General features: G+C 71.8%; 38 protein-coding genes and 2 pseudogenes (1 of these 40 cut by a window edge). 22 read left to right on the top strand and 18 right to left on the bottom strand.

Annotated elements, in window-relative coordinates:
- Window positions 1–242: 242 nt before the first annotated feature.
- Window positions 243–1,832: a subtype B tannase gene (locus tag ACIRR9_RS14720; RefSeq protein ID WP_403751192.1), complete on the bottom strand. Its 1,590-nt coding sequence runs from the start codon at window positions 1,830–1,832 to the stop codon at window positions 243–245.
- A gap of 217 nt (window positions 1,833–2,049) precedes the next feature.
- Here ACIRR9_RS14720 and ACIRR9_RS14715 point away from each other — a divergent pair, with 217 nt between their 5' ends.
- The 5 genes and pseudogenes from ACIRR9_RS14715 (at window position 2,050) to ACIRR9_RS14695 (ending at window position 6,529) form a co-directional block, all read left to right on the top strand.
- Window positions 2,050–2,487, top strand: a complete 438-nt coding sequence (locus ACIRR9_RS14715; protein ID WP_403751162.1) for a Zn-ribbon domain-containing OB-fold protein — start codon at window positions 2,050–2,052, stop codon at window positions 2,485–2,487.
- Between the two features lie 170 nt (window positions 2,488–2,657).
- Window positions 2,658–3,226 (top strand): annotated as a pseudogene (locus ACIRR9_RS14710) (IS607 family transposase).
- Window positions 3,219–4,850, top strand: a complete 1,632-nt coding sequence (locus ACIRR9_RS14705; protein ID WP_403751160.1) for an IS200/IS605 family accessory protein TnpB-related protein — start codon at window positions 3,219–3,221, stop codon at window positions 4,848–4,850. The pseudogene ACIRR9_RS14710 and the gene ACIRR9_RS14705 overlap by 8 nt, the downstream one beginning before the upstream one ends.
- 19 nt (window positions 4,851–4,869) lie before the next feature.
- Complete coding sequence (locus tag ACIRR9_RS14700; RefSeq protein ID WP_403751158.1) at window positions 4,870–5,469, top strand: GNAT family N-acetyltransferase; 600 nt, start codon at window positions 4,870–4,872, stop codon at window positions 5,467–5,469.
- A 292-nt stretch (window positions 5,470–5,761) separates the two neighbouring features.
- Window positions 5,762–6,529: a GNAT family N-acetyltransferase gene (locus tag ACIRR9_RS14695; protein WP_403751156.1), complete on the top strand. Its 768-nt coding sequence runs from the start codon at window positions 5,762–5,764 to the stop codon at window positions 6,527–6,529.
- 10 nt (window positions 6,530–6,539) lie between these two features.
- Here ACIRR9_RS14695 and ACIRR9_RS14690 read toward each other — a convergent pair whose 3' ends face one another.
- Window positions 6,540–7,217, bottom strand: coding sequence for a pyridoxal 5'-phosphate synthase (locus ACIRR9_RS14690; protein ID WP_403751154.1), 678 nt, complete (start codon window positions 7,215–7,217; stop codon window positions 6,540–6,542).
- 183 nt (window positions 7,218–7,400) lie between these two features.
- Between ACIRR9_RS14690 and ACIRR9_RS14685 the strand changes: the two genes are divergently transcribed.
- Window positions 7,401–7,883 (top strand): hypothetical protein, encoded by a 483-nt coding sequence (locus ACIRR9_RS14685; protein WP_403751152.1) that lies wholly within the window; start codon window positions 7,401–7,403, stop codon window positions 7,881–7,883.
- Window positions 7,884–7,908: 25 nt separating this feature from the next.
- Here the strand turns inward: ACIRR9_RS14685 and ACIRR9_RS14680 are convergent, their stop codons facing one another.
- Both ACIRR9_RS14680 and ACIRR9_RS14675 read right to left on the bottom strand, forming a co-directional pair.
- A complete protein-coding gene (locus ACIRR9_RS14680; RefSeq protein WP_403751150.1) occupies window positions 7,909–8,916 on the bottom strand; it encodes an expansin EXLX1 family cellulose-binding protein in 1,008 nt (335 codons plus the stop codon).
- Between the two features lie 180 nt (window positions 8,917–9,096).
- Window positions 9,097–10,266: a thiolase C-terminal domain-containing protein gene (locus ACIRR9_RS14675; RefSeq protein WP_403751148.1), complete on the bottom strand. Its 1,170-nt coding sequence runs from the start codon at window positions 10,264–10,266 to the stop codon at window positions 9,097–9,099.
- A gap of 99 nt (window positions 10,267–10,365) precedes the next feature.
- Here ACIRR9_RS14675 and ACIRR9_RS14670 point away from each other — a divergent pair, with 99 nt between their 5' ends.
- Both ACIRR9_RS14670 and ACIRR9_RS14665 read left to right on the top strand, forming a co-directional pair.
- A complete protein-coding gene (locus ACIRR9_RS14670; RefSeq protein WP_403751146.1) occupies window positions 10,366–11,559 on the top strand; it encodes an acyl-CoA dehydrogenase family protein in 1,194 nt (397 codons plus the stop codon).
- A complete protein-coding gene (locus ACIRR9_RS14665; RefSeq protein WP_365353046.1) occupies window positions 11,556–12,026 on the top strand; it encodes a nitroreductase family deazaflavin-dependent oxidoreductase in 471 nt (156 codons plus the stop codon). The genes ACIRR9_RS14670 and ACIRR9_RS14665 overlap by 4 nt, the downstream gene beginning before the upstream one ends.
- Window positions 12,027–12,179: 153 nt before the next feature.
- Here the strand turns inward: ACIRR9_RS14665 and ACIRR9_RS14660 are convergent, their stop codons facing one another.
- Window positions 12,180–12,827: a TetR family transcriptional regulator gene (locus ACIRR9_RS14660; protein WP_123976185.1), complete on the bottom strand. Its 648-nt coding sequence runs from the start codon at window positions 12,825–12,827 to the stop codon at window positions 12,180–12,182.
- Between the two features lie 168 nt (window positions 12,828–12,995).
- Here ACIRR9_RS14660 and ACIRR9_RS14655 point away from each other — a divergent pair, with 168 nt between their 5' ends.
- Window positions 12,996–13,718, top strand: a complete 723-nt coding sequence (locus ACIRR9_RS14655; RefSeq protein WP_403751143.1) for a VOC family protein — start codon at window positions 12,996–12,998, stop codon at window positions 13,716–13,718.
- A gap of 199 nt (window positions 13,719–13,917) precedes the next feature.
- The gene (locus ACIRR9_RS14650; protein WP_403751141.1) at window positions 13,918–16,266 is read left to right on the top strand and encodes a PQQ-binding-like beta-propeller repeat protein; all 2,349 of its coding nucleotides are present in this window, start codon (window positions 13,918–13,920) and stop codon (window positions 16,264–16,266) included.
- A 134-nt stretch (window positions 16,267–16,400) separates the two neighbouring features.
- Here the strand turns inward: ACIRR9_RS14650 and ACIRR9_RS14645 are convergent, their stop codons facing one another.
- Genes ACIRR9_RS14645 through ACIRR9_RS14635 form a run of 3 tightly spaced genes read right to left on the bottom strand, consistent with a single transcriptional unit; the run spans window position 16,401 to window position 18,767 of the window.
- Window positions 16,401–17,174 carry an enoyl-CoA hydratase/isomerase family protein gene (locus ACIRR9_RS14645; protein ID WP_403751139.1) on the bottom strand — a complete coding sequence of 258 codons (774 nt, stop codon included), beginning with the start codon at window positions 17,172–17,174 and terminating at the stop codon, window positions 16,401–16,403.
- Window positions 17,171–17,584, bottom strand: a complete 414-nt coding sequence (locus ACIRR9_RS14640; RefSeq protein ID WP_365336120.1) for an OB-fold domain-containing protein — start codon at window positions 17,582–17,584, stop codon at window positions 17,171–17,173. Before ACIRR9_RS14640 ends, ACIRR9_RS14645 begins: the two co-directional genes overlap by 4 nt.
- 1 nt (window position 17,585) lies before the next feature.
- Window positions 17,586–18,767, bottom strand: a complete 1,182-nt coding sequence (locus tag ACIRR9_RS14635; RefSeq protein ID WP_403751137.1) for a lipid-transfer protein — start codon at window positions 18,765–18,767, stop codon at window positions 17,586–17,588.
- 109 nt (window positions 18,768–18,876) lie between these two features.
- On the opposite strand from ACIRR9_RS14635, the gene ACIRR9_RS14630 reads away from it, so the two are divergent.
- A complete protein-coding gene (locus ACIRR9_RS14630) occupies window positions 18,877–20,484 on the top strand; it encodes a fatty acid--CoA ligase family protein (protein ID WP_403751190.1) in 1,608 nt (535 codons plus the stop codon).
- A gap of 24 nt (window positions 20,485–20,508) precedes the next feature.
- Here the strand turns inward: ACIRR9_RS14630 and ACIRR9_RS14625 are convergent, their stop codons facing one another.
- From ACIRR9_RS14625 to ACIRR9_RS14610, 4 genes are all read right to left on the bottom strand, one after another.
- Window positions 20,509–21,825 carry an FG-GAP and VCBS repeat-containing protein gene (locus ACIRR9_RS14625; protein ID WP_403751135.1) on the bottom strand — a complete coding sequence of 439 codons (1,317 nt, stop codon included), beginning with the start codon at window positions 21,823–21,825 and terminating at the stop codon, window positions 20,509–20,511.
- A gap of 186 nt (window positions 21,826–22,011) precedes the next feature.
- The gene (locus tag ACIRR9_RS14620) at window positions 22,012–22,191 is read right to left on the bottom strand and encodes a hypothetical protein (protein ID WP_365336123.1); all 180 of its coding nucleotides are present in this window, start codon (window positions 22,189–22,191) and stop codon (window positions 22,012–22,014) included.
- A 207-nt stretch (window positions 22,192–22,398) separates the two neighbouring features.
- Complete coding sequence (locus ACIRR9_RS14615) at window positions 22,399–25,350, bottom strand: BTAD domain-containing putative transcriptional regulator (RefSeq protein ID WP_403751133.1); 2,952 nt, start codon at window positions 25,348–25,350, stop codon at window positions 22,399–22,401.
- A 148-nt stretch (window positions 25,351–25,498) separates the two neighbouring features.
- The gene (locus tag ACIRR9_RS14610; protein ID WP_403751131.1) at window positions 25,499–26,764 is read right to left on the bottom strand and encodes a wax ester/triacylglycerol synthase domain-containing protein; all 1,266 of its coding nucleotides are present in this window, start codon (window positions 26,762–26,764) and stop codon (window positions 25,499–25,501) included.
- 287 nt (window positions 26,765–27,051) lie between these two features.
- Between ACIRR9_RS14610 and ACIRR9_RS14605 the strand changes: the two genes are divergently transcribed.
- From ACIRR9_RS14605 to ACIRR9_RS14595, 3 genes are read left to right on the top strand one after another with little or no spacing between them, the layout of a single operon-like run.
- Window positions 27,052–28,284 carry a macrolide family glycosyltransferase gene (locus tag ACIRR9_RS14605; protein WP_403751129.1) on the top strand — a complete coding sequence of 411 codons (1,233 nt, stop codon included), beginning with the start codon at window positions 27,052–27,054 and terminating at the stop codon, window positions 28,282–28,284.
- The gene (locus tag ACIRR9_RS14600) at window positions 28,281–28,784 is read left to right on the top strand and encodes an acyl-CoA thioesterase (RefSeq protein WP_403751127.1); all 504 of its coding nucleotides are present in this window, start codon (window positions 28,281–28,283) and stop codon (window positions 28,782–28,784) included. The genes ACIRR9_RS14605 and ACIRR9_RS14600 overlap by 4 nt, the downstream gene beginning before the upstream one ends.
- Window positions 28,785–28,838: 54 nt before the next feature.
- Window positions 28,839–30,101, top strand: a complete 1,263-nt coding sequence (locus ACIRR9_RS14595) for an amidohydrolase family protein (RefSeq protein WP_403751125.1) — start codon at window positions 28,839–28,841, stop codon at window positions 30,099–30,101.
- 201 nt (window positions 30,102–30,302) lie between these two features.
- Here the strand turns inward: ACIRR9_RS14595 and ACIRR9_RS14590 are convergent, their stop codons facing one another.
- A complete protein-coding gene (locus ACIRR9_RS14590; protein ID WP_403751123.1) occupies window positions 30,303–31,190 on the bottom strand; it encodes a hypothetical protein in 888 nt (295 codons plus the stop codon).
- Window positions 31,191–31,549: 359 nt separating this feature from the next.
- Between ACIRR9_RS14590 and ACIRR9_RS14585 the strand changes: the two genes are divergently transcribed.
- The 6 genes from ACIRR9_RS14585 (at window position 31,550) to ACIRR9_RS14560 (ending at window position 38,491) form a co-directional block, all read left to right on the top strand.
- Window positions 31,550–32,455, top strand: coding sequence for an LLM class F420-dependent oxidoreductase (locus tag ACIRR9_RS14585; protein ID WP_403751188.1), 906 nt, complete (start codon window positions 31,550–31,552; stop codon window positions 32,453–32,455).
- 8 nt (window positions 32,456–32,463) lie between these two features.
- Window positions 32,464–33,234, top strand: a complete 771-nt coding sequence (locus ACIRR9_RS14580) for an SDR family oxidoreductase (RefSeq protein WP_365336130.1) — start codon at window positions 32,464–32,466, stop codon at window positions 33,232–33,234.
- Window positions 33,235–33,327: 93 nt separating this feature from the next.
- On the top strand, window positions 33,328–34,446 hold the full coding sequence (locus ACIRR9_RS14575; RefSeq protein WP_365336131.1) for an LLM class flavin-dependent oxidoreductase: 1,119 nt from the start codon (window positions 33,328–33,330) through the stop codon (window positions 34,444–34,446).
- A gap of 103 nt (window positions 34,447–34,549) precedes the next feature.
- Window positions 34,550–36,280, top strand: coding sequence for an amidohydrolase family protein (locus tag ACIRR9_RS14570; protein WP_403751121.1), 1,731 nt, complete (start codon window positions 34,550–34,552; stop codon window positions 36,278–36,280).
- The gene (locus ACIRR9_RS14565; RefSeq protein ID WP_403751119.1) at window positions 36,277–37,737 is read left to right on the top strand and encodes an aldehyde dehydrogenase family protein; all 1,461 of its coding nucleotides are present in this window, start codon (window positions 36,277–36,279) and stop codon (window positions 37,735–37,737) included. Before ACIRR9_RS14570 ends, ACIRR9_RS14565 begins: the two co-directional genes overlap by 4 nt.
- A gap of 199 nt (window positions 37,738–37,936) precedes the next feature.
- Window positions 37,937–38,491, top strand: coding sequence for a DUF3455 domain-containing protein (locus ACIRR9_RS14560; protein ID WP_403751117.1), 555 nt, complete (start codon window positions 37,937–37,939; stop codon window positions 38,489–38,491).
- 111 nt (window positions 38,492–38,602) lie between these two features.
- On the opposite strand, the gene ACIRR9_RS14555 is transcribed toward ACIRR9_RS14560, so the two are convergent.
- Window positions 38,603–38,989 (bottom strand): nitroreductase/quinone reductase family protein, encoded by a 387-nt coding sequence (locus ACIRR9_RS14555; protein ID WP_384562503.1) that lies wholly within the window; start codon window positions 38,987–38,989, stop codon window positions 38,603–38,605.
- Between the two features lie 8 nt (window positions 38,990–38,997).
- On the bottom strand, window positions 38,998–39,855 hold the full coding sequence (locus ACIRR9_RS14550) for a hypothetical protein (RefSeq protein WP_403751115.1): 858 nt from the start codon (window positions 39,853–39,855) through the stop codon (window positions 38,998–39,000).
- 232 nt (window positions 39,856–40,087) lie between these two features.
- Between ACIRR9_RS14550 and ACIRR9_RS14545 the strand changes: the two genes are divergently transcribed.
- A complete protein-coding gene (locus ACIRR9_RS14545; RefSeq protein WP_403751113.1) occupies window positions 40,088–40,738 on the top strand; it encodes a dihydrofolate reductase family protein in 651 nt (216 codons plus the stop codon).
- 88 nt (window positions 40,739–40,826) lie between these two features.
- Here ACIRR9_RS14545 and ACIRR9_RS14540 read toward each other — a convergent pair whose 3' ends face one another.
- The 3 genes and pseudogenes from ACIRR9_RS14540 to ACIRR9_RS14530 form a co-directional block, all read right to left on the bottom strand.
- Window positions 40,827–41,633, bottom strand: a complete 807-nt coding sequence (locus ACIRR9_RS14540) for an SAM-dependent methyltransferase (protein ID WP_403751111.1) — start codon at window positions 41,631–41,633, stop codon at window positions 40,827–40,829.
- Between the two features lie 106 nt (window positions 41,634–41,739).
- Window positions 41,740–42,303 (bottom strand): annotated as a pseudogene (locus tag ACIRR9_RS14535) (GNAT family N-acetyltransferase).
- Between the two features lie 75 nt (window positions 42,304–42,378).
- Window positions 42,379–43,890 (bottom strand): CehA/McbA family metallohydrolase, encoded by a 1,512-nt coding sequence (locus ACIRR9_RS14530; RefSeq protein WP_403751109.1) that lies wholly within the window; start codon window positions 43,888–43,890, stop codon window positions 42,379–42,381.
- A 154-nt stretch (window positions 43,891–44,044) separates the two neighbouring features.
- Here ACIRR9_RS14530 and ACIRR9_RS14525 point away from each other — a divergent pair, with 154 nt between their 5' ends.
- Window positions 44,045–44,795, top strand: partial view of an LLM class F420-dependent oxidoreductase gene (locus ACIRR9_RS14525; RefSeq protein ID WP_403751107.1) — the 5' portion only. It continues 95 nt past the right edge of the window; only the first 751 of its 846 coding nucleotides appear in the window; its start codon is at window positions 44,045–44,047; the stop codon falls past the right edge of the window.

The following is a 44,795-nucleotide window of genomic DNA, read 5'->3' as shown; positions in this document are numbered from 1 at the left end:
ACAGGTTTTGGGTTCTCGTCCAACACCGTAGTGGGTTGCGGTTTGTTCACCCGGGGAGTCGATGCGTGTGGGTCTTGGTCGGGCGCCCCCGGGGTGGGCGCGGACGGCGCGGGTGGCGGCGCCCCTTAGACAGACGGGAAAGGGACACCGCGTTCGGGGAGGCTATCGCGGCTTTGTTAACGCCATCGCGATTGTGAGAGCTTCTTACTTCCGCTGAGGCCTATTGGTTCTGCAGCGGGCTGTTAATTCCGCTTGCCCTTCTTGCCCTTGCCATGGCCCGTCACCTCGGCGATCCAGGTGATGAAGTCGCCGGGGTCGGTGTTGGCGCCGTGGCCCTGGTCCCAGTAGTAGAGGTGGTTCACGTCGTCGCCGAGGTCGTCCAGGCGGGCGGCCAGGTTGGCGGAGATGACGTGCGAGGTGTCCGAGTCGTTGGTGCCGAGGCGGATCCACCAGTGCCTGGAGCGGTGGTCGTTGACCTTCTCGACCAGGTGGTACATCGGGTTCATCAGGTTCAGCTTCGCGGGGATGTCCGCGGCGACCCGCCTGCTGCCGAGCCCGGTGGTGTCGTTCTTCGCGCCGTACGCCGTGAAGTGCCGGTTCTCGGTCGTGCCCGCGCCGAACTCGTTGTTCTCGCCGGCCGACAGGTCGAAGGCGTCGAAGGCCGGGGTGTCCTTCTTGCGGGCGCCGACGTGGGTGAGGAAGTCGTCCCAGGTGAAGGTGGCCCTGCCGGCGGACCAGGTGGTGAAGGTGTTGGCGGCGAGATACGTCGCGCGGTCCGAGTCCGACAGGTCGGTCAGGTACCTGGTGGCCGACGGCTGCAGGTACTGCTCGACCAGGTAGTCGTCGTAGTTGCGGGCGGTCAGCGGGCCGAAGCCGTCCAGGCCGCGCAGCTTCAGGCCCGCCTGGTACTCGGCGAACTGCGCCTTCAGGTCCTTGGACACGGACTGGTCGACCTGCTTGCCGGTGGAGAGGTCGTTGGTGCCCCAGTTCCACTCGTAGGCGCCGTCGGCGTGCTCCAGATCGGTGATCGGGCACCAGGCGCCGACCGCGAAGATCGCGTCGGAGGAGTCGGCCGCGCCGAGCTCCTTGAGGTACTTGTCGTAGATCGGGCTGTCGCCGGACGCGCCGAGCAGCGAGGACAGGGCGCCACCGGCGCTCGTACCGGCGGAGACGATCCGCTCGGTGTCGCCGGGGATCAGGCCCTTGTTGGCCCTGATGTACCGGACGGCCGCCTTGAGGTCGACGATCGCGGCGGGGGCGGTGCCGTAGTACTCGCCGCCGGAGTTCTTGAGGGTACGGCCGCGGGCGCCGGGCTCGATCACCACGTACCCGGCGGCGAGCGCGAGGAGCTGGTTGCTGGAGGTGGCGCCGCCGGTGGCGTTGGTGTTGCCGTTGGCGCCCGGGGCCGCGCTCGTGGCGGAGCTGGGCGCCGCACCGCTGGGGGCCGCGCCGCCGCCCATGGCCGAACCGCCGCCGCCGACCTCGGTGGCGTCCGCGACGGAGGACGGCATGTAGCCGCCGATGGAGTTGGCGAGCAGGATCGGGGCGTCCGTCGGGTCGACCGTCTTGCCGTCGATCTCGACCGGGGCGCTGACGATCAGGGACTGGTAGGTCGCGTCCACCGGGTCGGCGACGTAGGTGATCGCCTTCCAGAAGTGGTAGGTCACCTCGTGCTCGGTGCCCTCGGCGTCCGTGATCGTCTTCGTCAGCTTCGAGTACCCGTCCGGGTCGAACGTCAGGGAGCCCGAGGACGAGGAGGAGTTGCTCGACGCCTGTGCGCTGAGGGCGACACCGCCGACCGCCGCGACACCGGCCGCGGCGCCGATGCCCATGACGACCGTCCTCCGCTTCACCGACTTGTGCTTCACCGTGCTCTGCCTTTCGTCCTTCGGGCTCCTTGGCCTTGCGCTTGCGAACGTAGGTGAGCGCCGACAAAATCGTCAACAATCTGCCGGGATCTCATGGGGGACCCACAGGACCACCGGAAACGCACAGGTTTTGCCCATCCAGGGCTGGGCCGCGCTTCAGGATCTGACGTAACGTCAGATCATGGATGCGACGAGTTCCGACGGGATACGCAGCGCGCCCCCGCGATACGACCGCCCCGAACCGGACGCCTTCACCCGCCCTTACTGGGACGCGGCGGCCGAGGGCCGGCTCCTGCTGCGCCGCTGCCGCTCCTGCGGCCGGGCCCACCACTACCCGCGGGAGTTCTGCCCGCACTGCTGGAGCGAGGACGTCACCTGGGAGCTCGCGACCGGCCGCGCGACCCTCTACACCTGGTCCGTCGTCCACCGCAACGACCTCCCGCCCTTCGGCGACCGCGTCCCGTACGTGCCCGCCGTGGTCGACCTGGCGGAGGGCCCGCGCATGATGACGGAGGTGGTGTCCGCGGAGCCGGAGACCCTGCGCGCCGGACTGGAACTGGAGGTCGCCTTCCGGGAGGGAGCACCGGTGTTCCGCCCGGCGTCGACGCCGGCGCACTGAGGCCGGCCGGGCCGCGCAAGGGAAACCCGCCGGGCCAGGCCAAGGAAACCTCCTGGGTCGCCGCCTGGCGCCCGCCGCCCGGCGGCGCGAGTGCAGGGGTCTTCAACTGCTGGCCCTCGAAGTCGGGTAAGTGAGCGTAACCACGTATGAGTGAGTGTCGTTGTCAGAGTGTGAATCTGACGGAGTGGGCGAGGACGCAGGGTGTGCATCCGCAGACCGCGTATCGCTGGTTCCGTGCGGGGACGCTGCCGGTACCGGCTCAGCGGGTCGGTCCACGCACGATCCTGGTGAATATCGAGGCCGGTGCCACACCGGAGGCGGCCTGTGGGATCGGCCTGTATGCCCGCGTCTCTTCCCGTGACCAGAAGGCTGATCTGGAACGTCAGGTCGCCCGGCTGACCCGTTGGGCTGCGGCGGCTGGTCACCGCGTCGTCCGTGTGGAGTCGGAGATCGGCTCGGGCATGAACGGTTCCCGGTCAAAGGCGCAACGGCTGCTGGCCGATCCTGCAGTGACGTGCCTGGTGGTGGAGCACAGAGACCGTCTCGGCAGGATGAACATCGAACTCGTTGAGGCCGCACTGTCCGCCGGCGTCTGGCAGTGCTGGACGACGGCGAGGTAGAAGACGACCTCGTGCGGGACATGGTGGAGGTTCTGACCTCCTTCTGTGCGCGCTTGTACGGCCGCCGCTCGGCGAAGAACCGAGCTCGCAAGGCGCTCGAGGCAGCTGAGCATGGCTGACTCGCTGCGTACGATCGATGCGCCGTTCGTCGCTCTGGGACCTTCGGGCGTGGCGATCCGCGACCGTCTCAAGGGCCTCGTACCCGGGGACGAAAAGGTGTTGCGTCTGGTCGGCGCGCATCTGGGCTCGCTGGCGTCGAAGGATCTCAAGACGCGGTGCGCGCAGGGCCTGGAGCATTCCGCCGACACGTGGTCGGTGCGAAAGCGGGAGCTGACGGCGGTGTCGTCCTCGCGGTGGGCCGGTGCGATCACCAAAGCGTCACATGATCAGTGGGCACTGGCCCGGCGCGGGCAGACGGCGCATCTGAAGAGTCTCGAAGCGGGCATCGGGACGATCACGCACCGTCTGTCTCTCCCGGTCGGGGAGAAGGGAACCAAGCGGGCTCCGGGCGGCTACCGCAGCAAGGGGGAATGGTTCGCCAAGACCCGCCGACTGCACCTGCTTCAAGAGCGGCTCACCGATGTTCGGGCTGATCGTGAAGCCGGGCGTGTGCATGTGGTGAGGGGCGGGAAACGCCTCGCACGCAACCGGCACAATCTGCAGAACACCCAGCTGACCGAGACCGAATGGCGTGAACACTGGGAAGCAGAACGCTGGTTCCTCACCGCTGACGGCGAGTCCGGGAAGCGATACGGCAACGAGACGATCCGCATCACTCCCGACGGTGAGATCAGTGTCAAGCTGCCCGCTCCGCTCGCCGCTCTGGCCAACGCCGGGCATGGCCGGTACGTCCTCGCCGCAAAGGTGCGTTTTCCGCACCGGGGCACCGAGTGGGCCGACCGGATCGAAGCCAACCGGGCCGTCGCCTACCGCATCCACTACGACGTGACCCGTGGGCGCTGGTATCTGACAGCTTCCTGGCAGCGCCCGGCTTCGAAAACGATCCCGATCCAGACCGCGCTCGCCCACGGTGTGATCGGTGTGGACACCAACGCCGATCACCTCGCCGCATGGCGGCTGGACGTGCACGGCAACCCGATCGGGCAGCCCCGCCGCTTCCCTTACAGCCTCAGTGGATCGGCGGCTCATCGTGACGCCCAAGTCCGGCATGCCCTGTCCCGGCTGCTGAACTGGGCCAGGACCTGCGGCGTCGCCGCCATCGCGATCGAAGACCTCGACTTCGGCGCGGAGAAGACCCGCGAGAAACATGGCCGTAACAAGCGCTTTAGGCAACTGATCTCCGGTATGCCCACCGGTAGACTACGCGCCCGCCTGACCTCGATGGCCGATGCCACCGGCATCAGCATCGTCGCCGTCGACCCGGCCTACACCAGCCGGTGGGGCGCCCAGTACTGGCAAAAGCCCCTCACCAGCAAGAACCGTAAGACCACCCGTCACGATGCCGCGGGCATCGCGATCGGACGACGCGCCCAAGGGCACTCGATCCGGCGACGGACGACACCGCCCCCTGCTCACCGGAGTGATGAACAGGGGCACCGGACCGTCCAGGCCGACCGGCGTGCTCCTGGGCGTGTGGAGACCCGCCCCCGCATTCCCGGACCACGGACACGATCCGTGCCGCCGGACGCGGAGCGAACGCGGGCGACCAGGACATCCAAAACCGTTCGGGACGTCCGCAGTGACCAGGAATGGGTCCAAGACTCACTCCTGCTCACTGATTAGGAACGGTTTCAATGAAGACATGGCCTTCACCGACGAACAGCCCGCCGCTCCCGGCCCCGCCGCCACCCCGCACGGTCACGGTCTGCGCCTCGACCGCTGGGACCCCGACGCGGGGGCGCAGGTCGAGGCGTGGCTGCGGGCCCGTAGCGACCCGGACTTCCGCCGCTGGAACACCCCGCTCACCCCGGTGACCGACCTCGCGGGCGCCCGCGACGTGCTGCGCAGGCAAGCGGCGGACAGCACGTGTGAGCCGTTCCGCATCACGGACGCGGAGAGCGGCGCGACCCTCGGCCACGTCGGTATCAACATGATCGACCGGACGTTCCGGACGGCCCGGGTCGGCTACTGGACACTGCCCGAGGCACGCGGCCGCCGGGTCGCGACCCGTGCCCTGGCCCTGGCGACGGACTGGGCCTTCGCCGAACTGGAACTCCACCGCCTGGAGTTGGGGCACGCCCTCGGCCATGAGGCGTCCTGCCGGATAGCCGGGACGTGTGGTTTCGCCTACGAGGGGACGCTGCGCGGCGCGATGTTCGAGGCGGGCCGCCAGGACGCCTTCCGGGACGTACACCTGCACGCCCGCCTCGCGACGGACCCCAGAACCGCCGCGCAGGCCTAATTCGGGTGCCGGGCCGGGCGGCCGGACGGGAACATCGACCATGGCACCCGAAACGAACGCATCCGATACGCCCGCACCCGAAACGAACGCACCCGAAACGAACGCATCCGATACGCCCGCACCCGAAACGAACGCATCCGATACGCCCGCACCCGAAACGAACGCACCCGAAACGAACGCACCCGAAACGCAAGCATCCGGCTGGCGCTTCACCTCCGACGTCGGTCAATTCCTCGCCCACTCCAGGGACTTCCTCCACTCGCGCCCCGACCTGCACACCGTTCATCTGACGGTGACGGAGCAGTTGCGGCGGAGGGGGCCACGGGCCTACGGCGACGCGCCCCCGCTCCTCGGCCACCTGGTCCGGGAGGACGGCAGCGTGGGCGCCGCGCTGCTGCACACCCCGCCGTTCTCCCTGCGCACCACTGCGCTCACGGCCGACGAGACCGAGGCGCTGGTCACCGCTCTCCTCGACCTCGGTCACACCGTTCCCGGCTTCGCCGCCGAGCGGGCCACGGCGGAGGCGTTCGTCGCGGCGTGGGAGCGGCGGACCGGGGTCCCCGCGCGGCTCGGCGAGCGCCAACGGTTGTATCGGCTGGCCGAGTTGACGGACCCGTCGCCGATGCCGGAGGGCCGGGCGAGGATCGCGGGGGAGACGGACCGGGAGCTGCTGGTCCGCTGGTACGGCGGGTTCGTCGAGGACGCGGGCCTGCACGGCGGCCGGGACGGCGGGGACTGGGCCGACTTCCGGCTCTCGTACGGCGGTGTCACCCTCTGGGAGGCCCCCGACGGCACCCCCGTCTCCATGGCCGGCGTCACCCCGACGGTCGGCGGCCAGGCCCGGATCGCACCCGTCTACACCCCGCCGGAACTGCGCGGCCGCGGTTACGCCGGTGCGGTGACGGCGCAGGTCAGCCGGGTGGCGCTGGCGGCAGGGGTCGGCGAGCTGCTCCTCTTCACGGACCTCGCCAACCCGACGAGCAACGCCCTGTACCAGCGCATCGGATACCGGGAGGTGGCCGACTGGGCGGAGTATGAATTCGAGGAGCGGTGGCTCTGAGGGTCGGCCCTCACGGCCAGAGCAGTTCCCTGCGCCAGCCGGCGTCCGCGCCGCCGTCCGCGACGTACCGCAGCCGTACGTGCCGTCGTTCCGGGTCGCCCTGGAAGAACTCCACCTCCTGCGGGCGCAGCCGGTAGAGGGTCCAGGTCGGGGAGGGGGCGGCCGGGTCGGCGCGGGCCCGTTCCCAGGCCGCCTCGGACGCCTCCCGCAGCTCCTCCAGCGAGGGCAGGACTCCGCTCTGCAGGCCCGTGAGCGCGGCCGCCAGGGCGCCCGTGGAGCGGGCGTGCAGATCCGCCTGGCTCTCCTGCGAGGGGGCCGCGGTGACCGGGCCGCGGAGCCGGACCTGGCGGCCCAGCACCGGCCAGTAGAAGGCCAGCGCCGCGTACGGGCGGGCGCTCAGCTCGTGGCCCTTGCGGCTGGTCACATGCGTGCCGAAGGACCAGCCGGCCGCGTCCGCGCCGTGCAGCATCACGATCCGGACGTCCGCCCGGCCCTCCTCGTCCGTCGTCGCCAGCGACATGGTGTGCGGCTCCGCCTGCCCCGCCGCCACCGTCTCCGCGAACCAGGTGGTGAAGAGGGAGAGCGGGGCCGCGGGCGCCGTCGCCGGGTCGAAGGGCCGTAGCTCCGTCGCTCCGGGGGCCCAGACCCGGAGCTGCCCGATGAGTGCGTGGAGATCCGTTGCTGCCATGGGGCGAGTATCACGTGGGCGGCTCCGCGACACCCATCACGGACACCCGTCACGCGGCCCGGCCGGGTACGGCGGCATCTCGCCGTGGCCCTCGCCACAGGTGGGCGGCGAAGTGATGCAAACCGCTGCGAACTCACGTGCGCTGCCCCCAGACTGTCCGGGTCGAACGACGGCGGAGGGGACATGAACGCGCAGAGGACCGTGAAAGTGGCCGTCCGCCACATACTCAGCGATGTGGTCAAGGGCGGTGTCGTCACGCCCCGGACCCGTACCGTCACCTGGGCCTCCGGCCAGTTCCAGCTCAAACGGCCCGCCGAGGGACGGCACAGTGTCGAACTGGAGTGCCCTGTCTGTGCGGCGTCGATCCTCGCCGAGGTCAGCGACCATACGCGGACCCGGCGGGTGCGGAACATCTGGGCGGTCGTGTCGGCGATCTCCCTCGTCGTGTTCGTCGCCGCCCTCGGCTACGCCTTCCAGGAGGGCGGCAAGACCCTGCCCGAGGGGCAGTCCCTGCCGGTCCTCTTCCCGGTCAGCGTGGTCGCCGTCTTCGTGGGCTTCGCCATGGCCCCCACAGCGTGGCTGCGCAGCCGCAACCATGTCGGCGTCACGATCCTGGACGCCCCCAAGCCCCGCCGCGGCCACCGGATCGTGCCCGTACGCGACTAGCCCCCGGTTATTTCCTGCTGTCCGGTCAGTGGCGGGTGAACTGGAGGCCGGTCTGCTGGACCACGTCGGGGCGTACCGCGAGCGCGGGCACGGTGAGCTGCTCGCCGTAGACGTCGGTGAGCCGGATCTCGCTTCCGCAGCCGGTGCCCTGCTCGGAGAGGAAGTAGTTGTACCCGGTGCGGGTCAGTGCCAGCCAGCCGCCGCTCGTACGGACCTCCAGCCTGGCCAGCGGGTTGCGGTGGCCGATCGCCTGGATACCGCACCAGTACTGGGTCGAACCGGTCTTGTAGCGGATCGAGATCGTGTCGGAGGTCGCCGGGCTCAGCAGGCTCCAGGTGATCGAGATCCGGCCCGCCGACAGGGGCGCGAGCTTCGCGAACGCCTGTCGGCTGAGGTCGAGCTGGCCGACCGTGCAGGGCGCCGGGCACTCGTTGGTGATCCGTACGGTGATGGACTTGCCGCCCGCGTGTACGGAGATGTACGCCCCGCAGGCCTTGGCGGTCTCGTAGTCCGCGGTGTTCATCGCAGCGGTCATGACGTCGTCGGTCGGGCCGAACGAGCAGGCGCCGTCGCCGTTGCCGACGTCGTAGGAGGTGGCGACCCCGTCGTACGTCGCCCCGGGACGGATCCGGCCGGCCGCGGGGGCCGTGGTGGTCGAGGTGCCTGCGGTGCCGCTCGCCGCCCGGCGGGCGGGGGAGGCGGCCGACGGGGTCGCGGACGCCGACGCCCGGCCGGGCCTGCTCGCCGTGGGCTTCGGTGCCGTCGACGAGGGCTTCGACGGTGTCGGCGATGCCGAGTCCGTCGCCGTCCCGCTCGGCCCGGCTTCGGACGAGGACGAGGACGAGGAGGACGACGCGGCCACGGCCCGGCCCGACCCGGTGTCGGACGAGCCGCCGGGGCGGAAGGCCACGACCAGGGTCACGATCAGGGCGACGGCGGCCACGGCGGCGACCGCGAACAACGGCCCGCGGACCGGGCGCCATTGGAACTCCCGGTCCGGCTGCGAGCGACGGCGATGAGAGGAGGAGGCCACGGAGGGATCCTTACGCGGTTCGGCGGTGCACGTCCTTCGAACGTCTCCTTCTGAACTACGCAGATCTGCGACGAAGTTCTGAACGTCTGAACGTCGAAAGCTTCCGGTACGGCAGTCGCCGCCGAAGCCCGGGAGGTTGCCGCCGGCACCCCGATTTCCGTCAACCGTACGGAACTCGGGTCACCCCCGCCCCAGCACCACCGTCCCCGACGAGCAGAACCAGCCCCCCGTCCCCGACGCCACCCCCAGCTCCGGCAGCCCCCCGTCCGCCCGCCGCACCTGCCGGTCACCGGCCTCGCCGCGCAACTGCCGTACCGCCTCAACCAGGAGGAACAGGCCCCGCATCCCGGGGTGCTGGGCCGACAGCCCGCCCCCGTCCGTGTTCACCGGCAGCTCGCCGCCCTCGACCCGCAGCCGGCCCTTCTCCACGAACGCCCCGCCCTCGCCCTTGGCGCAGAACCCCAGGTCCTCCAGCGTCACCAGCGTCATGTAGGTGAACGCGTCGTAGATCTCCGCGAAGTCGATGTCGGCGGCGGTGACCCCGGCCCGCCGGAACGCCAGTCGTCCGCTCACCGCCGCCGGGGAGACCGTGAAGTCCGCCCACTCCGACATCGTCGCGTGGGACACGCACTCGCCCGCGCCAAGCACCCACACCGGGGAGGTGTCGCAGTCCCGTACGTACTCCTCGGCCGCCAGCAGCACCGCCGCGCCGCCGTCCGAGCGGATGCAGCAGTGGAGTTTGGTGAAGGGGTCGGCGATCATCGGGCCGGACAGGACCTCGTCGACCGTGATCGGGGTGCGGAACATCGCCTCCGGGTTCAGCGCCGCGTTCGCCCGCGCCTGGACCGCCACCTCCGCCAACTGCTCGATCGCCGTGCCGTGTTCGATCATGTGGCGGCGGGCCGCCATCGCGTACTTGGCGATGAGGGTGTGGCCGTAGGGGACCTCGAACTGGAGGGGGCCCCGGGAGCCGAAGGACAGGTTCCCCGTCCGCCGCCCGGCCTTGACGTCGGCACGGGCCGTCGAGCCGTACACCAGCAGGACCGCGTTCGCGTGGCCCGCCGCTATCGCGTCCGCCGCGTGCGCCGCCATGACCTCCCAGGTGGAGCCGCCTACGGAGGTGGAGTCCACCCAGGTGGGGCGCAGGCCCAGGTACTCGGCCACCTCCACCGGGGCCAGCGTGCCGAGGCCCGCCGACGCGAAGCCGTCCACCACCTCCCGGCCGAGGCCCGCGTCGGCCAGCGCACGGCGGGCCGCCTGGGCGTGCAGGGCGTAGGGGGTGGCCTCGTCCACCCGGCCGCAGTCGGACAGGGCCACGCCGACCACGGCGACCTTGCGGGGTCCAGTCATGAATCTGACGGTACATCAGATCTGCCCCACTCCGCCCCTGTGCATCTGCGTCCGGCACCCCTAGCATGACGGGCCGTCAGATCGTCAGGAGGTCCGGTCATGGACGCCCGCTTCACCGACGAGCAGGACGAGATCCGGCGCGCCCTGCGTGAACTGCTCCACAAGCGCTGCGGTCCGGAGGACGTACGGGCCGCCGTCGGCCGGGCGGAGGGCCATGACCCCGGCCTCTGGACCGCCCTGAGCGAACAACTGGGCCTGCCCGGGCTCGCGCTCCCCGAGGCGTACGGCGGGGTCGGCTGTTCCGGCACGGAAGTGGCTCTGGCGGCGGAGGAGTTGGGGCGCGCCCTGGCCCCCACCCCCTTCCTGGCCACCGCCGTCCTCGCCGCCCCGCTGCTCCGCGCCCTCGGTACCGACGCCCAGCGCGCCGAGCTGCTCCCGAGGATCGCGGCCGGCGGCCTCACCGCCGCCCTCGCCGTCCCCGGCACCCGGCTCGGCGCCGCGCTCGCCCTCACCGCGACGGACGGCGGCGACTGGGCCGGCGGCGGCCGGGCCGGGGGCATCCAGGCCCGGCGCACGGGGCAGGGGGGCGGATGGCGGCTGTACGGGGAGGCCGACCAGGTGCTCGACGGGCACAGCGCCGGACTGCTGCTCGTCCCGGCGCACACCGGGGGGTACGCCCGCTCGCGCGTCCTGCTCTTCCTGGTGGCGGGGGACGCGGCCGGGGTGGTACGGACCCGGCGGACCGCCCTCGACGCCACCCGGAGCCAGGCTCGGGTACAACTGCGTGATGTGCACGCCGAGTTGCTCGGGACGGACGAGGACACCGACATCCGTCCGGCGCTCGCCTCCCTCGGCGACTCCGTCGCCGCCGTGCTCGCGGGCGAAGCGGTGGGGGCCGCCGACCGGGCGCTGGAGCGGACCGTGGAGTACGTGAAGCAGCGTGAGCAGTTCGGGCGGGCCATCGGGTCCTTCCAGGCCGTCAAGCACCGGCTGGCCGATGTGTATGTGGCGGTACGGGCGGCCAGGTCGGCCGCCTACTACGCGGCCTGGGCGACCGCTCAGGGGGAGAGGGCGGGCGGTCTGGCGCTCGCGCAGGCGCTGGAGGCGCTGCGGACCGCCGCCGGGGAGGGGATCCAGTTGCACGGCGGGATAGGTTTCACCTGGGAGCACGAGGCGCATCTGTACTTCAAGCGCGCGGCCGGGGACGAGTTGCTGTTCGGGCCCGTGCACCGGCTGCGTGGCCACGCGGCCGCCACGGCAGGACTGTTCGAGCGGGCGGAGGTGAGGGTGTGATCGGCGAACGGCTGGTGCAGCGGGTCTCCGCCACCCGGGGGTTCGCGAAGGTCGCCCCGCATGTCGTCCCGGCCCTGGACCGGGCCGTCCACCGGCTCAGCCGGGGCAGGGTGCTGCTCAGCGCCCAGATGCTGCCCGGGGTGATCCTGACGTCCACGGGGGCGCGCAGCGGGCAGCCCCGGCGTACCCCGCTCGCGTGCATGCCCCAGGACGACGGCTGGTTCCTCGTCGGGTCCAACTTCGGCAGGGACGACCATCCCGCCTGGACGTACAACCTCCTCAGGCATCCCGACGCCGAGATCAGCTGGAAGGGGCGGGACGTCCCGGTCGCCGCCCGGCTGCTGGAGGGGGAGGAGCGGGCGGCCGCCTGGCGGGAGCTGCTGACGTTCTGGCCGCCGTACGCGGCGTACCAGGAACGGGTGGCGCGGGAGCTGCGGGTCTTCCGGCTCACCCGCAGGCAGGCATAGCGCAGGCGGGCATGGCGCAGGCGGGCATGGCGCAGGCAGGCATGGCGCAGGCAGGCATGGCGCATGCAGACATGGCGCGGGCGGGCATAGCGCGACAGGCGGTGGCCCACCTCGGGTGAACCACCGCCTGCCAGACAGGACCCGGGGCGCGGGTTACTTCGTGGGCTTCTTCCCGGTCACGCCCAGGTGCACCAACAGCGCGAGGTTCGGCTTGAGTTCGGCCTGCTTCACGCCCCAGGTCTGGAAACCCTTCTGGTGCGCGGCGACGGCCGCGAGCATCGCGACCAGCGAACCGGCCACGGCCGCCGGGTGCACGTCCTTGTCGACCTTGCCCTTGGACTGCAACTCCGCGATGGAATCGGTCAGGGAGTTGTTCACCGAGTTCAGGATCTTCATACGGATCTTGTAGAACCGTTTGTCCCCCTCGGCGGCCCCCAGGTCGACCACGCGCAGGATCGCGTCGTTCTTGCGCCAGAACTCCAGGAATCCGTCCACGAGTTCCTGCGCGGTCGCCCAGCCGGCCTTGCCGACCCAGGAGCGCCCGGCGACCAGTTCCGTCAACTGGCCTCCCTCGGTGGCCATTTGCTCGGCGATCTCCAGGACGGCGCCCTCGACGTCCGGGAAGTACTGATAGAAGGTCGCGGGCGAAGTCCCCGCTTTCCGGGCGACATCGATGACCTTGACGTCCCGGTAAGGGGAGGAGCTGAGCATCTCGCTGAGGCAGTCGAGCAGCTTCTGCCGGGTCGCCTGCCCACGCCGGCCGGCCACGCGGCCGTCGACGGTACGCACTTGTCCTGTCATGCCGTCAGCTTACCGAGGGGTGATCGGAGCGCGATTCGGCCGACTGCAAATGGGGTGCACGAATGTGCGGAGCCGCTGCCCGGATGGGAAACGGCGGCGAAAGCGCCGGTCACTCCGTCGGGGTGCGGCCGGTCTGCGGGGTGCGGGCCGGGCGGTTACTTTGACGACATGGCCGAAAACAGGGCATCCGAATACCGGGAGGGCGTCCCGTGCTGGGTGGACGTGCAGCTTCCCGACGTCGAGGCGGGCAAGCGGTTCTACGGTGAGCTCTTCGGGTGGACCTTCGAGGACACCGACGGCGGCTCCGCGCTGGCCCGCCTGGGCGGCGCGGACGTCGCCGGGCTGGGGCGCAAGACGGACGGCCGGATGCCCACCGTGTGGACGGTGTACTTCGCGACCCCCGACGTGTACGCCTTCACCCGGCGGATCATCGCGGCCGGCGGCCATGTGCTGCTGGAACCCGTGCCCGTCCGCGACCTCGGCACCGCCGCCCAGGTCACCGACCCGCAGGGCGCCGTCTTCGGCCTCTGGCAGGCCGCCGCCCGCCGCGGCTTCGGGGTCCGGCACGCCCCCGGCACCTTCGCCTGGGCGCAGCTCTACACCAGCGACACCGACGCGGCCAACGTCTTCTACTCGCAGCTCTTCACCGATGCCCTGTTCGGCGCCGGTGCCGCCCCGACCTTCGGCCGCGCCCCCGTGACCGAGGTGTTCGCGGCCGGGATGCCGTCCCAGTTCGTCGTCCACTTCCGCACCGGGGACGTGGAGGCCGCGGTCGGGGCCGTGCAGCAGCTGGGCGGCCGGGTGCAGGCGCCGCCCTTCAGCACGTCGTACGGAAAAGTCGCCGTCGTGACCGACAATCAAGGGGCGTCCTTCGCGCTGCTGCAACGCTGAGGTCACAAAAATTCGGCACTCAGTTGCTAAATGTCTCATTTTGTCATGAGACACCCCGATTGGTCGCCGGGTTCGCAACCTGTGCCCGGGCCAGGAAGAATCAGGGTGCGTGCCGCCATGGCGGTGCGGTGGTGAGACGCTGCACGGGGTCGCGTACATATGTGGGTGGACGTGGCCCGTACGGGGAGGTGGCAGGCAAGTGGTGGATCAGCTGACGCAGCACGATCCGCGCCGGATCGGGCCGTTCGAGGTGCTGGGACGGCTGGGGGCCGGCGGCATGGGGCTGGTCTATCTGGCGCGCTCGGCGTCCGGCCGGCGCGTGGCGATCAAGACGGTCCGGACCGAGCTCGCCGAGGACCAGCTGTTCCGGGTCCGCTTCACCCGCGAGGTGGAGGCGGCCCGCGCGGTCTCCGGCTTCTACACGGCGGCCGTCGTCGACGCCGACCCGCGCGCCGCGGTGCCGTGGCTCGCCACCGCGTACGTCCCCGCGCCCTCCCTGGAAGAGATAGTGAACGACTGCGGGCCGCTCCCGGCCCAGGCGGTCCGCTGGCTCGCGGCGGGCGTCGCCGAGGCGCTCCAGTCGATCCACGGCGCCGGACTGGTCCACCGCGACCTCAAGCCGTCCAACGTCCTCGTCGTCGAGGACGGCCCCCGGGTCATCGACTTCGGCATCGCCTCCGGTGTCTCGAACACCCGCCTGACCATGACGAACGTCGCGGTCGGCACCCCCGCCTACATGTCCCCCGAGCAGGCCAAGGACTCCCGCAGCGTCACCGGCGCCAGCGACGTCTTCTCCCTCGGCTCCATGCTCGTCTTCGCCGCCACCGGCCACCCGCCCTTCCACGGCGCCAACCCGGTCGAGACCGTCTTCATGCTGCTCCGCGAGGGCCCGGACCTCGAAGGCCTCCCCGACGAGCTGCGCCCGCTCATCGAGTCCTGCATGCAGATGGAGGCCACCGCCCGCCCCAACCCGGCCGACCTCCAGGCCCAGCTGGCGCCCCACCTCTTCGGCTCCGGCTCCGACGACAGCGGTACGGCGTCCGCCTGGCTGCCCGAGAAGGCGGTCGGGCTGATCGAGTCCCGCCGCGGCGGCCGCCCGGCCGTGAAGCCCTCCGCGACCCCGTCCGGCGGCCGCAGCGGCGGCCGCCCGATGCTCCCCGCGCCGCCCTCCTACGACCCCGCGATCCCCGCCCCGGTCCCGGTCGGCGGCCCTTCCCCCGACACCGGCCCGGTGCGCCTGGCCGGCGCCCAGGTGCCCATCGGCCCCGGCCCGCGGGTCTCCGACACCCGCGCCGCCGCCGTCAGGATGCCGCCGCCCGAGGCCGGCCTGGTGGCCAGCTGGTCCCGCCCGCACCCCGGAGTCAACGGCGCGGACCCCGCCGTACCGGCGGTCCCCGCCCAGCTGCCGGAGACGGCGTCCGGCTGGCGCCCCTGGCGGTTCCGGATGTCCAACGACGTCTGGGGCACCCCGTCCGTCGAGGGCGACCTCGTCTACGTCACCTCCTTCGAGGTGCACGCCCTGGACGTGGCCACCGGCCGCCGCCGCTTCAAGACCCGCGACGTCGCCTGGTCCATGGCGGTCGCCGACGGCCGTGTCCACGCCTCCGACGGCCCCACCCTGTTCGCCCTGGAGGCCCGCGAGGGCGGCGACCTGTGGCGGCTGTCCACCGACGCCTGGGTGTACTCCCTCAAGGCCGACCGCGGCACCCTCGTCACCGGCACCCGGGGCGGCGGAGTCCAGGCCTGGGAGTCCTCCAACGGGCAGAAACTCTGGGAGCTGTCCGGCGCCCAGACCGACTTCGAGGCCCCCGAGTCCGGGCCCTCCCTGTACGACGGCACGGTCTACGTCTGGCAGGACGCGAGGCTGCGCGCCCTGGACGCCCGTACCGGAGACGAACGCTGGTCGTACCCCATCGGCGACGCCGCCTCCTGCGGCGGGGTCCCGGTCCGCCTCACCCACGCCGACGACGGCTTCGTGTACGCCTCCGCGGGCACCCGCGTCATCGCCCTCGACACCGCCACGGGCCGCGTCCGCTGGCACTTCGAGGCCCCCGCAGTCTTCCTCTCCCCGCCGACCTTCGTACCCGGCCCCGCGGTCACCGGCGGCGGCATCTACCTCGCCGACTATCTCGGCACGGTCTACGCCCTCGACGCCACCGACGGCCGCGACCGCTGGCGCATCGCGACCGAGGCCCGCGCCTCGATCGAGCCGGTGCTGGTCGCCGCGGGCCATGTCCACGTCGGCAGCGGCAAGGGCCTCTACACCCTGGACGCGGTCACCGGCACCCCCAAGTGGCGCTTCCAGGCGGGCGGCGACGTCGTCGGCGCCCCGGCGGTGGCCGAGGGCCGTATCCACTTCGGCTCCACCGACCACCTCCTGTACACGCTGAAGGCCGACGACGGCCGGCTGCGCTGGAAGCTGGCGACCGGCGGGGAGATCACCGGGTCGCCGGTGGTGAAGGACGGCGTGGTGTACGCGTGCAGCAAGGACCGCTGCGTGTACGCACTGGACGCGGAGAAGGGGACGGGGACGGCGCGCACGGCGTGAGTGCGGGAGGTTGAGCGGCATCCCCGGGACGGCCGTCGCACGGAAGGGTTGTGCACGGCGGCCGTCGCTCGGGGTGGGAGTCGGCTCCCACAGCGAACGGTACGCCGGGGTGACCCGGGCCGCCACGCGGTGATTCAGCGGATGCGGGGCGAGGTCCGGGGCCGGTCGCGGAAGAGGTCTGTCTGCCGGTCGGCGGGCAGGTTGCCCAGGGCGATCAGGTGCGGTGCCTGGGCGAACCCCCGCTCCCGCGCCGCCTCCTTCGCCGCCCACAGCGCCCGTACGCTCCCCTGCACCCCCTCGGTCGGATACCCGGCGATCACGCTCGCGCAGCGCACCGCCGCCTCCAGTGCCCGCCCGGCGCCGGTCACTTCCGACACCAGCCCCACCTCGTACGCCCTGCGCGCACCCATCCGCTCCGCGTTGCCCATCAGCACCATCCGGGCCACCTCCCCGTACGGCATCCGCTGCGCCAGCAGCACGGACTCGTAGGCGCTGACCATGCCGTAGGAGGTGTGCGGGTCGAAGAACGCGGCGGTCTCGTCGGCGATCACGAAGTCGCACTCGCCCAGCAGATAGAACGCGCCCCCGCAGGCCATCCCGGCCACGGCGGCGATCACCGGCTTCCACAGGTCGTTCGTCTTCGGCCCGATCGCGAGCAGCGGATCGTCCTGGCTGTACGGGGACGAGGGCTGCGGTACGACCGCGTCCCGGTCCAGCCCGGTGCTGAAGGCACGCCCGCCGGCCCCGGTGAGGACGACCGCCCGTACCGCGTCGTCGAACCGCAACGCCCGCCAGGTGCCGGTGAGTTCGGCGGCGGTGGTGAGGTCGATGGAGTTCAGCTTCTCCGGCCGGTCGAGGGTGAGGACCGCGACCCCGGTCTCCTTGTCGGTGGTGAGTCGCAGGGTCACGGCCGCTCCAAGACCCACTGCGGGACGCCGTCCGCGAAGACCGCCTGGACCCGGGCGCCGATCCGGATCCGCTGCGGGGGGAGAGAGTCGAGCGGCGCCCCGGCCTCGCTGACCACGTTCCCCACGATCCGTACCCGGGGTGCGTCGTCGAGTTCCACGACCACGACGTTGTACGGCGCCTGCGCCGCGTACTCGGGGAGCAGCGGCGGGTGCGGGACGACGTACGACCAGATACGGCCGCGTCCGTTCGTCGGCCGCCACTCGCTCGCGAACGACTGGCAGTGCGGGCAGCACGGGCGGGGCGGGAAGCGGGGCTCGTGGCAGTCGGCGCAGGCCTGGACGCGGAGCTCGCCGCGGGCCGCGTACTCCCAGAAGGGGGCGCCGTCGGTGTCGATGGCCGGTCGCAGCATCTCAGCTCCGGTTGGTGAGGAGGAGGGCGGAGGTCGGCACGCCCTCGCCGGCGGTGACCAGGCAGGTGGCGGCGCCGGGCACCTGGGCGGTACTGGTGCCGCGCAGCTGCTTGACGCCTTCGGTGATGAGGTTGAAGCCGTGCACGTAGGCCTCGCTGAGCCCCCCGCCCCCGGTGTTCACGGGCAGCCGCCCGCCGATCTCCAGGGCGCCCCCCTCGGTGAACGCCCCGCCTTCCCCCCTCCCGCAGAAGCCGTAGCCCTCCAGGGAGAGCGGTATGAGGGCGGTGAAGGCGTCGTAGATCTGGGCGACGTCGACGTCCTCCGGGGTGATGTCGGCGTGCTTCCAGAGGTGGCGGGCGGCGGTCCAGGCGGGGCCGGTGAGGGGGTCGTCGTTCCAGTAGTTGACCATGCCGTGGTGCTGGGCGGGGAGGCCCTGGGCGGCGGAGTGGACGTAGACGGGGGTCTTGGCGCAGTCCCGGGCCCGTTCGCGGGAGACGATCACGCAGGCCAGCGCCCCGTCCGTCTCCAGGCAGTTGTCGAAGAGGCAGAGGGGCTCGCTGATCCACCGGGAGGTCATGTACATCTCGCGGGTGAGGGGGCGGTCGTACATGACGGCGGCGGGGTTCTGGTTGGCGCGGTTGCGGCAGGCGAGGGCGACGTTGAAGAGGTGGTCGCGGGTGGCGCCGTACTCGTGCATGTAGCGGCGGGTGAGCATGGCGATCTCGTCGGCCGGCCGGAGCAGGCCGAAGGGGCGGGTCCACTGGGCGGGGGTGGGGAGCTGGACGGTGGTGTTGGTCCAGGGGCGGGGTCCGGAGCCGCGCTTGCGTGACCGCCAGGCGACCCCGACGGAGGCCTGGCCGCTCGCTATCGCTGCGGCGAGGTGCGCGACGGTCGCGCAGGAGCCGCCGCCCCCGTACCCCACCTTGCTGAAAAAGGTCAGGTCGCCGAAGCCGACCGCCTTGGCCAGCTCCACCTCGTCGGTCTCCTCCATGGTGAAGGAGGCGAGCGCGTCGACCTCGCCCGGGGCGATGCCGGCGTCGTCGAGGGCGGCGAGGACGGCACGGCAGGCGAGGGTCTTCTCGTCCTCGTCGAGCCGTTTGGCGAAGGCGGTCTGGCCGATCCCGACGACGGCGGTGGCGTCCTTCAGGCCATTGACGCCATGGAGACCTCTGCGATCGGTCATGGTGCCCGCACCTCCACGGCTCTCGCGGTCTGCTGACAGGCCGTCAGGCTACAGCTAATCTGACGGTCAGTCAGCTATGCGTCCGGGGAGGTCGGTTGTGCGCGGTGACATGGAGTGGGGGACCGTTCCGGGGCTGGTGCGGTCGGCGGCGGAGCGGTACGCGGACGTCGAGGCGGTGGTGGACGGCCGCACCCGGATCACGTACGCGGAGCTGGGCGCCCGGGTGGAGCGGGCGGCGGCCGCCTGCATCGCCTCCGGCGTCGAGACGGGCGACCGGGTGGGGATCTGGGCGCCGAACTCCCTGGAGTGGATCGTCGCGGCGCTGGGCGCGGTGTCGGCGGGCGGGGTACTGGTCCCGCTGAACACCCGCTTCAAGGGGACGGAGGCGGCGGACGTGCTGCGCCGGAGCGGGGCGCGGCTGCTGTTCGTGACGGGGACGTTCCTGGGGACGTCGTATGTGGCGTCGCTGCGCAGGGCGGCGGGGGAGGGAGCCTCTGCGGAGACCTCGGCGGAGACCTCTGCGGGGGCCTCGGCGAGGGCCTTCGCGGGTCCGCTTCCGGGGCTGCCGGCGCTGGAGCAGGTGGTGGTGCTGTCGGAGGACGCGCCGGTGGACTTCCGCACCTGGAAGGACTTCCTGGCGGGAGGTGAGGGGGTGGAGGCCGCGGAAGTCCGGGCGCGGTCCGGTGAGTTGGACGGCTCGTGCCTGTCGGACATCATCTTCACCTCCGGCACGACGGGCCGCCCCAAGGGCGCGATGATCACCCACGCGCAGACCCTGCGCGGCTACGAGGTCTGGGCCGACCTGGCGGGCCTGCGCACCGACGACCGCTATCTGATCGTGAACCCCTTCTTCCACACGTTCGGCTACAAGGCCGGGGTGATCGCCTGCCTGATGCGCGGGGCGACGATGATCCCGCAGCCGGTCTTCAACGTGGAGACGGTCCTGGCGAACGTGGCGTCGGAACGGGTGTCGGTGCTGCCCGGCCCCCCGACCCTCCACCAGTCGCTCCTCGACCACGCGGCGCGCGATGCGCATGACCTTTCGGCGCTGAGGCTGGTGGTGACGGGCGCGGCGGTCGTACCCCTGCAGCTGGTGGAACGCCTGCGCGGCGAACTCGGCGTCGAGACGGTCCTGACGGCGTACGGCCTCTCCGAGGCGAGCGGGATCGTGACCATGTGCCGGCGGGGCGACGACCCGACGGTGATCGCGTCCACGTCGGGCCGGGCGATACCCGGCACGGAGGTGCGCGTGGACGAGGCGGGTGAGGTGCTGGTCCGCGGCTTCAACGTGATGCGCGGCTACTACGAGGACGCGGCGGCGACGGCCGAGACGCTCACGGCGGACGGCTGGCTGCGCACCGGGGACGTCGGCGTCCTGGACCGGGCCGGGAACCTGCGGATCACCGACCGGCTGAAGGACATGTTCATCGTCGGCGGCTTCAACGCCTACCCGGCGGAGATCGAGCAACTCCTGGGCCTGCACCCGGAGGTCGCCGACGTGGCGGTGATCGGCGTACCGGACGGCCGGCTGGGCGAGGTCGGCAAGGCGTACGTGGTGCGCAGGGCGGGCGCGGTGCTCACCGGGGACGACCTGATCGCCTGGGCCCGCCGCGAGATGGCGAACTACAAGGTGCCGCGGACCGTCGAGTTCGTGGCGGAGCTGCCGAGGAACGCGAGCGGGAAGGTGGTGAAGGGGGAACTGAGGGGGCGGGGCTAGGGTGCGGCCTGCCCCCTCAGCACGTCATCCGACCAGCCAGAGGCCGTTCCCCGCGCGCGATATCTCCGGTCCGAGGTCGAGGTCGGTCTCCTTGAAGGAGACCAGCCGGGATCCGCCGCGCCACACCTCGATCCCCTCTTGGCCGGTGACCACCAACTCGGCCGGCCTGCGGCCGTCGGTGTCGAGCAGTTCGGCCGAGCCGCCGGGCACGGACCGCGCCCCCTCGGTGGTCAGCCCTCCGGCGCTCCCTCTCAGCAGGATGACCTCCTCCGGCCCCGTCCTGGGCCTGACCGAGAACGCCACATCGGCGTATCCGTCGCCGTCCACGTCCCCGACCGCCGGCGCGCTGCCGAACGTGAGGGGCATGAAGGGCCCCTTCACCGGCAGGCCCGCGGTCTCCTCGGTGAAGCGTGACGTCTTCAGCGTCCCGCCGTAGAGGACCATCAGCCGGCTGCCGCCCTTGGGGACCATCGGATCGCCGAGCATCTCGTAGGGCAGCCCCGCCACGACGTCGGCGTAACCGTCGTGGTTCACGTCCGCCGTCCTGAGCGTCGAACCGTAGAAGCCGTCCGGCAGCCGCGGGCCCTTGACCAGCTTCCCGCCTGCGGCGCCCCGGTAGATGACGGTGGCCTGGGCGACGGGCGCGTAGTCCGCCAGGATGGACCAGCTGACCAGGAGATCGTCCTTGCCGTCCCCCGTGACGTCCCCCAGGGCGGCGGGCACCCCGACGGGGTACTGCGGGTCGCTCGGCGTCAGGTCGAGAGGGACGGTACGGCGCGGTGTGCCCTTGCGGCTGAAGGGGCCCAGCAGGACCCGTACGGCGTTGTCCTTGCCCATGCCGACGCCCATGCCGACCACGAGATCGGTGTGCCCGTCGCCGTCGACATCGCCCGCGAGGGGTGCCGAGCCCGACAGCCGGGCGGCCGTGGCACCGGTCAGCCCCTTGTCGCTCCCCCAGACGACGAAGATCGTGTTCCGGCCCGCCTGGGTGACGAGGTCGGCCCGCCCGTCACCGTCGAGGTCGGCGGTCACGCTCGTGCCCGGGCTGCCGAAGCCGCCGCCTTCGCCCGCCTTGCCCAACCCCAGATCGTTCTGGGTGACGACCTGCGGCTTCCCGGTCCGCGGGCCGCGTGCGGAACCTCGCAGGACGGCCGCGAATCCGGCGGCGTACTTCCCGTTCACGGTCGCGGTCGGGTCACCGACCACGAGATCGCCGTACCCGTCCCCGTCGAAGTCGGACCGGACCCCCGGATGACGTGCCGGTCTCTCCTCCGACCCGCCCGACCCGCAGGCCGACAGCAGGAGAAGCAGAACGGCACCCGCGCCAAGAGCTCTCTTCATGCCAACTCGGACCGCCGGGAGGGGCCTTGGGTTGCCCGAAGACGCGAGGCTATGGAGACGGCGGCCGGAGCGGTGAGCACGGTTCCCGCCGTGGATCGGCAGAAACCGTGCTCTTGACGCACCTCGGCCGCGACGGCTCCCCCTCCGAGCCGCCGCGGCCGTCCCCGTGTGGAGAAGGCTCCGTCGTCAGGCCTTCTCGTCGGTGATGTGGATGTTGGCCGGCGTGACCGTGGCGCTCTCCGTCACGGTCTCCGCCGTGGTGTCAGTGAGCGGCTCGTCGGTGATGTGGATGTTGGCCGGCGTCACCGTGTCGCCCGCCGGCTCGTCGGTGATGTGGATGTTGCCGTTGGTGTTCTCGGCGCTCATCGGGTGCTCCCCTGACAGTGTTGGACGTGGTGGATGGACAAGATCCGTCCGGCAACTCCCCCGCGGGCCGCCGGACGGATCTTGAGGCCGGATCACCATAAGGGTCTGGCCCGACGCCGGTCCGTCTGCCCCCCGACGCGACGGCCCGACACAGGCGAGAGTGCCGGACCGCGATAAACGAACGATGAACGCCTCCGCCGCGCCTGCTCAGGCCACCTGAGTCGGCGTCAGCAGGCTCCGGGCCTCGTCCGCTTCCGGGGCGCCGAGCGACTCGAAGATGTCGAGGGCCTCGCGCCAGCACACCTGTGCCCGGTCCAGCTGGCCGATGCCGTTGAGAGCGCGGCCGAGGACGGTGAGGACATTGCCGCGCCGCCACTCCCCGCCGATGCCCCGCAGCAGGGTCAGCGCCGTCTCCGCGTTCGACGCCGCCTGCGCGGGGCGCCCCGCCGTGACGTCGAGTTCGGCGAGGCGGAAGACCGTCATGCCCTCCCACAGCCGCTGCCGGCTGTCGCGGAAGACCACGAGGGCCTGTTGGAGGCATTCGGTCGCCTGAGCCAGTTTTCCGCTCTGTGCCAGCGCGAGGCCCAGTGCGTACCGCCCGTTGGCGCCCTTCAGGTCGTGCCCCATGTCGTCGTACATGGCCGTACCCTGTCCGGCCAGGGTCACCGCGCTCTCCGCCCGGCCGGTGGCCAGGTGCACGCGCGACAGGTTGCACAGGGCGCTCGCCTCGCCCGGCCGGTCGCCGAGCGCGCGGAAGTGCTCGATGGCGCGGGTGAAGTGCGCCTCCGCGTCCTCGTGCCGGTTCTGGTAGGCCGCGATCGCGCCGCCCACGTTGGACGACCAGCAGTCGGCCATCGGGTCGTGGGAGGAGTCGGTCAGCTCGCGGGCCCGGCCGGCCTCCTCGTCGGCCAGGTCGAACCGGCCGGTGAGGCTGTGCGCGTAGGCCAACGTGATCAGTGCCCGGACCTCCGCGCACGGGTCCTCGGCCACCCGCGCGGCCGTGCACAGTGTCACCGCGACCGTCTCGTACTCCCGGGAGTTGGCCCCCGACTCCGCCAGGTCGATCGCGGCCCACAGGACGTCGACGGCACGCCGGAGCATCCCGGGGTGCGCGGACTGCCGGACGCACGCCAGCAGTGAGACCGCCTCGGAGTACAGCCAGTCCTGTGCCGCGTGCCGGTCGTCGAACGCGAGCCCCGGGTACTCCGGGGTCGCGAGGTGATCGACCAGCCGGTCGCCCGGCCGTTCGATCAGGTAGACCGCCGCGGCGGTGGCCAGGTAGAAGTCCAGCAGCCGCGACAGGGCCGCTTCGCGCTCGCTCGGCGGCTGTTCGTCGCGTTCCGCGCACGCACGCGCGTAGAGCCGGACCAGGTCGTGGAAGCGGTAGCGGCCGGGGGCCGCCGACTCCAGGAGCGAGGTGTCCACGAGGGCCTCCAGGAGGTCCTCCGTGTCCTCCTGCGGGAGGTCCAGCACGGCGGCGGCCGCCGCCAGGGAGATGTCCGGGCCGTCGGCCAGGCCGAGCAGGCGGAAGGCGCGGGCCTGGGTCGGCTCCAGCTGGCCGTAGCCGAGTTCGAAGGTGGCCTTCACCGCCAGGTCGCCGGCCTGGAGTTCGTCCAGGCGGCGGCGTTCGTCCGCGAGCTTCGCCGCGAGGACCGAGACGGTCCAGGTGCGGCGGGCCGCGAGACGGGATGCCGCGATGCGGATCGCGAGGGGGAGGAAGCCGCAGGCGGCGACCACGTCGAGCGCCGCCTTGCGCTCCGTGGCCACCCGCTCCTCGCCGACGATCTTCGTGAAGAGCTGCAGCGCCTCGTCGGGGGACATCACGTCCAGGTCCACCAGATGGGCCCCGGCCAGGTCGACCATGCGGACGCGGGAGGTGACCAGCGCCGCGCAGCCCTCCGTGCCCGGCAGCAGCGGACGCACCTGTGCCGCGTCCTTCGCGTTGTCCAGCAGGACGAGTACGCGGCGGCCGTCCAGGACCGAGCGGTACAGGGCCGCGCGGTCGTCGAGGGAGTCGGGGATGGCCGAGTCCGGTGTGCCGAGCGCACGCAGGAAGGAGCCCAGTACCGTCTCCGGTTCCGCCGCCCGCGAGCCGGCGCCCTGCAGGTCGACGTACAACTGGCCGTCCGGGAAGGCGGACCGGGCCTGGTGGGCCACATGGACCGCGAGGGTCGTCTTGCCGACGCCCCCGATGCCCGCCAGCGCCGATACGGCCATCACCCGGCCCTCCGCCGAGGCCAGCACCTCGCTCAGCTCGGTGACGAAGGCCGAACGGCCGGTGAAGTCGGGCACGGTCGCCGGGAGTTGGGCCGGGCGGACCGGGACGGCCGGGGGCTCCGCCGCCGGTGAGGAGGGCTCCGCCAGGGCCGGGTCGGCCTGGAGGATGCGCTGCTGCAGCTCGCGCAGGCCCGAGCGCGGGTCGACGCCGAGTTCCTCGGCGAGGAGGCGGCGGGTGTCGGCGTACACCGCGAGGGCCTCCGCCTGGCGGCCGCTGCGGTACAGGGCGAGCATGAGCAGCTCACGGAGGCGTTCGCGGAGGGGGTGGGCGGCCGTCAGGGCCGTCAGCTCCGAGACCGCCTCCGCGTGGCAGCCCTGCTCCAGGTCCATGTCCAGGCGGGTTTCGAGGAGTTGGAGCCGCCACTCCTCCAGACGGACCCGCTGTGCGTCGGCGTACGGGCCCGGCACCCCCGCCAGCGGTTCGCCGTCCCACAGCGCCAGCGCCCGGTTCAGCACGTCACGGGCGTGGCACAGGTCCCCGCCGTTCTTCGCCTTCTCCGCCTCCGCCGCCAGGTCCTGCGCCGCCGCCAGATCCAGGGCGCCCTCGCCGAGCCTGCGCACCGCGTATCCGCCCGACTCGCTGACCAGGACCCCGGGGTCCAGGACCTTGCGCAGCCGGGACGCGTAGGTGCGGACCGCCGCCAGCGCCTGCGAAGGCGGCTCGGGGCCCCACAGCGCGTCGATCAGCTCGGCCGCGGTCGCCGTCCGGCCCTCGCGCAGCAACAGGGCGGCGAGCAGCGCGCGTTGCTGGGGGGAGCCGGTGTTGAGCGGCTCCTCCTCGCGCCAGGCGCGCACCGGACCGAGCACACTGAAGCGCAGCGCCGCCGCCTCCGCAGAGGAGGAGGGGCGCCGCTGCTCCGGTACCCGCGGTCCACCGTCCATGCCCGTCCCCCTAGACATCCCGATCCACCCCGTCAGTTTGCCTTGTTCACGGGGGTTGCGTCAGCCGGGCGAGACACCGATCACAGGGCGACACACGGTGGTCCACACACTCTTCACACAGAAGTGGCCTCTGTCGGCGGAACACTCTTCACGCGGAAGCGGCCTCTGCCAGCAGCGCGAGTTCATGGCGGAACGACTCCGCGAGCAGGTCGGCGTCCTCGGCGCCCGAGTTGGTGCACACGCTCAGGGTGTGGCCGCGGGCGCAGCCGCCCAGCGCGAAGGTGACCGTGTCGTCCGGCGGCACCATGGGGACCAGGCTGATCCGGCGCAGCGGACGCCCGGCCAGGGTACGGCCGGACTCGCGGAGATGGACGTAGGTGCAGGCGGCCGGCGCGTAGTCCGGGGCGAACAGGCGGCCGCGGGCGAGCGCCTGGGCCGGTCCTGGCAGGGCGGTGACGGCCGCCTCGAAGAACTTCTCCGTCCTGCTGAGGGGGCGGGTGACGGTGGTGAGCAGACCGGCGCAGGCCCGGAGCCGGGCGGCCGGGTCGGCCAGGCCGACCGGAGCGGGCAGCCGGACGTTGCAGAACGCGTTGCCCAGGAAGTCGCCGCGGTCGGCGGGCCGTTGGTCCACCGGGACGGACAGCCAGACCCGTCGTCCGGCGGGGTCGGAGGTGTCAGAGGCGTCAGAGGCGTTCGAGGTCAGCAGGCAGGAGCGCAGTACGCCCGAAACGGCCGCCAGGAAGACGGTGTTGGTGGTCGCCCCCGCGCGCCCGCGCGCGGCCCGTACGAGTTCGGGAGGCAGTCGTACGACCGAGTACGCCGTCACCCGCTCCCCCTTCCCCGGCAACGGCACCGCCAGGCCGGCCGTCAGCAGGCCCGGTTGGGTGCCGGGCGCGGGGACGCGGCGCAGCTCGCCCGGTCCGGCCGCCGAGGCGTCGGCGTCCACCGGGCCGCAGCCGTCCAGGAGGGCGCGCAGCAGGGTGGTCAGCGACCGTCCGTCCAGAAGGCTGTGGTGCATCCGGAAGAGGAGGGTGAACTCGCCCTCGGCCGGGCCGCGCAGCAGGTGCAGGTTCCAGGGCGGTTCGCCGGACGGGAGAGGGGTGTGGAACCAGTCCCGTACGGCCTCCTCCAGGGTCTCCCCGCCCTGGTCCCGTAGCTGCGCGGCCGGGTCGGGACCGGCTGCCGGGGTCTCCCAGCGGTGCCGGCGCGACCAGCCCGACCGGGCCCGCCGCTCGTCGCGCACCAACTGCCGTCCCAGCCGCGGCAGATCGGCCCAGCGCTCGCGCACCAGCGTCCGGAGTTCGGCGAGTTCGGGCGGCGCTCCCGCGAAGTCCAGCGCGATCCCGGCATTGGGCGGACCGAACGGCCAACGGGCCATCCCCTCCTCCATGAAGGGCAGCTGCGTTCCGGGCATGAGGCGGCTCCTGTCGTGGCGGCTCGTGGCGACTCGTGGCGGCGGTCCTCCACGCCGCCCAACGCCCGCCCACGACCTGCGGTCACGCCCGCCCACGACCCGCCGTCACGCCCGTCCGGTCAACCCGCCGCCCCGCAGGTCACCACGAAGGGGTTGTCTTCCGTCCGTTGCCAGTCGCGTGACACGGGTCGGCGTCGTTGTACCGATGCCCGTCTCCCCACACCACGGCCCCACACGAACCGACGAGTGTCCTCCAACGCGCCGTACAGGAACAGGAAACGCCCATCGTGCCTGGCACCAGCCCCGCCGCCTCCTCGACCCCGCCTCTCCCGCAGGGACCGGCGCACATCGCCGTGGTCAACCTGCCGATGCAGGGGCATGTGAACCCGACCCTGGGCGTGGTGGAGGAGCTGGTGCGCCGGGGCCACCGGGTCACGTACGCCATCACCGAGGACTTCGCGCCCGCGGTGAAGGCGGCCGGCGCCGAGCCCGTCGTCTACCCGGTGGAGAGCGACGGCTCCGACGCGCCCGAGCGCCTCGCGGAGGGCTTCGCCCGCGCGGTGCACGCCTCGCTGGGCTCCCTGCCCGCGCTGACCCGGGCGTACGAACACGACCGCCCCGACCTCGTCCTCTACGACGTCTACGGCTTCGCGGGGCTGCTGCTGGGCGCCCAGTGGGGTGTGCCGACCGTCCTGTGCTCGCCCACCCACATGGCCTACGACGGACTGTTCCCCGAGTTCTTCGACGGCGCTGACGGTCTCGCCGGCCTCCCCGGGTACGACGACCTGGCCGCCGCCTTCGCCGTGCGCGGTCTCGACCCCGCCCGCATCCACGAGGTCGAGCGGCCCGACCGGGCGATCGCCTTCCTGCCCCGCTCCTTCCAGCGTGGTGCGGACACCGTCGCCGCCCGCCGCGTCGCCTACGTCGGGCCCGTCCTCGGTGACCGCTCCTACCAGGGGTCCTGGCAGCCGCCCCGCCCCGACGTGCCCGTGCTGCTGGTCTCGCTGGGCTCCCAGTTCACCCGGCGCCCGGAGTTCTACCGGGTGTGCGCCGAGGCCTTCGCCGACCTCCCCCACCACGTGGTGATGGCCGTCGGCCCGGACGTCACCCCGGACCAGCTCGGCCCGCTCCCCGCCCATGTCGAGGTGCATGCGCAGGTGCCGCAGCTGGCCGTGCTGGCGCACGCGGACGTCTTCGTGACCCATGCGGGGATGGGCGGCACGATGGAGGCCGTCCGGTACGGGGTGCCGATGGTGGCGATCCCGCAGATGGCGGAGCAGCGCGTCAACGCGGGCCGGATCGAGGACCTGGGACTCGGGGTGCACCTGCCGCGCGAGCGGGTCACCGCGGAGTCGCTGCGGGCGGCCGTGCTGCGGGTCTCGGCGGACCCGGCCGTCCGCGCGGCCGTCGCCGGCCTGCGCGCCGAGATCGACCGGTCGGGCGGCGCGAGTGCCGCGGCGGACCTGGCCGAGGACGCGCTGGGAGCCGAGCAGGGAGCCGAGCAGGGAGCCGAGCAGTGAGCCATGCGACCCTGACGGCGGTCCCCGCCCCGGCCCCCGCGCCCGCCGCTGTGCCCGCCCCCGTGCCCGCGCAGCAGCAGCCGCACCACCACCGCCCCCACCTCTACAGCCGCCCGGTCCGGATGAGTGATCTGGACCCGATGAACCACGTGAACAACGTCCGCCTCCTGGAGATGGTCCAGGACGCCCACGTGGACCTCTTCTACCTCCAGCGCGGCCACCCCGGGCAGGCCGTTCGCGTCCGCGTGATCTACGCCCGCCACGAACTCGACTACACCGAGGCGCTCGACCTCCGCCCGGAACCGGCCGTCATCAGCACCACCGTGAGCGCGGTCCGCCGCACCTCCTTCCGGCTGACCAGTCGGATCACGCGGGGCGACCAGGTGTTCTGCACCTGTGTGAGCACCTGTGTCGCCTACGACCCCGCCGCCCGCCGCACCCGCAGGCTGGAGGAGGACGAGCTGGCCGTGCTGGCCCGGCACGCGGCCTGCGACTGCTGACGATCCGTCATCCACTAGCTGACGGTTCGTCAGATCGGCGCTACCGTGAGCGCCATGGACACCCAGGACGGCACGTTTCCGCTGATCATCTCCGTCGACGACCACACCGTGGAGCCGCCGGACGTCTGGCAGTCCCGCCTCCCGAAGAAGTACCTGGACGTCGGGCCGCGCATAGTCCGTGCCCCGCTGAGGGAGATGAGCTTCCTCGGCGGCCGGTTCAGGCCGGTCATGGGGAAGCCCGGGGAGGACGGCCCGACAGGCGACTGGTGGATCTACGAGGACCTGCACCGCCCCCTCACCCGCCTCGACACCGCCGTGGGCTACTCCCGCGACGAGATCAAGCTCGAAGTGATCACGTACGAGCAGATGCGGGCGGGGTCGTACGACGTCCCGCAGCGGCTCGCCGACATGGACGTCAACCACGTCCAGTCCGCCCTCTGCTTCCCGACCTTCCCGCGCTTCTGCGGGCAGACCTTCACCGAGGCCAAGGACCGCGAACTGGCCCTGCTCTGTGTCCAGGCGTACAACGACTGGATGGTGGAGGAGTGGTGCGGCCCGCTCGCGCAGGGCCGGCTCATCCCCCTCGCGCTCATCCCCCTGTGGGACGCGGAGCTGGCGGCCGCCGAGGTCCGCCGCAACGCGGCCCGCGGTGTCCGTGCCGTCGCCTTCTCCGAGATACCCCCGCACCTGGGGCTGCCCTCCGTCCACACGGACGCCTGGGACCCCTTCCTCGCCGCCTGCGACGAGACCGGCACGGTGGTCGCCATGCACATCGGCTCCAGCAGCAAGATGCCCTCCACCTCGGCGGACGCCCCGCCGGCCGTCGGCTCCACCATCACCTTCGCCAACTGCTGCTTCTCGATGGTCGACTGGCTGATGAGCGGCAAGTTCGAACGCTTCCCCGACCTGAAGGTGATGTACGCGGAGGGCCAGATCGGCTGGATCCCCTACATCCTCGAACGCGCCGACGTGGTGTGGGAGGAGAACCGGGGCTGGGGCGGAGTCGCCGACAAGGTGCACCGGCCGCCGTCCGAACTCTTCGCGGAGCACGTCTACGGCTGCTTCTTCGACGACGCGTTCGGTCTGAAGAACCTGGATGCGATCGGTCTCGGCAACGTCCTCTACGAGACCGACTACCCGCACTCCGACTCCACCTGGCCGAAGTCACGAGAGGTCGGCGAGGCCCAGATGGGCCACCTGCCCCCGGACGTGGTCGAACGCATCGTCCGAGGCAACTCGATCGACCTCCTGGGCCTGACCCCCGACGGCCTGTGGCCGGGGCAGGGGGCGGGGTCGGCTCCGGGCGCGACCGGCTGAGCCCCGTTCCCGCCGCCCGGCCCTGCCGGACCGTGTCCGGAAGCAGGGCCCGGCGCGGGCCTGTGCTGCGCGGCCTTGTGCTGTGCCGTCCCGTCCCGCGCCGTCTCGCCCCTTCCGCGCCGCTCACTGTGCGCGCCCGCCGCGCGCCCGCCGCGGTCCCCCGCGGGAAAGGGGCCGCGGCCCGGTGCGTGCCGGTCGGTGTCAGCCGAGGAACACCGACGAGATCTTGTTGGCGAAGCCGATCGACGCCAGGTCGGCGATGTCGCCCTGGACCACCTTGGACTCGCCCTTGCAGTTCTTCTCCGACCAGATCTTCAGCGTGCCGGAGGCCCGGAGGGAGGAAGCGGAGTCGTCGCGGGCGACGTTCTTGCAGCCGGAGCCGGCCAGCCCCTCGGAGGGGTCGCCGAAGTCACGCTCGTCGGAGAGGACGACGCTGGTCGCTGCGGCCGTGCCGGTCTGTCCGCCGCCGGTGCTTCCCTGGTCCTGGACGCCCGCCTTCCTGCCGTCCGGGGTCACGCCGAACCACGTACCGCCCACGCCCTGCCCGTTGGTGTCGCCGGGCTTGAGGTCCTTGCTGAAGCGGTAGACCGGCCAGCCGCCGACGGTCACCTGGAGGTTGCCGTCGGCGCGCTTGACCACGCCGACCTCGGACTTGTCCACACCGTCGATGAAGATCCTGCCGCCCGGGGCGACGACCACGGGCGGCCAGGTGGTCGCGCACGCGTCGTTGCAGTTGGACCTGGACGGGTTCGCGGTGTCCTTGTCGAAGCGGTAGAGGGTGAAGCCCGCGCCGTTGACGACGACCGGGTTCAGGTCCCCCGCCCGGGACGCGCTCAGCTGCACCCACTTCTTGGCGGCCGGGGCCGTCGCCGGCTTGCCGGCCCCGGTGGCCCAGTCGCCCGTCTTCGGGGTGGCCTTGTGCTGCTTCGCGGTGCCGTTGTCGAAGTGCAGGCTCTGCAGTGCGGCGCCGACGCCGTCCTTGGCCGCCGAGGCGGCACCGGCGGCCTCGTCGGTGGCGTTGCAGGCGGTCAGCAGCAGGGACGCGGCGACTGCGGTGGCGGCCAGCGCGGCGATGCGGTTGCGGATCATCTCGGTCTCCCCGTGGTCTGCGCGACCCGGATCCCCGGGCCGTCACCAGGCACTACGAACCCCGGTCGGGCCGCCCTCACCCGGTGACATGCCCGAGACACGACCACGACGGCCTCGGGCCAATCGGTCAGAGAGGCGGACATTCTTCACCGGACGATCAACGCTCCCGACCCTTGTCTGACCGAGCGTCAGGCAAGACGATGGCTCCGACAGCTCTGATGTGACGGATCGTCAGTTTCGGTTCAGCGGATACGTCTATCGGATACGTCCACCGGATCCGGGCCATCGGATCCAGTCCATCGCGTTCAGGAGGGTGTGTGTCCATCCAAGCCCTGCCGGGCGGGCGGCCGGCGTACGGGATGCAGCTCCCCGTCCAGTCCCAGTCCACCATCTTCGCGGAGCCCTGGGAGGCCGCCGCCGGTCCGGCGGACCTCGTGGCGATCGCCCGCGCCGCCGAGCACGCCGGCTTCGCCTACCTCGCCGTCTGCGACCACGTGGCGATCCCGCGCCGGCTGGCCCCGGCCATGAGCACGGTCTGGTACGACCCGGTCGCCACCCTCGCCCACCTGGCCGCCGTGACCGAGCGGGTGCGCCTGCTCAGCCATGTCGCCATCGTGGGCCTACGGCACCCCCTGCTCTCCGCCAAGCAGTACGCGACCCTCGACCACCTCTCCGGCGGCCGGCTGATCCTCGGGGTCGGCGCCGGGCATGTGGCGGAGGAGTTCGAGGTGCTGGGCGTGGACTTCCGGCAGCGGGGAGCGGTGCTGGACGAGGCGATCGACGCACTGCGGGCGGCTCTCGGGCCGGATGAGTTCCCGTCCCATCACGGGAAGTTCTACGACTTCGAGGGGCTCGGACAGCGCCCCCGGCCCGCCCAGGAACGGGTGCCGGTGTGGGTCGGCGGGTCGTCACCGGCCGCCGTGCGCCGAGCCGCCCTCAAGGGCGACGGCTGGCTGCCCCAGGGCGACCCCAGGGACCGGCTGCCCGCGCAGATCGACCGGCTGCTGCGGCTGCGCGAGGACGCGGGTGTCGAGGAACCGATCACCGTGGGCGCGATCGCCGAGCCGCTGTACGTCGGCGTGCCCGGGTGGGAGGTGGGCCGCCGCACCCTCAGCGGGAGCCCCGAGGAACTCGCCGAGTCGCTCAGGGCCTACGGCGACATGGGTGTGCACCAGATCCAGGTGCGGTTCCGCAGCCGGAGCCGGGCCGAACTCATCGACCAGATCCACGCGTTCGGGGCCGAGGTCGCGCCCCGCCTGACCTGAGGAGCGGTATGGGCAAGCTGGACGGGCGCGTCGTCATCGTCACCGGGGCGGCGCGCGGGCAGGGCGAACAGGAGGCACGGCTCTTCGTCGCGGAGGGCGCGCGGGTCGTCGTGGCGGATGTGCTGGACGACCAGGGAGAGGCGCTCGCCAAGGAGATAGGGGCGGCCTACGTCCATCTGGACGTGGGTGTGGAGGGGGAGTGGCAGGCCGCCGTGGCCGCCGCGAAGAAGGCGTACGGCCGGCTCGACGGGCTGGTGAACAACGCGGGCATCCTGCGGTTCAACGCGCTCGTGGACACGCCCCTCGACGAGTTCATGCAGGTCGTACAGGTCAACCAGGTCGGCTGCTTCCTGGGTATGAAGACGGTCGCACCGGAGTTGGCCGACGGCGGGACCATCGTCAACACGGCCTCCTACACGGCGCTGACCGGGATGGCGGCGGTCGGCACGTACGCCGCGACCAAGCACGCGGTGCTCGGCCTCACCCGGGTCGCCGCGCTGGAACTGGCCGACCGGGGGATACGGGTCAACGCGATCTGCCCCGGCGCCATCGACACCGCGATGTCCAACCCGGCACGGCTCGACCCGACCGCCGACCCGGAGGAGATGAGCCGCGCCCTCGACGACCTGTACCGCAAGCTCGTGCCGCTGGGCCGGATCGGGCGGGCCGAGGAGGTGGCCAGGCTGGCGCTCTTCCTGACCTCGGACGACTCTTCGTACATCACCGGGCAGCCGTTCGTGATCGACGGCGGGTGGCTGGCGGGGGTCAGTGTCATCTGACGGCTCGTCAGCTATTGATTTTTCTGACGCTACGTCAGAAAGTGCGTAGGACTCATAAGGACCACCCACCTGGACTTGGGACGGTGAACCGCCTTGGAATTCGGGCTCTTTGTACAGGGATACGTGGGCAAGCGCGCCGAGACCGACCCGCTGGCCGAGCACAAGGCACTGATGGAGGAGACCGAGTACGTCATCCAGGCGGACAAGTCGGGGTTCAAGTACGCCTGGGCCTCCGAACACCACTTCCTCGACGAGTACTCGCACCTGTCCGCCAACGACGTGTACCTCGGCTATCTGGCCCACGCCACCGAGCGGATCCACCTCGGCTCCGGGATCTTCAACCCCCTGGCCCAGGTCAACCACCCCGTGAAGGTCGCCGAGAAGGTCGCCATGCTCGACCATCTCAGCGGCAACCGCTTCGAGTTCGGCAGCGGACGCGGCGCCGGCTCCCACGAGATCCTCGGGTTCATCCCTGGTGTGACCGACATGAACTACACCAAGGAGATCTGGGAGGAGACCATCGCCGAGTTCCCCAAGATGTGGCTGCAGGACGAGTACGTCGGCTTCCAGGGCAAGCACTGGCAGCTGCCGCCGAGGAAGGTGCTGCCGAAGCCGTACGGCAAGTCGCACCCCGCGATGTGGTACGCGGCCGGGTCCCCGCCGTCGTACGCCATGGCGGCGAAGAAGGGGCTGGGGGTGCTCGGGTTCAGCATCCAGAAGGTCTCCGACATGGAGTGGGTGCTGGAGCAGTACAAGACCGCGATCGTGAACGCGGAGCCGGTCGGGGACTTCGTCAACGACAACGTCATGGTGACGACCACGGCGATCTGCGCGCCGACCCACGACGAGGCGATCCGGATCGCGGCGAGCGGCGGACTGCACTATCTGCCCTCCCTGGTGTTCCGGTACCACGACACGTTCCCGCGGCCCGAGGGGTTCCCGGTCTGGCCGGAGACGCTGCCGGAGTACACGCCGGAGTTCGTGGAGCTGCTGGTCGAGGAGGAGCTGCTGATCTGCGGGGACCCGGACGAGGTGCTGCGGCAGTGCAAGCGGTGGGAGCAGGCCGGGGCGGACCAGTTGAGCTTCGGGTTGCCGGTGGGTGTGCCGAAGGAGGAGACGCTGCAGACGATCCGGTTGATCGGGGAGCACGTGATTCCGAAGATCGACACGGATCCCGTGCACCGGACTACGCGGTTCCGTCAGGGGGCTTGAGGGTTCGTCGGCGGCTGCGGGCGTGTGGGGGCTGGTCGCGCAGTTCCCCACGCCCCTGAAAGACAGGTCGGTCACCGCAGCGCATGCTGAGGAGGCAAGGTTCATGCTCGATCACGTCATCAAAGGGGCGAAGGTCGTCGACGGCACCGGCGCGCCCGCCTTCACCGCCGACGTCGGCATCCGTGACGGTCGTATCGCCGTCGTCGGAACCGTCACCGAGGAGTCCCGTACCAGCGAGGACGCCACCGGGCTCGTCCTCGCCCCCGGGTTCGTCGATCCGCACACGCACTACGACGCCCAGCTCTTCTGGGACCCGTACGCGGTCCCTTCGTTGAACCACGGCGTCACGACCGTGGCCGCCGGGAACTGCGGGTTCACCCTCGCGCCCCTGAACCCGTCCCGCCCCGACGACGCCGACTACACCCGCCGCATGATGTCCAAGGTCGAGGGCATGTCCCTGGTCGCCCTGGAGGAAGGGGCGCCCTGGAGCTGGAACTCCTTCGGGGAGTATCTGGACGCGCTCGAAGGGCGGATCGCCGTCAACGCCGGGTTCATGGTGGGGCACTGCGCCCTGCGCCGGTACGTGATGGGGCCGGACGCGATCGGCGGGCAGCCCAGTGAGGAGCAACTCGCGGAGATCGTGCGGCTGCTGCACGAGGCCATGGACGCGGGCGCCTGGGGGTTCTCCACCACCCAGTCCAGCACCCATTCCGACGGGGACGGGCAGCCGGTGGCCTCGCGGCACGCGCTCCCCGCCGAGCTGCTGGCCCTGTCGAAAGCGGTCGGGGAGCACGAGGGGACACAGATCGAGGCGATCGTCGCCGGGTGTCTCGACCAGTTCAGCGACGCCGAGATCGAGCTGTTCGCCGAGATGAGCGCGGTGGCCGGGCGGCCGCTGAACTGGAACGTGCTGACCGTCGACGCCGCCGTGCCCGAGCGGGTCCCCCGGCAGCTCCAGGCCGGCGAGCGGGCCCGGAAGGCGGGCGGCAGGGTGGTGGCGCTGACCATGCCCATCCTCACACCGATGAACATGTCGCTCGGGACCTTCTGCGCGCTGAACCTCATCCCCGGGTGGGGACCGATCCTCGGGCTGCCGGTTCCGGAGCGGATCGAGAAGCTGCGCGACCCGGACGTACGGGCCGAGATGCTGGCGCGCGCCAACAGCAAGGAAGCCGGGGTCTTCCGGCGGCTGGCGAACTTCGGGCGGTACGTCATCGGGGACACCTACAGCGAGGCCAACGCCGGGCTCAGCGGGCGGGTGGTCAAGGACATCGCCCGGGAGCGCGGCCAGGACCCCTTCCACACCCTGGTCGAGATCTGCGCCGCCGACGGCCTCCGCACCGTCCTGTGGCCCATGCCCACCGACAACGACCCCGCCTCCTGGGCGCTGCGCGCCGAGACCTGGCAGCACGAGGACGTGATGCTGGGCGGGTCGGACGCGGGGGCGCATCTGGACCGGATGTGCGGGGCGCCGTACACCACCCGGTTCATCGGGGACTGTCTGCGCGGGCGGAAGCTGCTCGGCCTGGAACAGGCCGTGAAGATGCTGACCGACGATCCCGCCCGGCTCTTCGGGCTGCGGGAGCGGGGGCGGATCGCGGAGGGCTGGCATGCGGACCTCGTGCTCTTCGACCCGGAGCGGATCGCCGCCGGCCAGGCCACCCTGGTGCACGACCTGCCGGGAGACAGCCCCCGCCTGGACGCGAAGGCGATCGGCGTGCACGCGGTCTGGGTCAACGGCGTCGAGGCCATCCGGGACGACGTGGTGAGCGGGGCCGTACCGGGCAGGGTGCTGCGGTCCGGTCGGGACACCAGGACGGTGAGCACCCGGTGAGTGCGGTGTCCGACGGGCAGCGGCTGTTCGTGGGCGGTGCCTGGGTGGAACCGGACGGCGGGCACTACGAGGTCGTCGACCCGGCGACCGAGGAGACCGTCGGCTGGGCCCCCGAGGCCTCCTCGGAACAGGTCCGGTCCGCGTGCGAGGCCGCCCGGGAGGCCTTCGACGCCTGGTCGCGGACACCGGCGGGGGAGCGGGCGGCGGTGCTGGGCCGGGCCGCCGACATCATCCGGGGGCAGCTGGGACCGTACGCCGACCTGGCCCGGGCCGAGACCGGGGCGACCACCGGGACCGCCCGCGCGATGCAGGTGGGGGTGGCCGTGGCCCGCTTCCGCCGCTACGCCACCGTCGAACCGGCGGAGTGGGCGATCCCGCCGCAGATCAACGAGGCCGGCCCGATGGGCAAGGCCGGGGTGATGGGCGCGCTGGCCGTGCGCCAGCCGGTCGGTGTGGTCGCCTGCATCACCTCGTACAACAACCCGTGGGCCAACCCGGCGGGCAAGGTCGCACCGGCGCTGGCGATGGGCAACACGGTGGTCGTGAAGCCCGCCCCGCAGGATCCCCTGTCCGTCTACCGGATGGCGGAGGCGCTGGAGGCGGCGGGGGCTCCGGCCGGGGTCGTGAACGTCGTCTCCGGGCAGGACGTGGGGGTGGGCGAGGCCGTCGTCGCGTCACCCGACGTCGACATGGTGAGCTTCACCGGGTCCACGGCCGTCGGGCAGCGCATCGGCGAGGTGTGCGGGCGGGACATGAAACGCCAGTTGATGGAGCTGGGCGGGAAGGGCGCGGCGGTCGTCTTCGAGGACGCGGACGTCGGGTCGGCGGTGGCCGGGATCGGCACCACCTTCTCCTTCTACAGCGGACAGATCTGCACGGCGCCCACGCGGGTGCTGGTGCAGCGTGGGCTGTACGACCGTCTCGTCGAGGAACTGGCCGCCTACGCCAGCCGGTTGAAGGTCGGGGACCCTTCGGAACCCGGCACGGTGGTGGGGCCGTTGATCACCGCCGAGCACCGGGCACGCGTCGAGGCGTACGTCGAACTGGCCAGGAAAGAAGGCGCGACGGTGGTGGCGGGCGGTGAACGCCCGCCCCTGGAGCGGGGTTTCTACCTCACCCCCACCCTCCTCGCCGACTGTACGCACGACATGCGGGCCGTCCGGGAGGAGATCTTCGGCCCGGTCGTCTCCGTCGTCCCCTTCGACGAGGAGGAAGAGGGCATCGCCCTCGCCAACGACTCCGACTACGGCCTCATCGACTACGTCTGGTCGGGGGACGTGGCCCGGGCCTTCCGGGTGGCGCGGCGGCTGCGGGCGGGCGGCGTCGGGGTCAACACCGTGGGGCGGAACATGGAGGCGCCCTTCGGAGGGTTCAAGAAGAGCGGGGTGGGACGGGACGTGGGCTCGTACGCGCTGCACGCCTACAGCGAGGTGCAGGCGATCGTCTGGCCGGGATGAGGGTGACAACTCGGCATGTCTGATTGCCCTTTGGGGATCCGGGAGGCGTCCCGTGCGGGCAGAGATCGGGCATCGGGTTCCGAAAGCGGTCATGGATCCGTAGCGTCCGGATGTGACAAGGGGGACGGCCGGTTTCCGGTCTGTCGATGTCCGGCCGCTCCCTTCCTCCGACACGCACGAAATCCTTGGAGACCACTCCATGAAGCTCGCCAAGAGACTCGCTCTGACCACCACGGCCGTAGCCGCAGCGGCGGCCGCCACCCTGCTCGGCACGACGGCGGTCCAGGCCGCGTCCACGCAGCCCGCCCGCCTCCCGGCCGTGCACGCCCCCGCCGCGCTGGCGGTGCCCGACGGCAACAAGCTGACCGGCGTCTACTCCGCGCACGGCGTGCAGACCTATACCTGCACCGACGGCGCCTGGAAGCTCCTGGAGCCCGCCGCCACCCTCTCCGACAAGCGGGACCGCGCCCACCGCCCGGTCGCCCTGCACTCCCGCGGCCCGGTCTGGGTCTCCACGGTCGACGGCAGCGCCGTCAACGCCTCCGCGGTCGCCACCTCCGCGAAGGACGGCGCCGTCCCCGAACTGCTCCTGAAGGCCACGGCCACCCGTGGCGCCGGGACGTTCGAGGGCGTCACCTACGTCCAGCGCCTGGACACGGAGGGCGGTGTGGCCCCGGCCGCCGTCTGCACCGGCACCGACCAGATCTCGGTGCCGTACTCGGCGACGTACGCGTTCTACAAGGCGGCGAGCTGAGCGTTCTGCCGGAAGCGCCGCGACGGGCCGTCTGCCGTCCGCGGCGCCGTCGTGGCTGGTCGCCCAGTTCCCCGCGCCCCTTCGGGGCGGTCCCGTTCGGGGCGCGCCCGCTCAGTCGGTGAGATCGACCCGGATCGTCAGGAGCTGCGTGCCCAGCATCTTCACGGCGGCGCTGTTGCCCTTGGGCAGGGTGCGCAGCCGGGCGACCGGGTCGTCGTCGGGCAGCAGGTGGGCGGTGCCGTGATGCCACCGCCCGCCGATCCGCACCCGCACCCGCGGATCGGCCTGGATGTTCCGCACGTACTGCGACCTGACCCCGAACTCCGACACCAGCCAGAAGGAGTCCCCCACCCGCTTCCCCCCGAGCGGCGTCCGCCGCGGCTGCCCGGAGACCCGCCCGGTGGTCTCCAGCAGCGTCTGGAAGGGCATGAGGCGCGTCAGCGGGTTGGCGATGTGCCGCTGGAACGCGGTGGTGACACGGAATCTGCGGTCGGACATGGACGCTCCTACTGTGTGAAGTGCGAGGCGGGGTGGCGGGGGTCGGCCGAGCAGACGAACAGACCCGCGTGGCCGCCCCGGCCGATGGTCATGCCCGTCGGTTCCAGCGCGGCCCACCAGGCGTCGGTGCGCGGCTCCAGCCCGCGCTCCTCCAGGGGCCAGAAACGGTCGGGCGTACCTTCCGGGCCCCAGCTGCCCAGCCCGTACTCGGACGTGTCGAACTGCAGGAACAGCTCCAGCGGCGCCCGGCACGCCTCGCACTCCAGGCGCTCGGGCCGGTCGGTCACGCCCCAGGTCATGCTGCCGCCCAGCTTGTAGCCGGGGATCGCCGACACGTCGTCGGGCAGGTTCCGTTCGGCGAGCCAGGCCTCGTACCGCCGCGCCGGTCCGGCCGGGAGCTCCTCGACGCAGGGGTACTCCGTCAGCCGCTCCGGGTGCAGCACACAGGGGCGCGGGACCATGTCCGGATCGGGGTCCTCGGAGCGCGGTTGCTCCGTGAGGAGGTCGGTCACTTCGGCTGCCCGGCGCCAGAACAGCCGGCACGCCTGGCCCCAGCCCTCCGGATGCGGCTGGTCGTGCCAGTCCGGGCACCACAGCAGCTGTACGACGTCGGTGCCGTCCGGGAAGCGGATCTCCGGGAAGTCCGCCGTCGTCAACTGGGCCACCGCGGTCATCGGCTCCGCGTGCTCGCCGCACCGAGGCCACGGCTCGGCGGCCGGCCACAGCATCGGGCCGCCGAGGTGACTGCCCCGTGGCCCGGGGACGCCCCGGCGCGGATGCAGCCGTACGACCGTACGTGCGTACGGCGCCAACTCGGGGAAGTCCCGGGCCGGATCGTGGGAGGCGGGCGCGGTGGTGAGACTCACATGCGCAGTTTCGCAGACGGCTCCGACACCGCACCGGGGTTCCGGCGGCGACCGACGGGATCAGGAACTCGCCCGAGACCATGACGGCCCTGGAAGACGCGCGAGCCGAAGGCGGCGGCGCGGGCGCGGGAAAAAAGTTCCAGGCCGTTGTCGATCCGGTCGTGTCTCGTTCGACGTCATGGTGTGGGGCGCTTGCCCCGCGACGGTGCGACAGGGTCTGGTGAGGAACGACGTGGATCAGCTGCTGAGAGTCATGAACTTCAACGTCTCGAGTGACGGGATCGGTGCCGGTCCCGGTGAGGACCAGAGTCTTGAGCGGCCGTTCGGCCTCGACCGGCCCGAGCGGCTCTTCTCCTGGGCCGGGGCCACGGCGAGCTGGCCCATGCGGACCGAACCCGGCGGGAGCCGGGGGCTCGACAACTACTTCACGCGGGAATTCGCGTGGAACATCGGCGCCGAGATCATGGGCCGCAACAAGTTCGGGCCCCAGCGTGGCCCATGGCAGGACCATGACTGGCTCGGCTGGTGGGGTGACGAGCCCCCGTTCCACACGCCGGTGTTCGTCATGACCCACCACGAGCGGCCGTCGTTCACGCTCTCCGACACCACCTTCCACTTCGTGGACGGCGACCCTGCCACGGTCCTCCGGCAGGCGCGGGAAGCGGCGCAGGGCAAGGACGTCCGGCTCGGCGGCGGGGTCACCACCATCCGGCAGTTCCTCGAAGCCGACCTCGTCGACACCCTGCACGTGGCGGTCTCGCCGTTCACGCTCGGGTCCGGACAACGGCTGTGGGAGTCCCCCGACGAACTGCTCGACCGCTTCCACCTGGACGTCGTGCCCAGCCCGAGCGGCGTGACGCACCACCTGTTCTGGCGGAGGTGAGTACCGGAGCGGGCGGGCCAGGACACTTCCCGGCCTGCCTCTCTCACACGAAACCGGCGGCACATGAACGACGTCCTGTCGGACGGCGTCACGGTTTGCGGGCCACACCGACGTACAGCGGGACCGGGGAGTGGGGTTTCTGGTCGCCGGGCTCGGGGTGCCAGTCCGTGGCCACCTGGACGCCGGGTTCCAGGAGTTCGAGGCCTTCGAAGAAGCGGGTGAACTCCGCCCGGGAGCGGACCTGCGCGGGCACCCCGCTCTCGCGGTAGATGCCGACGATCTTCTCCCATGTCTCCGGATCGAAGTCCCCGGTCACGTGCGAGAGCACGAGGTGGCTTCCGGAGGGGAGGGAATCGAGGAGGCTCTTCACAAGGTCGTGGGGCCGGTGCTCGTCGGAGAGGAAGTGGAGGAGGGCGACCATGGACAGGGCGACCGGCTGATCGAGGTCGAGGATCTCCCCCGCGCCCTCGATTATCTTCTCGGGTTCCCTGGCGTCGGCCTGGATGTACCCGGTCCGCCCCTCGGGAGCGCTGCGCAGGAGCGCCTCCGCGTGCCGCAGCACTATGGGGTCGTTGTCCACGTAGACGACGCGCGCGGAGGGAGCGACCTCCTGCACCACCTGGTGGAGATTGGGCGCGGTCGGAATCCCGGTCCCGACGTCGAGGAACTGGCGTATGCCACGCTCCGCCAGCAGCCGGCAGGCCCGGTTCATGAAGGTGCGGTTGATGCGCGCGCCCGTTCCGATCTCCGGGAAGAGGGACATCACCCGATCCGCCGCTTCCGAGTCGACGGGGTAGTTGTCCTTGCCCCCCAGGTAGTAGTCGTACATGCGGGCCGGGTGCGGCCTGCTGGTGTCGATGGGCGGCGGCGTCGAGTTCTGCTCTGCCTCGTTCAACGGAATCTCTCCTCGGGCTCTCGCGGTGATCTCAAACGTACGATGCCCGGCTCCCCTCGGAGGGGGAAACCGGGCATCAGCGCCGCGAGGACGCCGGGGCAGGCGGCTAGTGCCGTTCCCACTGGTCCTTGGTGATCTCGTACCGTACGCCGCCGTGCTCGGAGCCCTCGACCGTCTCCATGTCGGGGGGAGTGGGGATGGTCTCCGCGAGCGTCATCGCGAGCTTCTCCATGATGTTGCGCGAACCGTGGTTCACGGACATCGTCTCCGCCCAGACCATGCGCACACCGAGCTCCTTGAACGCCTTGCCCAGCAAGGCCCGCGAGCCCTCGGTGGCATACCCCTTGCCCCAGGCGGCCCGCCGCAGCCGGTAGCCGAGTTCGACCTCGTCCAGCGGGCCCTCCGGCTCGGGGCGCAGGATGAACCAGCCGATGAACGCGCCGCCGTCCTTCTCGTGCGCGGCGAACAGCCCGAGATCGCCGCCTCACTTGTCGTAGTTCGCGAGGATGTTCGGCAGGTAGCGTTCGCGGACGATCTCCGGCGGGGTCGGAGTGCCGCCGGTCAGGTAGCGCATCACCGCCGGGTCGCTGTCCAGCTCGATCAGCAGGTCCGCGTCGTCGGCGGTGAAGCGGCGCAGAGCCAGCCTCGGGGTCTCCAGGTAGGTGTCCACCAGCGGATGATGCCTGAAGCGGACCGGGCGGCCCAACGGGTTTTCCCTGGACGCCGAGCCGTGGACCGGCGCGGTTCACCGCCCCAGGAAGATCGGGTTCGTCAGTGCCGCCAGGGCGCCGGGGACCGTGCCCGCCGCCGTCTCGTGGCGCAGTTCCGCGCGGACGTACGCCGCGTACGACGGGGTCGTCCGCCACTCCACCGTGCCGGAGCCGGCCACCGGGAGGGGGTCGCTGGTGAGGAGGACGCCCTGGTCGGTGACGAAGCGGACCGTGCAGCGCGGCACGCCGGAGGCTTCCAGGCGGACGGTCACCGGGGTGTCCGCGTCGACCGCGAGGCGCTCGCCGATCCCGGCCTGTTCGCCCCGCCCGCCCGTCGCCGTGAAGCTCAGGGTCACGTTCTTCGACTCGGTGATGTAGGAACGGCCCGCGCGCAGGCCCTCCTGGATGGCCTCGCGGGACAGGTCGTCGGCGAGGACGACCGTCTGGGGCGAGCCGACGACGTCCGGGTCCCGGTGCGCGTCGCTGTTGCCCATGCCCGGGAGCCACTGCCGGTTGTTCCGCACCGACGCCACCAGCGAGGCGTCCCAGGCCGCCAGGGCCACCTCGTCGTCTGGCGTGTAGGGGCCGTTCCAGACCTCGACCGCGTCCGCCTCCCCGAACCCGAACTTCCAGGCGCAGCCCACGCAGGTGGCGTGCGGATGCGCCGGTACGACGAGACCGCCGGCCTTGTGGATCTGGTGCGCGAAGTGACCGAACCGGTTGTCCCGGGCCCGGTAGCGCCAGTCGACGAAGGTGCCGGGGTCGGTGCCGAGGGCGACGACATGGCCGTTGCGGGTCGTGACCTCCTCGCCGAGCATGATCAGCAGGTCGTCGCCGGCCTGGTCGGCCCAGTGCGCGTGCGCCGAGTGCGTGTTGTGCTCGGAGGAGTTGATGAAGTCCAGGCCGGCGGCCCGGGCCAGGGCGGCGATCTCGGCGGGGGTGCGGCGGCCGTCGGAGTACCAGGAGTGCAGGTGGCAGTCGCCGCGGTACCAGGCCCGGCCGCGGCCCTTGGCCCGCTGCGGCGGGTAGACCGGGCGGATCGGGGTGCCGGGTTCGCCGTAGGTCAGGGTGATCGTCAGCTCGTAGGTCAGGCCCTGCGGGGCGACCGTGTACGGGCCGAGGGCGATGTACCAGGTGCCCGCGCCGACCGGGCCGGGGAGGTAGCCGGGGGTCGCGTCGTCGGCGCGGACGAAGAACTCCGTGCGGGCGCCGCCGGACCAGCCCCGGAAGCCCCTGCCGCCCAGCTCGGTGCCGTGCTGGTCGAAGATGCCGATGTCGAGCGCGTTGCCGGTGGTGCCGGCCGGGACGCTCGGTCTGTCGTAGGTGTAGGAGACCTTGATCTCCCGTACGCCGGTGGGGACTTCGACCGGTACGTACACGAAGTCGGGGGAGCCGGGCGGCAGCGTGCCGCTCACCGTCGCCGTCTTCTGGGTCCCCGGGCCCTGACCGTCCGCCGCTGCGAAGCTCACGGGTCCCAACGTAAGGGCTGCCGCCGCGCCCGTCACGAACAGTGCGCGCCTGCCGATGCCGTGCGTGTCCTCACACATGCCGGTCACTCTCCTCTCCGGACGTGAACTCCCCTGGAAGGACAGGGAATCCACAGGCGTCTGTATGTCATGTGCATAGCGGTGTGAAAGGCGGGGCGTGTGATGCCGACCGGTCGGTATGGACAGATCGAGCCACCCCCGGTACAGATGGGGCATGCGTATAGCCGTCACGATCTTCCTCACCGACGAGACCATCGCCCCCGTCCGGCTCGCCCGTGAGCTGGAGGAGCGCGGTTTCGCCGGCCTGTACCTGCCCGAGCACACCCACATCCCCGTCGAGCGGACCACCCCGTACCCGGCCGGCGGCGACCTGCCGCGCGAGTACGGCCGTACCCTCGACCCCTTCGTCGCCCTCGGCCAGGCCGCCGCGGTCACCGACCGACTCGGCCTCGGCACCGGCATCACCCTGGTCTCCCAGCACGACCCCATCGACCTCGCCAAGCAGATCGCCACGCTCGACCACCTGTCCGGCGGCCGCTTCACGCTCGGCGTCGGCTTCGGCTGGAACGTGGAGGAAGCCGCGGACCACGGGGTGACCTGGCGGACGCGGCGGGAACTGACCCGCGACCGGATGGCCCTGATGCGGGCGCTGTGGGCGGAGGAACCGACCGCGTACGAGGGGGAGTTCGGCAGCGTACGGGCCTCCTCCGCCTTCCCCAAGCCGGTGCAGAAGCCGCGCGGGCCGGTCGCCGGGCCGCGCACGCTGATCGGCGGGGCCGCGGGGCCGAAGCTGTTCGCGCACATCGCCGAGTACGCGGACGGGTGGATGCCGATCGGGGGACGCGGGCTGACCGAGTCGCTGCCGGTGCTCCGCTCGGTGTGGGCCGGTGCGGGGCGGGACGCGGCCGCGCTCCAGGTGGTGCCGTACGCCGTGTATCCGACGCCGGGGAAGCTGGCGCACTACG

The organism is Streptomyces sp. NPDC101234 (genome assembly GCF_044767525.1).
GTDB lineage: Bacteria > Actinomycetota > Actinomycetes > Streptomycetales > Streptomycetaceae > Streptomyces > Streptomyces sasae.
The sequence above is the reverse complement of the archived record's forward strand: the minus strand, read 5'-3'. Positions and strand labels throughout refer to the sequence as shown.

Coding starts and splice junctions, on each gene's coding strand:
- ACIRR9_RS14720 (WP_403751192.1), bottom strand. CDS start 1,832: ATGGGCATCGGCGCCGCGGCCGGTGTCGCGGCGGTCGGCGGTGTCGCC.
- ACIRR9_RS14715 (WP_403751162.1), top strand. CDS start 2,050: ATGGATGCGACGAGTTCCGACGGGATACGCAGCGCGCCCCCGCGATAC.
- ACIRR9_RS14705 (WP_403751160.1), top strand. CDS start 3,219: ATGGCTGACTCGCTGCGTACGATCGATGCGCCGTTCGTCGCTCTGGGA.
- ACIRR9_RS14700 (WP_403751158.1), top strand. CDS start 4,870: ATGGCCTTCACCGACGAACAGCCCGCCGCTCCCGGCCCCGCCGCCACC.
- ACIRR9_RS14690 (WP_403751154.1), bottom strand. CDS start 7,217: ATGGCAGCAACGGATCTCCACGCACTCATCGGGCAGCTCCGGGTCTGG.
- ACIRR9_RS14685 (WP_403751152.1), top strand. CDS start 7,401: ATGAACGCGCAGAGGACCGTGAAAGTGGCCGTCCGCCACATACTCAGC.
- ACIRR9_RS14675 (WP_403751148.1), bottom strand. CDS start 10,266: ATGACTGGACCCCGCAAGGTCGCCGTGGTCGGCGTGGCCCTGTCCGAC.
- ACIRR9_RS14670 (WP_403751146.1), top strand. CDS start 10,366: ATGGACGCCCGCTTCACCGACGAGCAGGACGAGATCCGGCGCGCCCTG.
- ACIRR9_RS14660 (WP_123976185.1), bottom strand. CDS start 12,827: ATGACAGGACAAGTGCGTACCGTCGACGGCCGCGTGGCCGGCCGGCGT.
- ACIRR9_RS14655 (WP_403751143.1), top strand. CDS start 12,996: ATGGCCGAAAACAGGGCATCCGAATACCGGGAGGGCGTCCCGTGCTGG.
- ACIRR9_RS14640 (WP_365336120.1), bottom strand. CDS start 17,584: ATGCTGCGACCGGCCATCGACACCGACGGCGCCCCCTTCTGGGAGTAC.
- ACIRR9_RS14635 (WP_403751137.1), bottom strand. CDS start 18,767: ATGACCGATCGCAGAGGTCTCCATGGCGTCAATGGCCTGAAGGACGCC.
- ACIRR9_RS14630 (WP_403751190.1), top strand. CDS start 18,877: ATGGAGTGGGGGACCGTTCCGGGGCTGGTGCGGTCGGCGGCGGAGCGG.
- ACIRR9_RS14625 (WP_403751135.1), bottom strand. CDS start 21,825: ATGAAGAGAGCTCTTGGCGCGGGTGCCGTTCTGCTTCTCCTGCTGTCG.
- ACIRR9_RS14620 (WP_365336123.1), bottom strand. CDS start 22,191: ATGAGCGCCGAGAACACCAACGGCAACATCCACATCACCGACGAGCCG.
- ACIRR9_RS14615 (WP_403751133.1), bottom strand. CDS start 25,350: ATGGACGGTGGACCGCGGGTACCGGAGCAGCGGCGCCCCTCCTCCTCT.
- ACIRR9_RS14610 (WP_403751131.1), bottom strand. CDS start 26,764: ATGCCCGGAACGCAGCTGCCCTTCATGGAGGAGGGGATGGCCCGTTGG.
- ACIRR9_RS14595 (WP_403751125.1), top strand. CDS start 28,839: ATGGACACCCAGGACGGCACGTTTCCGCTGATCATCTCCGTCGACGAC.
- ACIRR9_RS14590 (WP_403751123.1), bottom strand. CDS start 31,190: ATGATCCGCAACCGCATCGCCGCGCTGGCCGCCACCGCAGTCGCCGCG.
- ACIRR9_RS14585 (WP_403751188.1), top strand. CDS start 31,550: ATGCAGCTCCCCGTCCAGTCCCAGTCCACCATCTTCGCGGAGCCCTGG.
- ACIRR9_RS14580 (WP_365336130.1), top strand. CDS start 32,464: ATGGGCAAGCTGGACGGGCGCGTCGTCATCGTCACCGGGGCGGCGCGC.
- ACIRR9_RS14570 (WP_403751121.1), top strand. CDS start 34,550: ATGCTCGATCACGTCATCAAAGGGGCGAAGGTCGTCGACGGCACCGGC.
- ACIRR9_RS14560 (WP_403751117.1), top strand. CDS start 37,937: ATGAAGCTCGCCAAGAGACTCGCTCTGACCACCACGGCCGTAGCCGCA.
- ACIRR9_RS14555 (WP_384562503.1), bottom strand. CDS start 38,989: ATGTCCGACCGCAGATTCCGTGTCACCACCGCGTTCCAGCGGCACATC.
- ACIRR9_RS14530 (WP_403751109.1), bottom strand. CDS start 43,890: ATGTGTGAGGACACGCACGGCATCGGCAGGCGCGCACTGTTCGTGACG.